Source organism: Agromyces kandeliae (genome assembly GCF_009674665.1).
Classification (GTDB): Bacteria; Actinomycetota; Actinomycetes; order Actinomycetales; family Microbacteriaceae; genus Agromyces; species Agromyces kandeliae.
Genome location: NZ_WKJD01000013.1, coordinates 1 through 56,350, shown reverse-complemented (window position 1 = coordinate 56,350; position 56,350 = coordinate 1). Strand labels below are relative to the sequence as shown.

At 73.2% G+C, this 56,350-nt stretch carries 51 protein-coding genes (1 of these 51 cut by a window edge); 26 read left to right on the top strand and 25 right to left on the bottom strand.

The annotated features are described in order from the left end of the window. From GJR97_RS09800 to paaZ, 5 genes are all read left to right on the top strand, one after another. On the top strand, positions 1-581 hold part of the coding region annotated (locus GJR97_RS09800) for a DEAD/DEAH box helicase (RefSeq protein ID WP_229276202.1) (this coding region is incomplete at its 5' end). Its footprint begins 986 nt before the window's first position; 581 of 1,567 annotated nt are visible. Between the two features lie 219 nt (positions 582-800). Next, complete coding sequence (locus GJR97_RS09795) at positions 801-2,003, top strand: thiolase family protein (protein WP_154346312.1); 1,203 nt, start codon at positions 801-803, stop codon at positions 2,001-2,003. Further along, positions 2,000-2,782: an enoyl-CoA hydratase/isomerase family protein gene (locus GJR97_RS09790; protein WP_154346311.1), complete on the top strand. Its 783-nt coding sequence runs from the start codon at positions 2,000-2,002 to the stop codon at positions 2,780-2,782. Before GJR97_RS09795 ends, GJR97_RS09790 begins: the two co-directional genes overlap by 4 nt. Further along, positions 2,779-3,648: a 3-hydroxyacyl-CoA dehydrogenase family protein gene (locus tag GJR97_RS09785; protein WP_324613366.1), complete on the top strand. Its 870-nt coding sequence runs from the start codon at positions 2,779-2,781 to the stop codon at positions 3,646-3,648. The genes GJR97_RS09790 and GJR97_RS09785 overlap by 4 nt, the downstream gene beginning before the upstream one ends. Positions 3,649-3,689: 41 nt before the next feature. Then, entirely contained in the window at positions 3,690-5,807 is a 2,118-nt protein-coding gene (gene paaZ, locus GJR97_RS09780) for a phenylacetic acid degradation bifunctional protein PaaZ (RefSeq protein ID WP_154346310.1), read from the top strand. A gap of 9 nt (positions 5,808-5,816) precedes the next feature. Here paaZ and GJR97_RS09775 read toward each other — a convergent pair whose 3' ends face one another. Together GJR97_RS09775 and GJR97_RS09770 are read right to left on the bottom strand one after the other, a co-directional pair. Continuing rightward, a complete protein-coding gene (locus GJR97_RS09775) occupies positions 5,817-6,287 on the bottom strand; it encodes a GNAT family N-acetyltransferase (protein WP_154346309.1) in 471 nt (156 codons plus the stop codon). Positions 6,288-6,378: 91 nt separating this feature from the next. Then, entirely contained in the window at positions 6,379-8,481 is a 2,103-nt protein-coding gene (locus GJR97_RS09770; protein WP_229276201.1) for a RecQ family ATP-dependent DNA helicase, read from the bottom strand. Positions 8,482-8,571: 90 nt separating this feature from the next. Here GJR97_RS09770 and GJR97_RS09765 point away from each other — a divergent pair, with 90 nt between their 5' ends. The 4 genes from GJR97_RS09765 (at position 8,572) to GJR97_RS09750 (ending at position 11,353) form a co-directional block, all read left to right on the top strand. Next, positions 8,572-9,135 (top strand): TetR/AcrR family transcriptional regulator, encoded by a 564-nt coding sequence (locus GJR97_RS09765; protein WP_324613365.1) that lies wholly within the window; start codon positions 8,572-8,574, stop codon positions 9,133-9,135. Beyond that, on the top strand, positions 9,132-9,869 hold the full coding sequence (locus tag GJR97_RS09760; RefSeq protein ID WP_154346308.1) for an ABC transporter ATP-binding protein: 738 nt from the start codon (positions 9,132-9,134) through the stop codon (positions 9,867-9,869). The genes GJR97_RS09765 and GJR97_RS09760 overlap by 4 nt, the downstream gene beginning before the upstream one ends. Next, positions 9,866-10,633, top strand: a complete 768-nt coding sequence (locus GJR97_RS09755; RefSeq protein ID WP_154346307.1) for an ABC transporter permease — start codon at positions 9,866-9,868, stop codon at positions 10,631-10,633. The genes GJR97_RS09760 and GJR97_RS09755 overlap by 4 nt, the downstream gene beginning before the upstream one ends. Positions 10,634-10,708: 75 nt before the next feature. Next, positions 10,709-11,353 carry a hypothetical protein gene (locus GJR97_RS09750; protein ID WP_154346306.1) on the top strand — a complete coding sequence of 215 codons (645 nt, stop codon included), beginning with the start codon at positions 10,709-10,711 and terminating at the stop codon, positions 11,351-11,353. A gap of 31 nt (positions 11,354-11,384) precedes the next feature. Here GJR97_RS09750 and GJR97_RS09745 read toward each other — a convergent pair whose 3' ends face one another. From GJR97_RS09745 to paaI, 4 genes are all read right to left on the bottom strand, one after another. Continuing rightward, complete coding sequence (locus tag GJR97_RS09745) at positions 11,385-11,768, bottom strand: SpoIIAA family protein (protein WP_154346305.1); 384 nt, start codon at positions 11,766-11,768, stop codon at positions 11,385-11,387. A gap of 191 nt (positions 11,769-11,959) precedes the next feature. Continuing rightward, positions 11,960-12,577, bottom strand: coding sequence for a TetR/AcrR family transcriptional regulator (locus GJR97_RS09740; RefSeq protein WP_154346304.1), 618 nt, complete (start codon positions 12,575-12,577; stop codon positions 11,960-11,962). Between the two features lie 141 nt (positions 12,578-12,718). Beyond that, entirely contained in the window at positions 12,719-13,981 is a 1,263-nt protein-coding gene (gene paaK, locus GJR97_RS09735; protein ID WP_154346317.1) for a phenylacetate--CoA ligase PaaK, read from the bottom strand. A 114-nt stretch (positions 13,982-14,095) separates the two neighbouring features. Further along, positions 14,096-14,563 carry a hydroxyphenylacetyl-CoA thioesterase PaaI gene (gene paaI, locus GJR97_RS09730; RefSeq protein WP_154346303.1) on the bottom strand — a complete coding sequence of 156 codons (468 nt, stop codon included), beginning with the start codon at positions 14,561-14,563 and terminating at the stop codon, positions 14,096-14,098. Positions 14,564-14,702: 139 nt separating this feature from the next. On the opposite strand from paaI, the gene paaA reads away from it, so the two are divergent. From paaA to GJR97_RS09700, 6 genes are all read left to right on the top strand, one after another. After that, positions 14,703-15,689, top strand: a complete 987-nt coding sequence (gene paaA, locus GJR97_RS09725; RefSeq protein ID WP_154346302.1) for a 1,2-phenylacetyl-CoA epoxidase subunit PaaA — start codon at positions 14,703-14,705, stop codon at positions 15,687-15,689. Between the two features lie 62 nt (positions 15,690-15,751). Continuing rightward, complete coding sequence (gene paaB / locus GJR97_RS09720; protein WP_067948099.1) at positions 15,752-16,057, top strand: 1,2-phenylacetyl-CoA epoxidase subunit PaaB; 306 nt, start codon at positions 15,752-15,754, stop codon at positions 16,055-16,057. Further along, positions 16,054-16,905 carry a 1,2-phenylacetyl-CoA epoxidase subunit PaaC gene (paaC, locus tag GJR97_RS09715; RefSeq protein ID WP_324613363.1) on the top strand — a complete coding sequence of 284 codons (852 nt, stop codon included), beginning with the start codon at positions 16,054-16,056 and terminating at the stop codon, positions 16,903-16,905. The genes paaB and paaC overlap by 4 nt, the downstream gene beginning before the upstream one ends. Further along, positions 16,902-17,435 carry a 1,2-phenylacetyl-CoA epoxidase subunit PaaD gene (paaD, locus tag GJR97_RS09710; protein ID WP_324613367.1) on the top strand — a complete coding sequence of 178 codons (534 nt, stop codon included), beginning with the start codon at positions 16,902-16,904 and terminating at the stop codon, positions 17,433-17,435. Before paaC ends, paaD begins: the two co-directional genes overlap by 4 nt. Continuing rightward, entirely contained in the window at positions 17,435-18,652 is a 1,218-nt protein-coding gene (gene paaE, locus GJR97_RS09705) for a 1,2-phenylacetyl-CoA epoxidase subunit PaaE (protein WP_154346301.1), read from the top strand. Before paaD ends, paaE begins: the two co-directional genes overlap by 1 nt. A gap of 19 nt (positions 18,653-18,671) precedes the next feature. Then, a complete protein-coding gene (locus GJR97_RS09700; RefSeq protein WP_154346300.1) occupies positions 18,672-19,445 on the top strand; it encodes an enoyl-CoA hydratase/isomerase family protein in 774 nt (257 codons plus the stop codon). A gap of 3 nt (positions 19,446-19,448) precedes the next feature. On the opposite strand, the gene GJR97_RS09695 is transcribed toward GJR97_RS09700, so the two are convergent. The 7 genes from GJR97_RS09695 to GJR97_RS09665 form a co-directional block, all read right to left on the bottom strand. Further along, on the bottom strand, positions 19,449-20,063 hold the full coding sequence (locus GJR97_RS09695; RefSeq protein WP_324613362.1) for a histone deacetylase: 615 nt from the start codon (positions 20,061-20,063) through the stop codon (positions 19,449-19,451). Between the two features lie 73 nt (positions 20,064-20,136). Beyond that, positions 20,137-20,505, bottom strand: coding sequence for a monovalent cation/H(+) antiporter subunit G (mnhG, locus tag GJR97_RS09690; RefSeq protein ID WP_324613361.1), 369 nt, complete (start codon positions 20,503-20,505; stop codon positions 20,137-20,139). Further along, a complete protein-coding gene (locus GJR97_RS09685; RefSeq protein ID WP_154346299.1) occupies positions 20,502-20,774 on the bottom strand; it encodes a monovalent cation/H+ antiporter complex subunit F in 273 nt (90 codons plus the stop codon). The genes mnhG and GJR97_RS09685 overlap by 4 nt, the downstream gene beginning before the upstream one ends. Next, positions 20,771-21,457 (bottom strand): Na+/H+ antiporter subunit E, encoded by a 687-nt coding sequence (locus tag GJR97_RS09680; protein WP_154346298.1) that lies wholly within the window; start codon positions 21,455-21,457, stop codon positions 20,771-20,773. Before GJR97_RS09680 ends, GJR97_RS09685 begins: the two co-directional genes overlap by 4 nt. After that, positions 21,454-23,067, bottom strand: a complete 1,614-nt coding sequence (locus GJR97_RS09675; protein ID WP_154346297.1) for a Na+/H+ antiporter subunit D — start codon at positions 23,065-23,067, stop codon at positions 21,454-21,456. Before GJR97_RS09675 ends, GJR97_RS09680 begins: the two co-directional genes overlap by 4 nt. Then, a complete protein-coding gene (locus GJR97_RS18755; protein ID WP_154346296.1) occupies positions 23,064-23,519 on the bottom strand; it encodes an NADH-quinone oxidoreductase subunit K in 456 nt (151 codons plus the stop codon). The genes GJR97_RS09675 and GJR97_RS18755 overlap by 4 nt, the downstream gene beginning before the upstream one ends. After that, complete coding sequence (locus tag GJR97_RS09665; protein WP_154346295.1) at positions 23,516-26,470, bottom strand: Na+/H+ antiporter subunit A; 2,955 nt, start codon at positions 26,468-26,470, stop codon at positions 23,516-23,518. Before GJR97_RS09665 ends, GJR97_RS18755 begins: the two co-directional genes overlap by 4 nt. A 129-nt stretch (positions 26,471-26,599) precedes the next feature. On the opposite strand from GJR97_RS09665, the gene GJR97_RS09660 reads away from it, so the two are divergent. Then, complete coding sequence (locus tag GJR97_RS09660; RefSeq protein WP_154346294.1) at positions 26,600-27,475, top strand: sulfurtransferase; 876 nt, start codon at positions 26,600-26,602, stop codon at positions 27,473-27,475. An 11-nt stretch (positions 27,476-27,486) separates the two neighbouring features. On the opposite strand, the gene GJR97_RS09655 is transcribed toward GJR97_RS09660, so the two are convergent. Then, positions 27,487-28,359: a class I SAM-dependent methyltransferase gene (locus GJR97_RS09655; RefSeq protein ID WP_154346293.1), complete on the bottom strand. Its 873-nt coding sequence runs from the start codon at positions 28,357-28,359 to the stop codon at positions 27,487-27,489. Between the two features lie 112 nt (positions 28,360-28,471). Here GJR97_RS09655 and GJR97_RS09650 point away from each other — a divergent pair, with 112 nt between their 5' ends. After that, the gene (locus tag GJR97_RS09650) at positions 28,472-29,428 is read left to right on the top strand and encodes an FKBP-type peptidyl-prolyl cis-trans isomerase (protein ID WP_154346292.1); all 957 of its coding nucleotides are present in this window, start codon (positions 28,472-28,474) and stop codon (positions 29,426-29,428) included. A 93-nt stretch (positions 29,429-29,521) separates the two neighbouring features. On the opposite strand, the gene GJR97_RS09645 is transcribed toward GJR97_RS09650, so the two are convergent. Next, positions 29,522-30,832 carry a glycosyltransferase gene (locus GJR97_RS09645; RefSeq protein ID WP_154346291.1) on the bottom strand — a complete coding sequence of 437 codons (1,311 nt, stop codon included), beginning with the start codon at positions 30,830-30,832 and terminating at the stop codon, positions 29,522-29,524. Positions 30,833-31,052: 220 nt separating this feature from the next. Here GJR97_RS09645 and GJR97_RS09640 point away from each other — a divergent pair, with 220 nt between their 5' ends. Together GJR97_RS09640 and GJR97_RS09635 are read left to right on the top strand one after the other, a co-directional pair. Beyond that, a complete protein-coding gene (locus GJR97_RS09640; RefSeq protein ID WP_324613359.1) occupies positions 31,053-31,469 on the top strand; it encodes a transferase in 417 nt (138 codons plus the stop codon). A gap of 147 nt (positions 31,470-31,616) precedes the next feature. Beyond that, positions 31,617-33,353: an alpha-glucosidase gene (locus GJR97_RS09635; protein ID WP_154346289.1), complete on the top strand. Its 1,737-nt coding sequence runs from the start codon at positions 31,617-31,619 to the stop codon at positions 33,351-33,353. 22 nt (positions 33,354-33,375) lie between these two features. Here the strand turns inward: GJR97_RS09635 and GJR97_RS09630 are convergent, their stop codons facing one another. From GJR97_RS09630 to GJR97_RS09615, 4 genes are all read right to left on the bottom strand, one after another. Continuing rightward, positions 33,376-35,163 (bottom strand): carbohydrate-binding domain-containing protein, encoded by a 1,788-nt coding sequence (locus GJR97_RS09630; RefSeq protein ID WP_154346288.1) that lies wholly within the window; start codon positions 35,161-35,163, stop codon positions 33,376-33,378. A 97-nt stretch (positions 35,164-35,260) separates the two neighbouring features. Next, a complete protein-coding gene (locus tag GJR97_RS09625; protein WP_154346287.1) occupies positions 35,261-36,106 on the bottom strand; it encodes a polyphosphate polymerase domain-containing protein in 846 nt (281 codons plus the stop codon). Beyond that, the gene (locus tag GJR97_RS09620) at positions 36,103-36,762 is read right to left on the bottom strand and encodes a DUF4956 domain-containing protein (protein ID WP_324613358.1); all 660 of its coding nucleotides are present in this window, start codon (positions 36,760-36,762) and stop codon (positions 36,103-36,105) included. The genes GJR97_RS09625 and GJR97_RS09620 overlap by 4 nt, the downstream gene beginning before the upstream one ends. 141 nt (positions 36,763-36,903) lie before the next feature. Next, positions 36,904-37,953, bottom strand: a complete 1,050-nt coding sequence (locus GJR97_RS09615) for an LLM class flavin-dependent oxidoreductase (RefSeq protein ID WP_154346285.1) — start codon at positions 37,951-37,953, stop codon at positions 36,904-36,906. 241 nt (positions 37,954-38,194) lie between these two features. Between GJR97_RS09615 and GJR97_RS09610 the strand changes: the two genes are divergently transcribed. Together GJR97_RS09610 and GJR97_RS09605 are read left to right on the top strand one after the other, a co-directional pair. Continuing rightward, positions 38,195-39,706: an FAD-binding oxidoreductase gene (locus tag GJR97_RS09610; protein ID WP_324613357.1), complete on the top strand. Its 1,512-nt coding sequence runs from the start codon at positions 38,195-38,197 to the stop codon at positions 39,704-39,706. Between the two features lie 154 nt (positions 39,707-39,860). Further along, on the top strand, positions 39,861-41,045 hold the full coding sequence (locus GJR97_RS09605) for a hypothetical protein (RefSeq protein WP_154346284.1): 1,185 nt from the start codon (positions 39,861-39,863) through the stop codon (positions 41,043-41,045). Positions 41,046-41,096: 51 nt separating this feature from the next. Here GJR97_RS09605 and GJR97_RS09600 read toward each other — a convergent pair whose 3' ends face one another. Continuing rightward, on the bottom strand, positions 41,097-41,603 hold the full coding sequence (locus GJR97_RS09600) for a hypothetical protein (RefSeq protein ID WP_154346283.1): 507 nt from the start codon (positions 41,601-41,603) through the stop codon (positions 41,097-41,099). Between the two features lie 76 nt (positions 41,604-41,679). Between GJR97_RS09600 and GJR97_RS09595 the strand changes: the two genes are divergently transcribed. Continuing rightward, positions 41,680-42,681 (top strand): LLM class F420-dependent oxidoreductase, encoded by a 1,002-nt coding sequence (locus GJR97_RS09595; RefSeq protein ID WP_154346282.1) that lies wholly within the window; start codon positions 41,680-41,682, stop codon positions 42,679-42,681. Positions 42,682-42,699: 18 nt separating this feature from the next. On the opposite strand, the gene GJR97_RS09590 is transcribed toward GJR97_RS09595, so the two are convergent. After that, a complete protein-coding gene (locus GJR97_RS09590; protein ID WP_154346281.1) occupies positions 42,700-42,993 on the bottom strand; it encodes a glutaredoxin family protein in 294 nt (97 codons plus the stop codon). A gap of 101 nt (positions 42,994-43,094) precedes the next feature. Here GJR97_RS09590 and GJR97_RS09585 point away from each other — a divergent pair, with 101 nt between their 5' ends. Beyond that, a complete protein-coding gene (locus GJR97_RS09585; RefSeq protein ID WP_154346280.1) occupies positions 43,095-43,532 on the top strand; it encodes a YdeI/OmpD-associated family protein in 438 nt (145 codons plus the stop codon). An 18-nt stretch (positions 43,533-43,550) separates the two neighbouring features. Here the strand turns inward: GJR97_RS09585 and GJR97_RS09580 are convergent, their stop codons facing one another. The 3 genes from GJR97_RS09580 to GJR97_RS09570 all read right to left on the bottom strand — a co-directional run bounded on the left by GJR97_RS09580 (position 43,551) and on the right by GJR97_RS09570 (position 51,137). Further along, positions 43,551-47,093, bottom strand: coding sequence for a TM0106 family RecB-like putative nuclease (locus tag GJR97_RS09580; protein WP_154346279.1), 3,543 nt, complete (start codon positions 47,091-47,093; stop codon positions 43,551-43,553). A gap of 466 nt (positions 47,094-47,559) precedes the next feature. Then, positions 47,560-50,427, bottom strand: a complete 2,868-nt coding sequence (locus GJR97_RS18750; protein WP_154346278.1) for a helix-turn-helix transcriptional regulator — start codon at positions 50,425-50,427, stop codon at positions 47,560-47,562. An 80-nt stretch (positions 50,428-50,507) separates the two neighbouring features. Further along, positions 50,508-51,137 carry a TetR/AcrR family transcriptional regulator gene (locus GJR97_RS09570; protein WP_154346277.1) on the bottom strand — a complete coding sequence of 210 codons (630 nt, stop codon included), beginning with the start codon at positions 51,135-51,137 and terminating at the stop codon, positions 50,508-50,510. Between the two features lie 101 nt (positions 51,138-51,238). On the opposite strand from GJR97_RS09570, the gene GJR97_RS09565 reads away from it, so the two are divergent. The 3 genes from GJR97_RS09565 to GJR97_RS09555 are packed head-to-tail and all read left to right on the top strand — an operon-like array spanning position 51,239 to position 55,625. Continuing rightward, positions 51,239-52,798 carry a purine-cytosine permease family protein gene (locus tag GJR97_RS09565; RefSeq protein WP_154346276.1) on the top strand — a complete coding sequence of 520 codons (1,560 nt, stop codon included), beginning with the start codon at positions 51,239-51,241 and terminating at the stop codon, positions 52,796-52,798. Further along, entirely contained in the window at positions 52,795-53,844 is a 1,050-nt protein-coding gene (locus tag GJR97_RS09560; RefSeq protein WP_154346275.1) for an agmatine deiminase family protein, read from the top strand. Before GJR97_RS09565 ends, GJR97_RS09560 begins: the two co-directional genes overlap by 4 nt. After that, positions 53,841-55,625, top strand: a complete 1,785-nt coding sequence (locus GJR97_RS09555) for an amidase (protein ID WP_154346274.1) — start codon at positions 53,841-53,843, stop codon at positions 55,623-55,625. Before GJR97_RS09560 ends, GJR97_RS09555 begins: the two co-directional genes overlap by 4 nt. A gap of 37 nt (positions 55,626-55,662) precedes the next feature. On the opposite strand, the gene GJR97_RS09550 is transcribed toward GJR97_RS09555, so the two are convergent. Next, entirely contained in the window at positions 55,663-56,244 is a 582-nt protein-coding gene (locus GJR97_RS09550) for a hypothetical protein (protein WP_154346273.1), read from the bottom strand. Between the last annotated feature and the right edge of the window lie 106 nt (positions 56,245-56,350).

The following is a 56,350-nucleotide window of genomic DNA, read 5'->3' as shown; positions in this document are numbered from 1 at the left end:
TCGCCGGCGAGGACCAGGCCTCGGGCACGATCGAGCACCGCGTGTTCGTCATCGACAACCGCGACAAGCGCGACATCGTCGCCCGCCTCGCCGATCGCAACGGCAAGACGCTGATCTTCTCGCGGACCCGCGCGTTCGCCGAGGACCTGGCGATGCACCTCGAGGACGCGGGGATCTTCGCCGTCGCCCTGCACGGCGACCTGAACCAGGCCAAGCGCACGCGCAACCTGCACCAGCTCACCAGCGGCCGGGTCGACGTGCTCGTCGCGACCGACGTCGCCGCCCGGGGCATCCACGTCGACGACATCGACCTCGTCATCCAGGCCGACGCGCCCGACGAGTACAAGACGTACCTGCACCGCTCCGGCCGCACCGGCCGTGCCGGCCGTGAGGGTCGCGTCGTCACGCTGATCCCGCGCAACCGCCAGCGCCGCCTGTCCGAGCTCCTCGGTCGCGCCGAGATCGACGTCGACTTCGAGGACGTCCGCCTCGGCGACGAGCTGCTCGCAGACCTCGGCCCGATCCGCACGGCGGCCCCCGCCGCCGCTGCGCCGAGCGCCGAGGACGAGCCCGCCGAGTAGAGCACGCCGCCACGCGGCATCCGCCTGCCCCCACGACGAAGGCCCCGACCACCCGGTCGGGGCCTTCGTCGCCTTCCGGACGCGCCTCGACTGGCGATCGGACCGGCCCTCCGGCATACTTACTGACTGAACGGTCGGTTGTGAAAGCAGCCGGAACGGATGACGCGGAGGCCGCCCGGACGCGGCCGACGGTCCCGACAGCGCGGTCAGGAGCAGAACATGGCGGAGGCGTATCTCGTCGGCGGGGTGCGGACCCCGGTGGGTCGGTACGGCGGCGTGCTCGCGAGCGTGCGGCCCGACGACCTCGCGAGCCTCGTCGTCGGCCAGGCGATCCGCCGCGCCGGGCTCGAGCTCGACGCGATCGAGGAGGGCGCGATCGACGAGGTCATCCTCGGCGCCGCCAACCAGGCCGGCGAGGACAACCGCAACGTCGCCCGCATGTCGGTGCTGCTCGCCGGGCTCCCCGACTCGGTGCCGGGCATCACCGTGAACCGTCTCTGCGCGTCGGGCATGTCGGCCATCACCATGGCGGCGCAGGCGATCCGCGCAGGTGACGCCGACCTCATCGTGGCGGGCGGCGTCGAGTCGATGACCCGCGCGCCCTGGGTGCAGGCGAAGCCCGAGAAGCCGTGGGCGAAGCCCGGCGACGCCTACGACACGTCGATCGGCTGGCGCTTCCCGAACGCGAAGCTGCTCGCCCGCGACAAGGCGACCTTCTCGATGCCCGAGACGGCCGAGGAGGTCGCGCGCATCGACGGCATCACGCGCGAGGAGGCCGACGCGTTCGCCCTTCGCAGCCAGCAGCGCGCCGCCGCCGCGATCGACGCCGGCCGGTTCGAGGCCGAGATCGTCGGCGTGCCGACGGCTCGCGGCGAGGTGCTCGTCGACGAGGGCCCGCGCCGCGACACCTCGCTCGACGTCCTCGCCGGGCTCCGTCCCGTCGTGAAGGGCGGCAGCGTGGTCACCGCGGGCAACTCGAGCTCCCTCAACGACGGCGCGAGCGCGATCGTCGTCGCGAGCGCGTCCGCCGTCGAGCGCTACGGGCTCACCCCGCGCGCCCGCGTCGTGGTGGGCGCCTCCGCCGGCCTCGCCCCCGAGATCATGGGCCTCGGGCCCGTACCCGCGACCGAGAAGGCGCTCGAGCGCTCGGGCGTCTCGCTCGACGACATCGGCTCGATCGAGCTCAACGAGGCGTTCGCGACGCAGTCGCTCGCGTCGATGCGCCGGCTCGGACTCGACCCCGAGCGGGTCAACGCCGACGGCGGGGCGATCGCACTGGGGCATCCGCTCGGCTCGTCGGGGGCACGCCTCGTCGTGACCCTCCTCGGCCGCATGGAGCGCGAGGGCTCGCGCTACGGCCTCGCGACGATGTGCGTCGGCGTCGGCCAGGGCAGCGCCTTGATCGTCGAGGGCGTGCGATGAACGCGCCGGATGTCGCGGTGTCGCCCGACGCGCCGCAGCCGCTCCTCGTCGAGCGACGCGACGATCGCGTCATCGCGACCCTGAACCGACCCGACAAGCGCAACGCGATCGACCAGGCGACGATCGACGCGATCCATGCGCTGTGCGCCGAGCTCGAGGCCGAACCGCGCATCCTGGTCCTCACCGGCACCGACGGAGTGTTCGCGTCGGGCGCCGATATCGCGCAGATGCGCGAGCGCACCGCCGCCGACGCGCGCGCGGGCATCAACGCGAACGCATTCATCCGCATCAACGAACTGCCGATGCCGGTCATCGCCGCCGTCGACGGCTGGGCGCTGGGCGGCGGGGCCGAGCTCGCGTTCGCGGCCGACATCCGCATCGCCACGCCCGACGCGAAGTTCGGCAATCCCGAGACCGGCCTCGGCATCATCCCGGCCGCCGGGGCGACCTGGCGGCTGAAGGAGATCGTCGGCGAGGCCCGCGCGGCGGAGATGCTCCTCACCGGGCGGGTCGTCGACGCCGCCGAGGCGCTCTCGATCGGACTGATCACGGCCGTGCACCCGACCGCCGACCTCCTCGACGAGGCGCACGCGATCGCCGACCGCATCGCGAGGAACGACCCCGCGGCGACCATGGCGACCAAGCGCGTGCTGCGTGCGCCGCGCACCGACCACCCGCACGTCGACCTCGAGGAGCAGGCGGTGCTGTTCGAGAGTCCCGAGAAGCACCGCCGGATGACCGAGTTCCTCGAGCGGCGGTCGAAGAGGAGCGCGACGTGAACGAGACGACCACGACGGCACCGGAGCGGGTCGGCGTCCTCGGCGGGGGACGCATGGGCGCGGGCATCGCGCACGCGTTCCTCCTCGCCGGATCTCGCGTCACCGTCGTCGAGCGCGACGCGGATGCCGCGGAGGCGGCTCGCACGCGCGTGCTCGACTCCGTCGCGGCATCCGTCGCCCGCGGCACCACCGACGAGACCGCCGACGCGCTCGGCGCGCGGTTCGGGGTCGCGACCGACGTCGCCGACTTCGCGGGATCCGACCTCGTCGTCGAGGCGGTGCCGGAGGACCTCGACCTGAAGGTCGACGCGCTCACCCGCGTCGAGGCCGCGTTGGGGGCGGATGCCGCGCTCGCGTCGAACACGTCGTCGATCTCGATCGACGAGCTCGCCGGGCGGCTCGACCGGCCCGAGCGATTCCTGGGCCTTCACTTCTTCAACCCGGTTCCCGCGTCGGCACTCGTCGAGATCGTGCGCGGCACCGCCACCGACGGCGCGCTCGTCGAGGAGGCGCGCGGTTGGGTCGAGGCGATCGGCAAGGCCCCGATCGTCGTCCACGACGCCCCGGGCTTCGCCTCGAGCCGGCTCGGCGTCGCACTCGGACTCGAGGCGATCCGCATGCTCGAGGAGGGCGTCGCCTCCGCCGAGGACATCGACACCGCGATGGTGCTCGGCTACAAGCACCCCGTGGGCCCGCTGCGGCTCACCGACCTCGTCGGACTCGACGTGCGGCTCGGCATCGCCGAGTACCTCGCGGGCGAGCTCGGCGAGCGATTCGAACCGCCCGCCCTCCTGCGCCGCATGGTCGCCGAGGGCAAGCTCGGTCGAAAGACCGGCGAGGGCTTCCACCTGTGGGACGCGCAGTGACGCGCGTCGCCGCCACGACCGATTCGACCGAGGAGACCCACATGACCGGCATCCTGCCCAGCTACGTCCGCGACGCATGGTGGACCCCCGACGCCTCGGCCAAGGCATCCGCCACCGAGGTCCGTGACGCGTCGACCGGCGAGGTCGTCGCGCGCGTCTCGACCGAGGGGCTCGACCTCGGCGCCGTGCTCGAGCACGCGCGCACCGTCGGCCAGCGCTCGCTCGGCGAGCTCACCTTCCACCAGCGCGCCGTGCTGCTCAAGCAGATGGCGCTCGCGCTCACCGAGCGCAAGGCCGAGCTGTACGAGGTGTCGGCGCGCACCGGCGCGACCAAGCGCGACTCGTGGGTCGACATCGACGGCGGCATCGGCGTGCTCTTCACCTACTCGTCGAAGGGCCGGCGCGAGCTGCCGAACGCGAAGGTCGTCGTCGACGGTCCGGTCGAGCCGCTCTCGAAGGACGGCTCGTTCATCGGCCGCCACGTCTACACGCGCCTGCCCGGCGTCGCCGTGCAGATCAACGCCTTCAACTTCCCCGTCTGGGGTTCGCTCGAGAAGTTCGCGCCCGCGTTCCTCGCCGGCGTGCCGACCGTCGTGAAGCCCGCGACGCCGACCGGCTACCTCGCCGAGGCGTTCGTGCGCATCCTCGTCGAGTCGGGGCTCCTGCCCGCGGGTTCGCTCCAGCTCGTGTCGGGCAGCGTGCCCGACCTGTTCGACCACCTCCGCGTCGGCGACCTCGTCGCCTTCACCGGCTCGGCGTCGACGGCCGAGCGCCTCCGCGCGCACGACTCGGTGCAGACCGGTGGCGTGCGGTTCACGAGCGAGACCGACTCGATCAACGCCTCCGTGCTCGGTACCGACGCGGTGCCCGGCACGCCCGAGTTCGACGCCTACGTCGCGCAGCTCGTCGTCGAGATGACCTCGAAGGCCGGGCAGAAGTGCACGGCCATCCGCCGTGCGATCGTGCCCGCGGCCTCCGTCGACGCGCTCGTCGACGCCGTGCGTGCGCGCCTCGCCGCGAAGGTCGTCGTCGGCGACCCGCGCAGCGAGGGCGTCACGATGGGTCCGCTGGCCTCGATCGCGCAGCGCGACGAGGTGCTCCGGCAGGTGCGCCGGCTCCAGGAGGCCGGCGGCGAGCTGGTCATCGGCTCGACCGACGCCCCCGAGGGCGTCGACGCCGACGGCGCGTTCGTCGCGCCCATGCTGCTGAGCTTCACGGATGCCACGGCCGACGCGGTGCACGAGGTCGAGGCGTTCGGCCCCGTGGCATCCGTCATCGCCTACGACACCATCGACCAGGCGGTCGACCTCGTGGCCCGCGGAGGCGGCTCGCTCGTCACGAGCGTCGCCACGCACGACCCGGACGTCGCGGTCGCACTCGCGTCCGGGATCGCCGCGATGAACGGCCGCCTCCTCTTCCTCGACCGTGACGACGCGCGCACGTCGACCGGCCACGGCTCGCCCGTGCCGCACCTCGTGCACGGCGGCCCCGGCCGCGCGGGCGGCGGCGAGGAGCTCGGCGGCATCCGCGCCGTGTTCCACCACATGCAGCGCACGGCCGTTCAGGGTTCGCCCGCGATGCTCACCGCGCTCACGGGCGTCTGGCACTCGGGCGCGGCGGCGCGGCCGTACGCCGAGTCGGGCGACGTGCACCCGTTCCGGAAGTCGCTCGCGGAGCTGCGGATCGGCGACCAGGTCGCGTCGCCGTCGCGCACCGTGACGCTCGAGGACATCGAGACGTTCGCGAACTTCACGGGCGACACGTTCTACGCGCACATGGACGAGGCGGCCGCGGCCGCGAACCCGTTCTTCCCGGGGCGCGTCGCGCACGGCTACCTGCTGGTGTCGTGGGCCGCCGGGCTCTTCGTGGATGCCGCGCCGGGGCCGGTGCTCGCGAACTCGGGCCTCGAGAACCTGCGCTTCATCACGCCGGTGTCGCCCGGGGACGAGATCCGCGTCGAGCTCACGGCGAAGCAGATCACGCCGCGCGAGACCGACGAGTACGGCGAGGTGCGGTGGGACGCGGTGCTGAAGAACCAGCGCGACGAGCTCGTCGCGACGTACGACGTGCTGACGCTCGTCGCGAAGGAGCAGGCGGGCGACGCCGCGGGCGGCGCCCCGGCCGTCGTCGACGCCGGCGCACAGCCGCAGCCGGCCTGACCGGGGCGGTCAGCGCGCGTCGGTGCGATCTCCGAGGTCGAACCACATGAGCCCGAGCAGGAAGCCCGGGGCGGCCTCGATCTCGCGCTCGAGGTTCGCGCCCATCGCCGCGTAGAAGCCCTTCGCCGCGGGGTCGGAGAGGATGCGCATGCGGTCCGCGCGCCCGCGCGCCACGCTGGTCGCGCGCTCGAACAGTCGTCGTCCGTCGCCGGCCCCGATGCGGTCGACGGCGAGGAACATGTGGACGAGGTCCACGAACTCCGGCTCGTCGACGAGGCTGTAGAACCCCACGACGCGGCCGTCGCCGACGAGGGCCTCGACGGTGTTCGCCTCGATGAAGGCGGCCGTCGGCATGTCGTGCTCCTTCAGGCTCGCCACGGCCCCGGGGAAGTTCACGTCGTGGCCCCAGTGCGCGACGCCGCCGAGGACGAGGCGGCCGAGTTCGTCCGCCTCGCCGGGTCGCGCCGCCCGGAACTCCATGCACCGACGCTATCGCGGACGTCGATCGCCGGCAGCCCGGCGGGACCGCAGCCCGGCCCCGTAGCCCGGCCGCCCCGCAGCCCGGCGGCGCTCAGCCGCGCAGGGCGAGCGTGAACGGGAGCACCTCGGCGGCGCCCGCTCGGCGGAGCTCGCGCGCGGCGATCGTGAGGGTCCAGCGGCTGTCGGCGAGGTCGTCGACGAGCAGCACGCCGCCCGCCGGAACGTCGAGGCCGTCGGCGGTGAAGCGGTTCCAGACGCCGGAGAGCCGGAACGCGCTGTTGCCGCCCGGGCCACCCGTCGGACCGCCGTCGACCGGGGCGAGCTCGCCGAGGTACGGCAGCCGACCGACCTCGGAGAGCCCGCGTGCGAGCGACTCGACGAGCTGCGGGCGCGAGCGCGAGGGCACGGATGCCACGGCCACCGGCCGCTCGGACCAGCCCCACTCGGCGAGCACGCGCACGCACGCGTCGAGCACGCGCGCCGGCACGGGGGCGTCGGGCGCATTCGGCGCGAAGAGCTCTCGGAGCGTCGAGCCCCAACCGAGGTCGGTGAGCCGCGCGAGCGCGCGACCCTCGGCGGCCTGCTCGCCCGGCGCGATGCGCCCCTTCACGGGCACGCCCAACCGGTCGGCCCCCGTGGGCCAGGCGCGGCGCGGCTCGATCGGCGTGCCGACCCGGTCGAGCGCGGTCGCGGCGGCGGCCGAGGCATCCGCATCGACCTCGCCCGGATACCAGGCACCCGCGCATCGGTCGCATCGCCCGCACGGCGCCGCCGTGTCGTCGTCGAGCGATCGCTGGAGGAAGGCCATGCGGCATCCGTCGGTCTGCTCGTACTCGAGCATGTGGCGCTGCTCGGCCTCGCGTTCCTCCGCGATGCGGCGGTAGCGCTCGGCGTCGTAGCTCCACGGCGCGCCGGTCGCAACCCAGCCGCCCTGCACGCGGCGCACCGCGCCGTCGACGTCGAGCACCTTCAGCAGGAGCTCGAGCGGGGTGCGGCGGATGTCGACGCGCGCCTCGAGCGCGGGCGTCGAGAGCGGCACGTCGGAGAGCTCGTCGATGACGCGTCGCGCGCGCTCCTCGTCGGGCATCGACGCGGTCGCGAAGTAGTGCCAGATCGCCGGGTCCTCGCGCCCGGGCAGCAGCAGCACGTCGGCGTTCTCGCTGGCGCGCCCCGCGCGGCCGACCTGCTGGTAGTACGCGACGGGCGACGACGGCGCGCCGAGGTGCACGACGAAGCCGAGGTCGGGCTTGTCGAAGCCCATGCCGAGCGCGCTCGTCGCGATGAGCGCCTTGACCTCGTTGCGCTTCAGCATGCCCTCGGACTCCTCGCGCTCGTCGGGGTCGGTCTGCCCGGTGTAGGCGCGCACGTCGTGGCCGCGCTCGCGCAGCACGCGCGCGGTGTCGACTGCTGCCGAGACGGTGAGCGCGTAGACGATGCCCGAGCCGGGCAGGTCGTCGAGGTGGTCGATGAGCCACGCGAGCCGGCCGGTCGAGTCGGGCAGCCGGAGCACGCCGAGCCGGAGCGAGGACCGGGCGAGCGGCCCGCGGATCGTGAGCACGTCGGTGCCGAGCTGCTCCGCGACATCCGCCACGACCCGGCTGTTCGCGGTCGCCGTCGTCGCGAGCACGGGCACGTCGGCCGGGATCTCGGCGATGAGATCGCGCAGGCGGCGGTAGTCGGGCCGGAAGTCGTGGCCCCAGTCGCTGATGCAGTGCGCCTCGTCGACGACGAGCATGCCGAGCCGGCGCACGAGCGAGGGCAGCTGCTGCTCGCGGAACGACGGGTTGTTCAGCCGCTCGGGCGAGACGAGCAGCACGTCGACCTCGTCGGCGTCGAGGCGTGCCAGCACCTCCTGCCACTCGTGCGCGTTGGCCGAGTTGATCGAGACCGCCCGCACGCCCGCTCGTTCGGCGGCCGCGACCTGGTCGCGCATGAGCGCGAGCAGGGGCGACACGAGGATGGTCGGCCCCCCGCCGCGGCGGCGGAGCAGCAGCGTCGCGACGAAGTACACGGCGGACTTGCCCCAGCCCGTCCGCTGCACGACGAGCGCCCGCCGGCGGCCGGCGACGAGGGCCTCGATCGCCTCGAACTGGCCGTCGTGGAACTCGGCGTCGTCGCGGCCGACGAGCTCGCGGAGCGCGGCGAGCGCCTCGGCGCGGAGGTCGGCCGTGGTGGTCGGTTCGGGGGAGGGCATTCGTCCACCCTTCCGCATGCGGCTGACAGGCGCGAGCGGGGTCGGCATCCGCACCTTGCCCGGTTGAATGTTAGTGGCTAACATTATCTCGTGACCACCACCCCGACGCCGAGGCGCCTCCGTACCCGGCAACGCCTGATCGACCACGGGCTCGACCTCATCGAGCGTCAGGGGTACGACCAGACCTCCGCCGCGGAGATCGCGCGGGCCGCGGGCGTCAGCGAGATGACCTTCTTCCGTCACTTCGCCACCAAGGAGCTGCTCGTGCTCGAGGACCCGTACGACCCGTTCCTCGCCGAGGGCATCGGCGACCAGCCGCGCGAGCTGCCGCCCCTGCAGCGCGCGGCACGCGGCATCCGCTCGGCCTGGCGGACGCTGCCCGAACCCGAGCAGCCGGAGATCCGGCGGCGGGTGCGGATCGCGGCCCGCACGCCGGCGCTGCGCGGGGCCATGTGGCGGAGCACCGGGAACACCGAGCAGGCGATCGTCGCCCGGCTCGTCGCCGACGGGGCGCCCGCGTTCGACGCGCGCGCCGCCGCATCCGCCGTGATCGCCGCACTCGTCACGGGCCTCTACGCGTGGGCCGACGGCGAGATCGACACCCTCGGCGCGGCCATCGAGCGCGCCCTCGACGTCGTGGCGGGCGAGGCATGAGCGCCGCACCCCGGTTCGAGGGCCGCGGCGTCGCGCGTGCGTTCCGCGGCGGCGCGGGCGTGCACGGCATCGACCTCGACGTGGCGGCGGGCGAGATCCACGCGCTGGTCGGCCTGAACGGCGCGGGCAAGACGACGCTCATGCGACTGTTCCTCGGCATGCTGCGGCCCGACTCGGGCGAGGTGCGCGTGTGCGGCGTCGACGTGAGCCGAGCGGATGCCGCGACCTGGGCGCGCGTCGGCCAGCTCGTCGAGCACCCGCTCGCCTACGCCGAGCTCACGGGCCGCGCGAACCTCGAGGTCGCCGCGCGCCTCCACGGCCTCGACCGCGCGGGCGTGCGCGCGGCCGTCGACCGGGCGATCGACGAGTTCGACCTCGGCCGGTACGCGGGCGTGCGCGCCGGTCGGCTCTCGCTCGGCAACCGCCAGCGCGTCGGCATCGCGGGGGCGCTGCTGCACGAGCCCGAGGCGATCGTGCTCGACGAGCCGACGAACGGGCTCGACCCGGCCGGGGTCATCGTGCTGCGCGAGTCGCTGCTGCGGCGGGCCGCCGCCGGTGCCGGCATCCTCGTCTCGAGCCACCACCTCGACGAGGTCGCCCGCGTCGCCGACCGCATCACGGTCCTCAACGACGGGCGGATCATCGGGTCGCTCGACCCCGGCGGGTTCGACCTCGAGCGCGCGTTCTTCGCGCTCGTCCACGACGACGACGCGACCCGGAGGGCCGCCGCATGAGCGGCGCGGGGCTCGGCGTGGCGGTCGCGGTCGAGGCGCGCAAGGCGATCGCCTCCCGGGTGATGGCGTCGACCACGGCGCTCCTCGTGGTGGGCGTGGGCGTGCTGGCGCTCGGGATGCTGCTCGCCGCGGCATCCGGCGACGAGCAGGTGCTCGCCAAGCTCGGCCCGCTCGCGGGCGTGCCGGGGTGGGCGGGCCTCGTCGGGGTCGTCCTCCAGATCACGGCTGCGGCCGGCGTGCTCGCGTTCGGCGTCGCCCTCAGCTGGATGTTCGGCCGCGAGTTCGCCGACGGCACCGTCGCGGCGCTCTTCGGCCTGCCGGTGTCGCGACCGGCGATCGCGCTCGGCAAGCTCGTGGTCTACCTCGCCTGGTCGGTCGCGGTCGCGGTCGCCCTCACGGGCGTCGTCGCGATCGTGGGCGTCGCGATGGGCTACGGCACGACGGATGCCGCCGGCGCCGGCGCGATCGCCCGGATCCCCGTGCTCGTCGTGCTCTCCGCGCTCATCGCGGTGCCCGCCGCGTGGGTCGCGACGATCGGGCGCGGCCTCCTGCCCGGCATCGCCGCGACCGTCGGGATCATCGTGGTCGCGCAGGTCTCGGCGCTCGCCGACATCGGGGCATGGGTGCCGTTCGTCGCGCCCGCGCTGTGGGCGATCGCGCCCGACGCGGTCCCGGCCGCGGCGCTGCTCGTCGTGCCGAGCGTGCCGCTCGCGTTCGGCGCGCTGTGCGCGCTCGCGTGGTCGCGGCTGCAGCTCGATCGCTGAGGCGGCCGTGCGGCATCCGCCCGGGGCATCCGCTCGGACTTGACCGCGCCCGCCCCGCCGGTCACGCTGGACCGCATGCCCCACCAGCACCCGCTCCACGCCGACGTCGACGTGCCGTGCCTCTGCTGCGGGAGCGTGCAGCGGTTCCGGTTCGCCTCGGCGTCCGACCAGGTGGTGTGCGGCCACTGCCGATCCCATCTCGGCGCCGACCGGGCCGAGCAGCGCGACCGGGAGCACATCGCGATCTGGCGGGGCATCCTCGAGGTCCACGACCGCGCGGCGCGCGACGCGGCCGAGGCAGCTGCGGCCGCGGCCTCGGAAGCGGCCGAGCTCACGGCCCGCCTCACCGCGGAGCGCGACCAGCTGCGCTCGGGGGCGCTCGACGGCGCGACCGAGGTGGGCGCCGCGCTGCAGGACCAGCTCCGCGACGACCGGGTGCGCCGCGCCGAGCGGGCGACCCAGTTGACGTCGCGGCGGGTCGACACCGCCATGGTCGCGCTCTGGCGGCTGCAGGCGTTCCACCATCCGGACGCCCGGAAGACGGGCTCGTGCACGTGCGGACGCTCCCTGCCGGCGTGCGGTGAGAGCCGGATCCTCGAGGGCGTGCGCCAGGAGATGCTCGACTGGGAGCGCCGCAACCTCGAACTGCTCCGTGCCGGCAAGCGCCACGGTCTGCCGCCGGAGCACCCCGAGGTCGGGAGCGCCGCGGGCGCTCGCTGAGACCGCCGGCCGGTGCCGGTCCGCCCGGCGGTCAGGTCGTCGTCGCTGCGGCGCCTTCGCCGACCCACGCGATCGCGTCGTCGAGGTGCGCGATCGGGAACGCCCGGAACTGGCCCGGCACGAGCCCGCCGAAGGCGACCGCGATCCCGATGAGCACGTCGCGGTCGGTCACGAGGGCGGCCCGGTCCCAGAGCGAGAGCGGCCTGCCGATGAGCTTCGCGTCCTCGACCATCGCGCCGAGCGAGTAGTGGTCGAACTCCTCGCCGAGCACGATGACGAAATCGAGCTTCCCGGTCGTCTCGATCGCGGCGTCCATGGCAGGATCGAGCACCTCGCGGTAGTCGGCCGCGGTCACGGTGCCGACGGCGCGGAAGCCGATCACGCCCTCCGGCAGGTCCTCGAGCAGCTCGATCATCGGGGTCCCCTTCTCCCGGCGTCAGTCTTGCAGCCGGTCGGGGCGGATGTCACGGCTCCGAGCCGCTGACACCTCGGCGATCGGCCGCGGCGGGCGGGCGGGCGGTGCGGACGGTCCGTGCGGGTGCCGCCCCGGCGCAACCCGCACGGACTGTCGTCACCGAAGTGCGCGATGCGTGGGTGTGGCGGGGGTCAGGTGCGCGGGGCGCCGGCGGGCACGCGGAGGCCGTCGAGCGCGACCGCGACGACGTCGTCGGCCAGCCGTGCGGCATCCTCGCGTCCACCCGGCCGGTACCACTCGACGATCGAGTTGATCATGCCGAACAGCAGCCGCTCGACGATGCGCACGTCGATGTCGGACCGCAGCGAGCCCTCGGCCTGCGCGTCGGCCACGAGTGCGGTCACGCGCTTGTCGAACGCGCGCCGGCGGGCGAGTGCGCGCCGCTCGACGTCGGTGTTCCCGCGGACGCGCAGCAGCAGGGTCACGTAGGGCAACCGGTCGACGAGCACGCGCACCGCGCCGCGGAGCACGCCGTCGAGCCGGTCGGCGGCGCTGCCACCGGCGGCCTCGGTCGCGTCGAGCACGCCCTCGAGCGCGGACAGCGCCTGGTCGAGCGCGCGTTCGAGGATCTCGTCCTTCGACGTGAAGTGGTGGTAGATCGCCGACTTCGAGAGGCCGAGCCGGTCGGCGAGCACGCCCATCGAGGTCGCGTCGTAGCCGTACTCGTTGAAGGCCGCGACGGCGACCTCGAGGATGCCCTGCTGGTCGTACCCGGGGCGGCCTCGTCGGAGCGTCGTGTTCGGTGACATCCGCTTCAGTCTGTCACCCCGGCTCGGATGCGCCGCGAAAGGACGCGATTCGGCGTCGCTGACCGAGCCGAGGCGCCCGATTCCGTCCGATCGGCGACCGTGCGCGGCGTGGCGCCGCGGGCGACCCGGCCGTGGCCCGCATCAGCGCGGCTCGCGGAGGTCGTAGACGCGCTTGTACTTGCCCTCGCTGCGCGGCAGCGTGCCGGGCTCCTCGAGCCGGACGCTCACCGACGAGCCGATGAACTCCTTGATCCGCCCCGCGAGCACGACGGTCGCCGCCCGGCAGGCCTCGACCTCGAGGTCGGGGTGGCGCTCGATGCGGACCGTGAGGTCGTCCATGTGCCCGGTGCGCGTGAGCTCGAGGATGAAGTGCGGCGTCAGGTGCTCGATGCCGAGCACGAGCTCCTCGATCTGCGTCGGGAAGAGGTTCACGCCGCGGAGGATGATCATGTCGTCGTTGCGGCCGGTGATCTTCTCCATCCGGCGCATGCCGGGGCGGGCGGTACCCGGCAGGAGGCGGGTCAGGTCGCGCGTGCGGTAGCGGATGACCGGGAAGGCCTCCTTGGTCAGCGACGTGAAGACGAGCTCGCCCTTCTCGCCGTCCGGCAGCTGCTCTCCCGTCTCGCCGTCGATGACCTCGGGCAGGAAGTGGTCCTCCCAGAGGTGCGGGCCGTCCTTGGTCTCGATGCACTCGTTGCCGACGCCCGGGCCCATGACCTCGGAGAGGCCGTAGATGTCGACGGCGTCGATGCCGAGGCGGTCCTGGAGCCGCTGGCGCATCTCGTTGGTCCAGGGCTCGGCGCCGAGGATCGCGGTCTTCAGCGACGTCGAGCGCGGGTCGATGCCCGCCTCCTCCATCGCGTCGGCGATCGTGAGCAGGTAGCTCGGCGTGCACATGATCGCGTCGGGCTCGAAGTCGCGGATGAGCTGGACCTGGCGCGCGGTCTGGCCGCCCGACATCGGGATGACGGTGGCACCGAGCTTCTCGATGCCGGCGTGCGCGCCGAGCCCGCCCGTGAAGAGGCCGTAGCCGTAGGCGTTGTGCACCTTCATGCCGGGGCGGACGCCGCTGGCGCGGAGGCAGCGGGCGACGAGCGTCGCCCAGCGGTCGAGGTCGCCGTGCGTGTAGCCGACGACGGTCGGCCGGCCGGTCGTGCCGGACGAGGCGTGGATGCGGGCGACCTGGTCCATCGGGACCGCGAACATGCCGAACGGGTAGGTCTGGCGGAGGTCGTCCTTCGTCGTGAAGGGGAGCTTCGCGACATCCGCCAGTGCCTGGATGTCATCGGGATGCACGCCGTGCTCGTCGAACTTGCGGCGGTAGAGCGGCACGTTCTCGTAGGCGTGGCGCACGGTCCACTGCAGCCGTTCGAGCTGGAGCGCCTCGATCTCGGCGCGGCTCATGCGCTCCTCGGGGTCGAGCTCGTCGGGCGCGGCGGGTGCGAGGCCCGAGACGGTGGGGCGCGATTCGATGGGGGACTGCGGAAGGGTCGTCGTCGACACGGTGGCTCCCGGGGGTCAGATGGTTCGGTTGGTGGAGATCGAGCGGCCGCGGAACTCGGCGACGGCGTCGCCCTGCTCGTCGACGACGGTCACGTCGTAGAGGCCGGTGCGGCCGTTGCGGGCGCGTCGGACCGCGGTGGCGGTGAGGGTCTGCCCGGCGACCGTTGACTTGAGGAAGGTGATGTCGGCGCCCGCGGCGACGGTGACCCGGTGGTCCTCGTTGCAGGCGATCGCGAAGGCCGTGTCGGCCAGCGTGAAGACGAGCCCGCCGTGGGTGATGGCGAATCCGTTGGTCATGTCCTCCCGCACGCGCATCGACACGACCGCGTGCCCGGGATCGTCGCGTTCGACGACCATGCCGAGCATGGCGGAGGCGAGGTCGCGCTGCATCATCTCGCGGTTGAGGCGAGCGGATGCCTCGGCATCGGCCTGCTCGTCGGCCGGTCGGCCGCCGCCCTGGCGTTCGGTCGCGACATCCGTCATGCGCTGCTCCTCATCGAGTGCGGGGGAGTCGCCGGCGGCCCTGATTGCCCCGGCGCAGAACCTCAGCATATACTAACTGAACGATCGGTTGGTAAAGTGTCCTCACCCGCCGCCGGTCCCGAGAGCATTGGAGTCGACGATGACCGCACCCGCCGAGCTGAGCGTGGCCAGCATCGATGAGCACCGCGACGACGAGGCGCAGGCGCGCTTCGACGACCTCATCGCGAAGGACTCGCGCATCGAGCCGCGCGACTGGATGCCCGACGCGTACCGCAAGACGCTGATCCGGCAGATCAGCCAGCACGCGCACTCCGAGATCATCGGCATGCAGCCCGAGTCCAACTGGATCTCGCGCGCGCCGAGCCTCAAGCGCAAGGCCATCCTCATGGCCAAGGTGCAGGACGAGGCCGGCCACGGCCTCTACCTGTACTCGGCCGCCCAGACGCTCGGCATCGGGCGCGAGGAGATGATGCAGCAGCTCATCGAGGGCCGCGCGCGCTACTCGTCGATCTTCAACTACACGACCCCGACGTGGGCCGACATGGGCGCCATCGGCTGGCTCGTCGACGGCGCCGCGATCTGCAACCAGGTGCCGCTCTGCCGCGCGTCGTACGGTCCGTACGGCCGTGCAATGGTGCGCATCTGCAAGGAGGAGTCCTTCCACCAGCGGCAGGGCTTCGAGATCCTGCTCGAGCTCATGCAGGGCACCGACGAGCAGAAGCGGATGGCGCAGGACGCCGTCGACCGCTGGTACTGGCCGAGCCTCATGATGTTCGGCCCGCCCGACGACGAGTCGCCGAACTCGGCCCAGTCGATGGCGTGGAACATCAAGCGGTTCTCCAACGACGAGCTGCGTCAGCGCTTCGTCGGCATGCTCGTGCCGCAGGCCGAGGTCCTCGGCGTGACGCTGCCCGACCCGAACCTGACGTGGAACGAGGAGCGCCAGGCGTACGACATGAGCGAGATCGACTGGGACGAGTTCCACGAGGTGCTCGCCGGTCGCGGCCCGGCGAACGCCGAGCGCCTGCGCCGCCGCCGCGAGGCCCACGAGGACGGCGCGTGGGTCCGCGAGGCCGCCGCCGAGTACGCCCGCAAGCAGGCCGCGAAAGCTGCGACCGCCGCCTGACGGGGCGGCACCACCACTGGACCCGCGATCCGCGATGGAGCGGACCGAGACGAGGAGACGAGATGAGCACCCCCGGCGAGACCGGCACCGAGGCCTGGCCCCTGTGGGAGGTCTTCGTGCGCGCCAACCGCGGCCTGAGCCACGTGCACGTCGGGTCGCTGCACGCGCCCGACGCCGACATGGCCGTGCGCAACGCCCGCGACCTGTACACCCGACGCAACGAGGGCGTGTCGATCTGGGTCGTGCCCGCCGACGCGGTCACGACCAGCGACCCCGACGCAAAGGGCGCCTTCTTCGAGAGCCCCGCGGGCAAGAACTACCGGCACGCGGTGTACTACACGAAGTCCGAAGGGGTGAAGCACCTGTGAGCGGCGACCTCGATCCGCACGGCGACGTCACGGTCGACCGGGTCGCGCTCGCCGAGGAGCTCGCCGGCGAGGCGGCCGGCGCCGGCCACGCGGCATCCGCCGACGTCGCCGCGTACGCGCTCGGCCTCGGCGACGACTCGCTCGTGCTCGCGCAGCGCCTCGGCGACTGGATCACGCGCGCCCCGGAGCTCGAGGAGGACGTGGCGCTCGGCAACATCGCGCTCGACCTGCTCGGCCACGCGCGCTCGCTGCTGCACTACGCGGGCACGCACGACGGCCGCAGCGAGGACGACCTCGCCTACTTCCGCGACGAGCCCGACTTCCGCAACGCCTGGCTGTTCGAGCAGCCCAACGGCGACTTCGCGCACACCATCGCCCGGCAGCTCGTCGCCTCGACCTACCTCGTCGAGCTCTACCGGCACCTCGAGGCCTCGACGGATGCCACGCTCGCGGCGATCGCCGCGAAGGCGTCGAAGGAGGTCGACTACCACCGCGACCACGCGATCCAGTGGACGCTCCGCCTCGCGGGCGGCACCGACGAGTCGCGTCGCCGCATGGTCCGCGCCGTGGAGCAGACCTGGCCCTACGTCGAGGAGCTGTTCCGCGATGACGCCGTGGTCGTGCGGCTCGCCGACGAGGGCGTCGTGCCGCTGCCGTCGTCGCTGCGCGACGCGTTCGACTCGGTGATCGACCAGGTCTTCGCCGAAGCCGACCTCGCCCGGCCCGAGGGTCGAACCGCGTTCGTCGTCGACGGCCGCGGTCGCGAGGGCAGGCACACCGAGCACCTCGGTCCGCTGCTCGCCGAGATGCAGGTGCTCGCCCGCGCTCACCCGGGGGCATCGTGGTGACCGCGGCCGGGGCATCCGTCGCCCGACCCGTGCCGAGCGACCCCGCCGCTCGCGCGGCGTGGGACGTCGCCGCGACGGTGACCGACCCCGAGGTGCCCGTGCTCACGATCGAGGACCTGGGCGTGCTCCGCTCGGTCGTCGTCGACGAGGACGGCGCCGTGCACGTCGAGCTCACGCCCACCTACAGCGGATGCCCCGCCATGGACGCGATGCGCGACGACGTCGTCCTCGCGCTCACGCACGCGGGCTACGACGAGGTCGACGTGCGGATGGTGCTCGCGCCCGCGTGGACCACCGACTGGATGAGCGAGGCCGGCAAGGACAAGCTCCGGAAGTACGGCATCCAGGCGCCGAGCGGGAACGCGCCCGTCCGCGACGCCGGGCCGATCCGCCTCCAACTGGCGGTCAAGTGCCCGCGCTGCGACTCCCTCAACACCCGCGAACTCGCCCGCTTCGGCTCGACGTCGTGCAAGGCGCTCTACGAGTGCCGTGACTGCCTCGAGCCCTTCGACTACTTCAAGGTGCTCTGATGGCCGCGATCAACCTGGGCTCCACGGGAGCCCCGCCCGCCTCCGCCGTCTCGGGGTCGCTCGAGACGGATGCCGCGATCGCCGACGCGTTCCTCGCGAGCGCGGTCGGCGGCGACACGGCACCCAAGCGCCGGCGCGCGCGCTTCCACTCGCTCGAGGTCGCCGAGGTGCGGTCGCTGACCGACGACTCGGTCGAGGTGACCTTCGCGGTGCCCGACGCGCTCGCCGACGACTACACGTACCTGCCCGGGCAGTACGTCGCGCTCCGACGCGACTTCGACGGGCACGAGCTCCGGCGGTCGTACTCGATCTGCCGACCGCCGGTGCGGGGCAGCGTCTCGGTCGCGATCAAGCGCGACCTCGGCGGGCGCTTCTCCACGTGGGCGAACACCGAGCTCGCCGCGGGCGATCGCATCGACGTGATGAGCCCGCAGGGCACGTTCACCTCGGGGCTCGACTCGCTCGACGGCAAGCACGTCGTCGGCATCGCGGCGGGTTCGGGCATCACGCCGCTCATGGCGCTCGCGCACACCGTGCTCGCCCGTTCCGACGACGCGCGCTTCACGCTCGTGTACACGAACCGGTCGACGCGCGACGTGATGTTCCTCGAGGAGCTCGCCGAGCTGAAGGACCGCTACCCGGCCCGACTCGCGCTGCACCACGTGCTCTCGCGCGAGCAGCGCACCGCGCCGCTGTTGTCGGGGCGCATCGACGCCGAGAAGCTCGAGCGCATGCTCGACGCGCTCATCCCGCCGGCGACCGTCGACGAGTGGTTCCTGTGCGGGCCGTTCGAACTCGTGCAACTCGCACGCGACACGCTCGAGGCCCGCGACGTGCCCGTCGGCCGGGTCCGGTACGAGCTGTTCACGACCGACGCCGACCGGGCGACCGAGCCGCGGCACGGCCGCCCCGTCACGGTCGAGCGCGGCGAGCCGACGGTGGCGATCGAGTTCACGCTCGACGGGCTCTCGTCGAGCGTCGACAGCCCGGTCAGCGCCAACGAGTCGATCCTCAACGCGGCGCTCCGCGTGCGCTCCGACGTGCCGTTCGCCTGTGCGGGCGGCGTGTGCGGCACCTGCCGCGCGCGGGTCGTCGACGGCAGCGTGAACATGACCGAGAACTACGCCCTGGAGCCCGAGGAACTCGAGCGCGGCTACGTGCTCACCTGCCAGTCGCACGCCACGTCCGACCGCGTCGTGGTCGACTACGACGTGTGAGGACGACGAGAGGAACGCGATGATCGAGCTCGAGATCCACGACGGCGTGGCCGAGATCACCCTGAACGCGCCCGCGAAGCTCAACGCGCTCGGCGAGACCGCGCTGGCCGAGCTCGGGGAGGCGTACGACCAGGCCGAGTTCACGGGCGTCCGCGCGCTGGTGCTGCGCGGCGAGGGCCGCGCGTTCTGCGCCGGGCGCGACATCGCGGGCGTCGATCCGCGCGACGACGACGTGCAGGGCTACCTCGGCGGCCGGGTCGAGCCGCTGCTGAAGCGGATGTCCCGGTTCCCGGCCCCCACGTTCGCCGTCGCGCACGGCGCGTGCCTCGGCGTCGGCCTCGGGCTGCTCATCGCGAGCGACATCGTCTACGTCGCCGACACCGCGAAGGTCGGCTCGCCGTTCAAGAACCTCGGCGCGACGCTCGACTCGGGCGGCCACGCGCTCTTCGTCGAACGCCTCGGCGCCCACCGCACGATGGACCTGATCGTCACCGGGCGGCTCATGTCGGGCGCCGAGGCGGTCGCCGCGGGCCTCTTCTCGCGGGTGTTCCCCGCCGACGAGGTGCTCGAGGCCACGCGCGCCGCGGCCCGGGAGGCGGCATCCGGCCCCACGCAGGCGTTCATCGCCTCGAAGCGCCTCGTCGCCGACCTGCGCGATCACCGCCACGGGCTCTGGGCGTCGATGTCCGACGAGAACCGCGCGCAGGCCGCGCTCTGCGACACCGACGACTACCGCGAGGGCTTCGCGGCGTTCCAGGAGAAGCGCACGCCGCAGTTCACGGGCCGCGGTTGAGCGTCAGGCCGCGACGCGGGCCAGGTCGGCGATCGCCGACGGCGTCCACCTCGGGCGCGCACCCGTGAGCGCGGCGAGGTACCGTCCCACGATCGACGGCGGCCAGCCCCTCGACTCGCGCAGGCCCGCCGCCATGGTCCGCAGGTAGGCGGCGGACGGCGCGGCGATGTCGTGCGCGGCGTCGCCCGCGAGCGTGACCAGGGGCAGCCCGCGCCGGGCACCGACGCGGACGAGCGTGCGGTAGCGGCCCGGCCCCAAGTGGAGCCGTCCCGTCGACGGATGCATCCGGCCGAGGTCGAGCGCGCCCTCGATCGGGGTCCGCGTCTCCTGCGCCACCACGTCCGCGAGCTGGCCCACCGTGAGCAGGTACGCCCGCCCGGCCACGCTGCCCCGCGCGTGCGGGTCGTACGTCGCCATCCCGCCGCCCCACACCCGGGAACGGCCGCCGAAGTAGACCGCCCCCGGAAGGTCGACGGGTGCGTCCGCCACGGGCTCGGTGCGATCCCGGCAGCCGACGTAGGTCCGCGCCCCGCCCTCCGGACGCCCGCCCGCGACGTAACAGCGGAACCGTTCCGAACTCAGGTTCGAGCCGTAGGCGACGTACCAGACGCGATCCACGGTCCCTCCCCGGCGCACGCGGCGCCTCGGATCCTCATTGTGCGCGGCCCTGCCACGGCCCGCAAGGCCGGCGCTAGCGCGCCGGGTCGTCGTCGCGCTCGCGTTCGTGCTCGGCGATGTCGCGGCCGAGGTCGTCGCGGATGAGCAGGTCGTGGCGCAGCGCGTCGGAGCGGTACGAGGCGCGGCCCAGCATGTGCGCGGTCATCGGCTGGGTCAGCAGCTGGAACGTCATGATGAGCACGATCGTCGACACGACGCCCCAGCTCGGCACGCGCAGCACGATCGTGAGGAGCACGACGGCGAGCCCGAGCACCTGCGGCTTCGTCGCGGCGTGCAGGCGACTGAGCACGTCGGGGAAGCGCAGCGCGCCGATGCCCGCCGCCATCGACAGGAAGCCGCTGAGGAGGATCAGGGCGCCCACACCCAGTTCGACGGCGGTCACGAGCGATCCTCCTTGCCGATGAACCGAGCGATCGCGATCGACCCCACGATGGCGAAGAGCGCGAGCACGAGCAGCACGACCAGGGTGTCGGTGTGCCGGTTGATCGCCATCTCGGCCGCGAGGCCGCACATCGCGATCGCGAGCAGCACGTCGGTCGCGAGCGCACGGTCGAGCATCGTCGGCCCTCGGATGATCCGCACGAGCGCGGCGATCGCGCCGACGCCGAACATGACGCCGGCGGCGATGCCCATCACGGCGAGCGGGCTCATGCGTCCCCCTCCCGGTCCGGTACCTCGACGGGCTCGGTCTCGGACGGCGGCCGCCCCTGCGACTTCCGCTGCCGGCGGGCGGCGCGGACGGCCCCAGCCTGCTCCCGCGTGCCGATCGCGAGCACGATGCGCTCCTCGGTGGCGAGCACGTGCGCCCGGGCCTTCTCGAGGTCGGCCTCGGTGCGGGTGCCGAACGCGTGCAGGTACAGCAGGCCGCGCTCGCGGTCGATGTCGACAACGACCGTGCCGGGGACCACCGTGATCGCCTCGGCCGTGAGGGTCGTCACCAGGTCGGAGCGGGTGAGCAGCTGCACCGCGATGATCGCGTTCGTCGGCTGCCAGCGGGGCTGTACCGCACGAGCGGCGACCTGGATCGACGCGACCGTGACGTCGTACATCATGACGAGGCCCAGGAGCAGTCCGCGCCACGGGTTGAACCGCCCGCTGAGGAGCACCGGGGGCAGGTAGAGCGCGCGCGTCACGACGATCGCGAGGATCACGCCGGTGGTGACGGTGAGCACGTCGACGTGGTCCCACAGGAACAGCCAGAGCGCGACGAGCACCGCGAGCAGCGGCAGCTGGCGCCACACCACCTGCCATCGGGTGAGGTCGTCGCGGCGCGCCGGAGGCGGGGCGGCGGGGTCCAGGTCGGCCGAGGCCGGCTCGCGGGCGGCATCCGTCATCGCACACCCCCCGGGAAGACGATCGAGACGTACACGCTCGCGTCGCGCAGGTTCTCGGCCGCGCGGCCCGACAGCTCGAAGAGCGGACCGGCGAACACCGTGAGCGCGAGGGTCAGCGCGACGAGCGCGGCCGTCGCGGCGAGCATGAGGACGGGCGTCGTGCGCGTGGCCACGACCGTGGCGCCCGCGGGCGCCTCCTGCACCGAGTCGATGATCCGGGAGCGGTACCCCTCGAGCTCGGCCTTCGGGCGCCAGAACGCGAGGTTCCAGAAGCGCGCCAGGGCGTACAGCGTCACGAGCGAGGTCGCGGCGCCGATCCCGACGACCGTCCAGATGAGCCACTCGGGGCCGGGGGAGGACGTGCCGAGCGTCTCGGACGCGGGCGGACCGCCCGCGGCATCCGCACCGGCGACGAAGAGGCCCACCTTGCCGAGGAAGCCCGAGAACGGCGGGATGCCGCCGAGGTTCATGGCCGGCACGAAGAACAGGACGGCGAGCATCGGCGACGCGCGGCGCAGCCCGCCGAGGCGAGTGATCGACGTCGACCCGCCGAAGCGCTCGATGAGCCCGGTCGTGAGGAAGAGCGTCGTCTGCACCGTGATGTGGTGGATGACGTAGTAGATCGTCGCTGCGAGGCCGACGATGCTCGCGAGTCCGATGCCGAAGATCATGTAGCCGATGTGGCTCACGAGCGTGAACGAGAGCAGGCGCTTGATGTCGGCCTGCGTGAGCGCACCCAGGATGCCGACGGCGAGCGTCAGCCCGCCGATCACGAGGAACAGCGTCGACAGGTCGGACTCCGGGAAGAGCACCGTCTCGGTGCGGATGATGGCGTACACGCCGACCTTGGTGAGCAGGCCGGCGAACACCGCCGTGACCGGTGCGGGTGCGGTCGGGTACGAGTCGGGCAGCCAGAACGACAGGGGGAACACGGCGGCCTTGATGCCGAAGGCGATGAGCAGCAGCAGGTGCAGGATGAGCTGGATGTCCTGCGGAAGCTGGGCGAGGCGCACCGACAGTTGCGCGATGTTCGCGGTGCCGGTCGCGCCGTACACGAGCGCGATCGCGCTGAGGAAGAACAGCGACGACACGAGGCTCACGATGATGTACGTCACGCCCGCGCGGATGCGCTCGCCCGTGCCGCCGAGCGTCAGCAGCACGTAGCTCGCCGACAGCAGGATCTCGAAGCCCACGTACAGGTTGAACAGGTCGCCCGCGATGAACGCGTTGAAGACGCCCGCCGACAGGATCAGGTAGGTCGGGTGGAAGATCGACACCGGCGTCTCGCGGTGCTGGTCGGCGATGCCCTGACCCACGGCGTAGACGAGGACGCCGAGCAGCATCAGCGCCGAGATGATGATCATGATCGCCGACAGTCGGTCCACGACGAGCACGATGCCGAACGGCGGCGGCCACGCCCCGACCGCGACCGCGATGCCGGAGCCCGATGCGTCGACCTGCGCGAGCAGGACCGCCGCGATCGCCGCGACGGCGGCGAGGACCGCGGTGCTCACCGCCATCTGGGCGCGCTGCCGGCGTCCGAGCATGAGCGCGACCGCCGCGCCGAGGAGCGGCAGCAGCACCATGAGGGGCACGAGTGCGTCGGTCATCCGCGGCCCCCGTCCTCGTCGCTCGCCTCGAGCACCGCCTGCACCGCGCGGTCGTCCTCCTCGGAGCTGCGGTAGAGGTCCGCCGTCTCCTCGGCGTCCTCGGCCATCTCGTCCTCGTCGACGATGAGGTCGCCGCGCTCGCCGAGCTGCGCGAGCCACCAGCTGCGGTAGATGAGCGCGAGCATGAACGCGGTGATGCCGAGGTTGATCACGATCGCGGTGAGGACGAACGCCTGCGGAAGCGGGTCGGAGATCGCGTCCGGGTCGACGCCCTCGCCGTGGATCGGTGCCAGCCCCGGTGCGCCCGCCATGATGAACATGAACAGGTTGACGCCGTTGCCGACGAGCAGGAACCCGATCAGCACCCGCGTGAGGCTCCGCTCGAGCATGACGGTGATGCCCGTGCCGAAGAGCACGGCGGCGACGATGACGAGCGTCAGCGATGCGGTCATGCGCGCACCTCCGCCGGGTCGGCAGGGACGGCGTCGGGGCCGGCCTCGTCGAGCTGCCGGTCGATCTCGGCGCCGAGCGTCCGGAGGATGTCGAGGACCAGCCCGACGACCACCAGGTAGACGCCGATGTCGAAGAGCGTCGACGTCCCGATCGAGAGCGTGCCGAGCACCGGCACCTCGGTCTCGAACCAGGTCGAATCGAACACCGTCAGGCCGAAGAGGATCGAGGATGCCGCGGTGCCGGCCGCCACGAGGAGCCCCGTGCCGAGCAGCAGGCCCGCATCCACCGGGGCGGCCTCGCCGAGCTCGTAGCGTCCGCCGGCGAGGTACCGCGCGACGAGCGCGAGCCCGGCGACGAGGCCGCCCGCGAACCCGCCGCCGGGTGCGTTGTGGCCGACGAACAGGAGGAAGACCGAGACGACGATCGCCGGGTGGAAGAGCAGGCGGACGAGCACCTCGATGAGGATCGAGCGGTTGCGCGGCGAGATGGTCCGGCCGGCGAGGAGCCAGGTCTGGCGCGTCGCGGCGGCCGCGGACGCGGCATCCGTCTCGTTCTCGACGTCTGCGAGGCGTCGACGGGCCGAGCGCATGCTGTCGGCCTGCTCCGGCACCGGCCGGAAGCGACTCCGCCGGTCGACGCGGTCGAGCCGTGGCGCGCCGCCCTGGCGCCCGGAGACGAAGATCAGGCTGGCGACGCCCGTCGCCACTGCGACGAGCACCGAGATCTCGCCGAGCGTGTCCCAGGCGCGGATGTCGACGAGCAGCGCGTTCACGAGGTTCTTCGCGTGCGCCTCCTCCGCGAGCGGGGGCAGCCCTCCGGCGATCGTCGGCTCCATCCGCGCCCCGAGCGCGACGACGCCGACGACGGCCATGACCATCCCGGCGAGCGCCCCGAGCGCGATGCGCAGCGGTGCCCGCACGACGGCGCGGCGCCCGGTCACCCGGCGCGGGAGGCGGCGGAGCACGAGCACCACGACGACGATGGTGATCGTCTCGACGAGCGCCTGCGTGAGCGCGAGGTCGGGGGCGCCGGCCATGCCGAAGACCAGCACCATGCCGTAGCCGGTCGCGCCGACGAGGAGCACGGCCGTGAGCCGCTGCTGCACGACGACCGCGGCCGAGGCCGCGAGGATCATGGTGAAGCCGATGAGGGGCTGCGCCCAGCCGTCGGCGAGGCGGATGCCGTCGGGCCAGACGCCGTTCGCTGCGGCCGCGCCGCCGAGGCCGAGGACGAGCACGGCGACGATGACCGCGAGGTATCCGGGCAGGCCGCCCGACTGGATCACGGTCGTCACGCGTGCCGCCCCGCGGTCGACGGCGCCGATGATCCGGAGGTAGCCCCGCTCGGCGTCGACGGCGTCGGGCACGCCGGCCTGCGCGCGGGCGACGGCCTCGCGCTTCCAGACGAGCAGTGCGCCGACGCCGAACACGAGCACCGAGATCGCGAGTGCCGGCTCGAGGCCGTGCCAGAGGCCGAGGTGGTACTCGGTCGGCCCCGGCAGGGTCCCCGCGTAGGCGTCGAGCAGCGGCTCGACGAGGGGGAGGGCGAACGCGGTCGCGAGGGAGGTCGCCGCGAGGACGCCGGGCGCGAACGACATCATCGCGGGCTCGTGGTGCAGCGGCGTCGGCTCGGCACCGCGCCTCGATCCGAACGCGCCCCACACGAAGCGCGCGCTGTACGCGAAGGTGAGCATCGAGCCGAGCACGGCCGCCGCGAGCGCGACCCACGCCCAGGTCGCCTCGGCCCCGCCGGCGGCGCCGGCCTCGAGCTGCGCGGTGAACACGGCCTCCTTCGCCACGAAGCCCAGCAGCGGCGGCAGGCCCGCCATCGATGCGGCTGCGATCGTCGCGAAGGCGGCGAGCCACGGCATCCGTCGCGCCAGACCCGACAGCCTTCGCTTGTCGCGCGTGCCGGCGGCGTGGTCGACGATGCCGACGGTGAGGAACAGCGCGGCCTTGAACAGGGCGTGCGCGAGCAGCAGCGCGGTGCCCGCGAGCGCCGCGTCGCGCGTGCCCTGGCCGACGACGAGGATCAGGAAGCCGAGCTGGCTCACGGTGCCGTAGGCAAGCACCAGCTTGAGGTCGGTCTGCCGCAGCGCGCGCCATCCGCCGACGAGCATGGTGAATCCGCCGATGCCGATCACGATCGGATGCCACACCGCGAGCTCGGCGTACCCCGGCGCGAGCACGGCGACGAGGTACACGCCCGCCTTCACCATCGCGGCGGCGTGGAGGTACGCGGACACCGGGGTCGGCGCCGCCATCGCTGCGGGCAGCCAGAAGTGGAACGGCACGAGCGCGCTCTTCGAGATCGCGCCGACGAGGACGAGCGCGATGCCGACCTCGGCCGCCGCTCCGGTGACGGGATCGGCGACGAGCTCGGCGAGCGAGGTGGTGCCGCCCGCGACCGTGAGCACGACCAGGCCGACGAGCATCGCGAGTCCGCCGAAGGTCGTCACCGTGAGCGCCTGCAGCGCGGCGCCGCGGGACTCGCGCTTGGTCGCGTCGTGCCCGATCAGCAGGTAGGAGAGCACGCTCGTGGCCTCCCAGAACGTGAACAGCACGAACACGTCGTCGGAGGTGACGAGCCCGAGCATGACCCCCGCGAAGCCGAGCAGGAGGGCCGCGAAGCGGTCGAGCGACGGTTCGTCGTCGCGGAAGTACCAGGTGCAGTAGAGCAGCACGAGGGCGCCGATGCCCGTGACGATGAGCGCCAGCAGGAGCGAGAGCGGGTCGAGCCGGAACGAGAGCGCGATGTCGAGCGCGGGGATCCACTCGATGCGCTCGGTCACGATCTCGCCGCCCGCGACGGCCGGCACGAGCGTCAGCAGCCAGCCGAAGACGATGGCCGGCACGAGCGCGATGATCGGGAAGACGCGGCGACCCAGCGGCCCTGCGGCGAACGGCGTGACGAGGGCCACGGCGGCGAACGCCACCAGGGAGAGGATCATCCGTACTCCCCCCGAATGCGCCGACCGTCCGACCAGTCTAGGCGAGGCGGGGCGTCGGACCGGGGTGCGGCATGAGCGCGACGGCGCCGGGCGGATGCCCCTCCGCGGCCGGGCTGCGAGGATGGCCCCATGCCGATCCTCATCGATCCGATCGACCTCGCCGCCCGGCTCGAGGCGGAGCGCGACGCGCCCGCCGGGACGCCCCGCACGCGGGTGCTCGACGTGCGGTGGACGCTCGCCGAGCCCGACGGGAGCGGCGCATACCGCGCGGGGCATGTTCCCGGAGCCGTCTACGTCGACCTGGACGCGGAGCTCGCCGACCACTCCGCGACGGGGGAGGGGCGGCACCCGCTGCCCTCGGAGGCGGCGTTCGAGCGCGCCATGCGTCGTTGGGGCCTCCGCGACGGCGACACCGCCGTGGTCGTCGACGATGCGGCCGGCATGTCGGCGGCGCGCGCGTGGTGGCTCCTGCGACACGCGGGCTTCGGCGACGCGCGCATCGTCGACGGCGGCCTCGCGGCGTGGCGCGCGGCCGGACTGCCGCTCGAGCAGGGCGACGTCGTGCCGGAACCGGGCGACGCGACCGCGCGGTTCGGCGCGATGCCCGTGATCGACCTCGACGAGGCCGACGCGCTCGGAGCCTCCGAGGGCGGGGTGCTGCTCGACGCGCGCGCCGGCGAGCGGTACCGCGGCGAGGTCGAGCCGATCGACCCGAGGGCCGGGCACATCCCGGGCGCCGTGTCGGCACCGGCGGCCGGGAACGTCGCGGGCGACGGGCGGTTCCTCCCGGCGGAGGCGCTGCGCGCCCGCTTCGCCTCGCTCGGGGTCGACGAGGACCACCCGGTCGCGGCCTACTGCGGCTCGGGCGTCAACGCCGCGCACGAGGTGGCCGCGCTCGCCATCGCCGGCGTCGAGGCGGCGCTGTACCCGGGTTCGTTCAGCCAGTGGTCGAACCACCCGGAGCGTCCGGTCGCGACGGGGGCGTCGCCCGGGGGCGACGCGTAGCCCTCGCCCGGCTACCCCTCTTCGACCGCTCCCTCGACCGCCCGCTCGACCACGGGCTCGACCGTGGCCTCACGGCGTCGGCCGATCCCGATGAGGGTCGTGATGTCGACCGACGCGACGCCGCGCTCCTCGATCGCCGCGAGGTACCGTTCGCGCACGCCCTCGATCGCCGCGTCGTCGAGGTCGCCGAGCATCGCGCGCATCCCGGTCCCGACGACGAGGGCCCAGGACACGTCCGGCGTGAGGTCGAGATGCCGCGGCACGGCCTCGGCGCGCACGTCGACGAGCCCTCGCTCGGCGAGCCAGTGCGCGAGCCCGCCCGCGGTGCCGGCTCCGGGCATGGCCGGCCGGTCGTCCTCGTCGAAGGCGGGCACGCGCGCGTCGCCCTCGGGCAGGGCCGACGCGAGGACTCCCGGGAGCGGCTCGAACGCGCCATCCGCCCACACCGTCACGGCGACCCGGCCGCCGGGGCGGGCGCACTGCACGAGGTGCTCGACGCCCGTCGCGACCTCGTCGAAGAAGAACACCCCGAGCACGCACTGCACGAGGTCGTAGCCCGTGTAGGGCCAGGTCGACGCGTCGGCCGCGTGCACCCGCAGCCACGGCATGTGCGCCCCCGCGCGCTCGCGCAGGACCGCGAGCATCGCCTCGGACCGGTCGACCGCGTCGACGATCCCGCCCGGCCCGACGAGTTCCGCGGTCGGCAGGGCCGACGCGCCCGCGCCCGCACACGCGTCGAGCACGCGCTCGTCGAATCGCGGCGCCGCGCGCAGCACCGTCGCCCGTGAGATCGGATCCCACAGCACTTCGTCGAGCTCGGTGAACGTCGCGGCCGCCTCGGTGAACACGGCTGCGACGTCGGGCTCGGTTCCGACTTCCCCCATGTGCACATTGTGACTGCCGCGTCACGCATTCGTGAAGACTCAGGCAATCGAGACATCCGCCGTGCAGACTTGACGTTCACGTCTGCTTTCGAATCTGAAACGAGTACCCTCCATGAATCGTGCCCTGCGTCGTGGCGCGCCCATCGCACTCGCATCCGTGGCCGCCCTGCTCCTCGCCGGTTGCGCCGGCGGCGGCGAGACCCCCGAGCCCACGTCGACGGATGCTGCCGCGGCCTGCCTCGAGGTCGAGGCCGGCGAGCAGAGCGACGCCATCGAGGTCTCGGGCGACTTCGGTGCCACCCCGACCGCGACGTTCGACGCCCCGCTCGAGGCGGACGAGCTGCAGCGCACCATCGTGATCGAGGGCGACGGCGACGCGACCGCCCCGGGCGACCAGGTGAGCGCCCAGGTCACCGCGTTCTCCGGCAGCACCGGCGAGCAGCTCTTCTCGCAGCCGGCGACCCTCGAGCTCGAGGAGGGCACGCTCTACGACGGCTTCCGCGCGGGCGCCGACTGCGTGCCCGTCGGCTCTCGCGTCGTCACGGTCGCTCCGGCTTCGTCCATCTACGGCGACGAGGGCAACGAGGGCATCGGCGTCGCGCCCGGCGAGACGCTCGTCATCGTCACGGACGTGCAGGAACTCGTCGAGCTGCCCGTGCCCGGCGAGTGGACCGAGGACGTGCCGACCGTCGAGTACGACGCCGACGGCGTCCCGACCGTGGCGATCCCCGACGCCGAGCCGTCCGACGAACTGCTCGTGGCGGTCCTCGAGGAGGGCGACGGCGACGTCGTCACCGAGGACGACGTCGTGACCGTCGACTACCAGGGCGTCGTGTGGGAGACCGGCGAGGTCTTCGACCAGAGCTTCGGCAACGCGCCCGTGCCGTTCTCGATCTCAGGCGTGATCCCGGGCTTCGGCGCGTCCCTCGTCGGCCAGGCGGTCGGCACGAAGCTGCTCGTCACCATCCCGCCGGCGCTCGGCTACGGCGAGGAGGAGTCCTCCAACGGCCTCGGCGGCCAGACCCTCGTCTTCTACGTCGAGATCACGGAGACCCGCGCCGACGGCTGACCCGCCTCCGGCTCGCGCCGCGCCCGCGGCATCCCCCGACGAGGGCGGATGCCGCGGGCGCGGTCGTTCCGGGGCCGGGCGGCGAGCCCGGGCTCAGCGCGCCGACGCCGACGCGGCTCGGCGTGCCGACGCCGCCTGCTCGAGCTCGGCGGCGATGACGCTCACGCCGTCGACCTCGGCGATGCGGCGCGCCATCGCCCGGGCGCGCTCGCGGAAGGACGGCTCGGAGAGCAGGCGGTCGACCGCCGTGCCGACGGCGCGCGAAGTCGGGGTCCCGGTCCGCAGGGACAGCCCCGTTCCCGTCCACTGCACGCGCATCGCGACGTCGGGCTTGTCCTCCGTGTCGCCCGCGGCGACGATCGGGACGCCGTGGCTCAGGGCGTACTGGGTGCCGCCGAATCCCGCGTTCGTCACGAAGACGTCGGTCTTGGGCAGCAGCAGGTCGTAGGGCAGGAACTCGGCCGCACGGGCGTTCGCGGGCAGTTCGCCGAGTTCGGCGACCGGCCGGCCGCCGGTGGCGGCGACGACGAGCACGTCACGATCGGCGAGCGCGTCGAGCGTCGGGCGGATCAGCCGGGTGAAGTCCTTGTTGTCGATCGTGCCCTGGCTGACGTGCACGACGGGCCGCTCGCCGTCGAGGTCGTGCCACCAGTCCGGCAGTCCGGCCGGCGCGGGCGACGGCGGCAGGACGGTGCCCGCGAACCGCACGTTCGGGCTGAGGTCGCTGCGCGGGTACTCGAACTCCGCGGGCGAGAGCTGCAGGAAGCGATCGCACCGCGTCGTGAAGTCGAACAGGAACTCCTCGAGGCCCGGCCGGCCGAGCTCGCGAACGGTGCGATCGGCGAGCGCCTGGGTCCTGCGGAAGACCACCTTCGCGACGAACGCGTTGAGGGCCCGGTTCCGCAGTCGCCCGATGACGTCGGAGCGGGGCGGGAGGCCGAGCCCGCCCGGCGCGGTGTCGACGCTGCGATGCGAGAGCGGGATGACGCCGACGCCGATGATCGGCGGGCGCGAGGCGGGGTCGTCGAGCAGCAGCGGGATGACGCCGGTGAAGGCGGCCTCGTGGAGGATCGCGTCGGGTTCGAGTTCCGCGACGAGCGCTCCGAGCGCGCGGAACTGCTCGGGCATGGGGCGCACGAAGATCCGCTGCACGTCGTACTCGAGCTTCGCGATGCCGCGGTGCCGGTCGCGTTCCGGCAGGTGGTCCTGGATGACCCGGTCGTCGAAGTCGGCGATGCCCGTGAGTGCACGATGGCGCGCGCCCGCCGCCTCGACCGCGTCGCGGAACCGCGAGCCGGTGAGCACGGTGACGTCGTGGCCGCGCGCGACGAGGCCGTGGGCGATGGCGATGACGGGGGCGGCGTGGCCCTGGATGGGGCTTGCGCAGAGCAGGTACGTGGACATGGGCGGAGACTTCCTGGAACGACGGGATCGCCCCGCAGGGCGGTCGTGCCGGCATCGATTCGACGGCACCCGGCCGACGCTACGACGGCGCGTCCAGCCGGGGATCAGGGATATCCATGGAGATCCGGAGGGTTGCCACGGAGGCTGGGGGAATGCCCCGGTCAGCCCGGATGTTGTACCTGTATCCGGCACCCCTATGGCCGGACGGAATGGAGGACGAGTGGGCATCAGCTACGTCGAGTTCGAAGACGATGCCGGCATCCTGCGCCGCTACCGCAAGCACGTCAACGGTCGCGGCCTCGTGGCGACGACCGCGAAGGTGGATGCGACGGCGTTCGTCGACCCGACCGCATACGTCGATCCCGGCGCTGAGGTGCAGCGGGGCGCGACCCTGTCGCACGGCGCCTGGGTGGAGCAGGACGCGATCGTCGCGGAGAACGCGACGGTCGGCGTGAACGCGCGCGTCGGCCGTGGCGCCGTGATCGGACGCTTCGCCGTCGTCGGGCCGTACGCGGCCGTCGGCGCCGGAGCGCGAGTGCAGAACGGCGCGCGCGTCCCGCGCGAGGCGACCGTCGCCGAGGGTTCGGAGCACCGGGCGTCTGGCGACGACCTGCGCCGCCTCGGCCTCGCTGCCTGAGCCGCGAAACGAGCAGCGGATGCCCCGGGCGCATGCCCGGGGCATCGTCGTGCCCGGCCGGCCGGGCCGGCCCGTCGTTCGCCGCCCGTCCGCCGACTCGGTCGAAGGACGGATGACGTGACGCGCTCGCGGTGCGAGGATCGGGTCATGGCGAACGAACGCGAGCCCAGGCATCCGTCGACCGCCCCGGACTGGTGGAAGTCCGCCGTGGTCTACCAGGTGTACCCCCGCAGCTTCCAGGACTCCGACGGAGACGGCGTCGGCGACCTCCGCGGGATACTGCAGCGACTCGACCACCTGGAACGCCTCGGCGTCGACGTGGTGTGGCTCTCGCCGATCCACCGCTCACCGCAGGCGGACAACGGGTACGACATCAGCGACTACCGCGACATCGACCCGACCTTCGGCACGTTGGCGGACTTCGACGCGCTGGTCGCTGCGATGCACGATCGCGGCATCCGCCTCGTCATGGACCTCGTCGTGAACCACACGTCGGACGAGCATCCGTGGTTCGTCGAGTCGCGTTCGAGCCGCGAGAACCCGAAGCGCGACTGGTACTGGTGGCGCCCGCCGAGGGAGGGCACGCACGGCGGCGATCCGGGCGCCGAGCCGACCAACTGGGAGTCATTCTTCTCGGGCTCGACCTGGGAGTGGGACGGGTCGACCGGCGAGTACTACCTGCACCTGTTCGACGTGAAGCAGCCCGACCTCAACTGGGAGAACCCCGAGGTGCGGCACGCGGTCTACGAGATGATGCGCTGGTGGCTGAATCGCGGGGTCGACGGCTTCCGCATGGACGTGATCAACCTCATCTCGAAGCACCCGCACCTGCCCGACGGTCCGGTCCGCTCGGGCCGGCGCTTCGGCGACGGCGGCGCGGCGTACACGAACGGGCCGCGCCTGCACGAGTTCCTGCAGGAGATGCACCGCGAGGTGTTCGATGGACGCGAAGGCCTCATCACGGTGGGCGAGACGCCCGGTGCGACGATCGAGGAGGCGATCCGCTTCACCGATCCCGAGCGGCGCGAGGTCGACATGGTCTTCCACTTCGAGCACGTCGGCCTGGACCACGGAGCGACGAAGTTCCACCCCCGACCGCTCGCGCCCGGTGAGCTCGCGGCCTCCCTCGCGAAGTGGCAGGAGGGCCTCGCCGACCGCGGATGGAACAGCCTCTACCTCGAGAACCACGACCAGCCGCGCTCCGTCAGCCGCTTCGGCGATGCCGAGCAGCACTGGTACTCGTCGGCGACGGCGCTCGCGACCGTGCTGCACCTGCAGCGCGGCACGCCGTACGTCTACCAGGGCCAGGAGCTCGGCATGACGAACGCCCCGTTCGCGAGCCTCGACGAGTACCGCGACGTCGAGTCGCTGAACGCGTACGCCGAGGCCGTCGCGAGCGGCACGGCCGTCGCCGACGCGCTCGACGGGCTGAGCCTGATGAGCCGCGACCACGCGCGCACGCCGGTGCAGTGGGATGCCACGCCGAACGCGGGCTTCACGAGCGGCATCCCGTGGCTCGCGGTGAACCCGAACCACGCGACGATCAACGCGGCCGCCCAGGTCGGCGACCCGGGCTCGGTCTTCGAGTACCACCGGCAGCTCATCGCGCTCCGACACGAACGACCCGTGGTCGCCCACGGGTCGTTCGTGCGGGTGGATGCCGGGCACCCGGCGATCTTCGCGTTCGAGCGGGTGCTCGACGAGGACGGTCTGCTCGTCGTGGTGAACCTCTCGTCGGCCGAGCACGCCCCGGCCTTCCCGGAGGGCTTCGCGGACCGCTGGCGGGATTCGCTGCCGCTGCTCACGAACACGCTGCCCGACGCGCCGGGAGCGTTCGACGCGCCGCTCGGGCCGTGGGAGGCGAGGGTGAGCTCGCTCGGCTGACCCGCCGTCCCCAGCCCGCGCCTCAGCCGCGGGGTGCCGGTGCGCCGCCGCCCATGCCGCCGCCGGGGCCGCCCATGCCCGACACCTGCTCGCCCGCGACTGCCGAGCCGACCGTGGAGCCGTTCGCGCTGACCGTGTAGGTCTCGCCGTTCACGAGGTCGGCGTTCGAGACCGCGAGCGAGCCGACGGCCTTCGTCGCGGTGTACGTCGCGACCACCGTGCCATCGGAGGACGTGACGTGGAGCTCGGTGCCCGCGGCCACCTGCTGCGTGAAGGTGACGAGCACCGACGCCTGCGCGGCATCCGCGTCGGGTGCCACGGCCATGCCCGACGAGCCGCCGGCGACCAGCGAGCCGCCCGTGATGTCGAAGCCGCCGTCTACGTCGAGCGCGCCGTCGCCCTGGCCGGTCGGGCCGTTCACGACGACGTCGCCGCCCGACATCGCGATGGAGCCGTTCGAGTCGAGCCCGTCGCCCTCGGCGTCGACCAGGAGGGCGCCGCCGGAGATCCCCAGCGAGCTGCCGGCGTTCAGGCCGTCGTCGGACGCGCTGACCGAGATGTCGCCGCCGGCGATCGAGATCGCGTCGGCCTCGAGGGCCTCGTACGACGTCGTGACGTCCACGGTGCCGCCCGAGATCGTCAGGGCGACGTCCGCGTGCACGCCGTCGTCGCCGGTCGCGAGCGTGACCGTGCCGCTCGCGACGTGGGCGGTGTCGTCGGTGTGCACCGCATCGTCGGCCGAGTCGACCGAGACCGCGCCGCCGTCGACGATCACCGAGACCGCGCCCGTGACGCCCTTCGTCGAGGTGTCGTCCGAGACGGTCGCGCCCGCGCCGCCGCCAGCGGTCACGTCGAGCGTGCCGCCCCAGATCACGACGTCGGTCGCGGCATCGAGGCCGTCGCCCGCCGCGTCGACCGTGACGGTGCCGCCCGCGATCGCGATGTAGCCGCGGTCGGTCTCCTCGGCGTTGTCGGCCTTGAGCCCGTCGCCGCCGGCCGTCACCGTGAGCGTGCCGCCCTCGATCATGACCTCGTCCTTGCCGCGGATGCCGTCGTCGACCGCGTCGATCGTGATCTCGCCGCCGGAGATGAGCAGGCCGTCCTTCGAGGCGATGCCGTCGTTCCCGTTGCCCTGCACGGCGAGCGCGCCCGTGCCGGCGATCTCGAGGTCGGCGGAGCTGAACAGGGCGGCGTTGACGTCGGCGTCGTCGGCGTAGTCCGACGTGTCTGCGAGGGCGTTCTCGCTGCCGTCGGCGAGCACGACCTGCGCGCGGTCGGCGCTCGTGATCGCCAGGGCCGCGGTCGACCCGCTCGTGATGTCGACGCCGTCGAGGATGATGCGGACGAGCCCCTCGTCGGCGGTGTCGACGACGACCTGGCCGGCGAGGTCGCCGCTCAGGCGGTAGGTGCCGGCGGCCGTGATGGTCACGGTGTCCCCGTCGACGCTCACGCCGGCGGCTCCGTCGTCGACGGTCGCAGTGTCGCCGTCGAGCGTGATCGCGACCTCCTCCGAGGCGTCCCACGTGTCGTCGCCGTCCTCACCGGGCGGGTCCTCGTTCGCGGCCATGGCCTCGACTGCGGTGACACCGGGGTCGACGGATGCCGTGGCCGCGAGCGACACGGTCGAGTCCGCGTTCGCGGAGTCGTCGGACGTGCTCGCGGCGGTCGTCGCGGTGCACCCGGCGAACGCGAGCGTGCCGGCCAGCACGATCGGCGCGACGCGCGCGGCCGCGAGCCAGGGGCGGCGGGCGCCGGTGCGAGGCGCGTCCGCGTGGTCGGCGGCCGGGCGGGGGAAGCGGAAGGGGGTCATGGTGCGGTCCTCTCGTGGGGCACGTTCGCGACGTGCGGGGTCGTGGGGGTGGGTCGTGGGTCGTGGGTCGGAGCGGCGCGGCCGGGACGTGCCCGGTTCAGCCGTGGGGTTCCGCCGTGGCGGCCGCCGCGCGGAAGTGCCGATCGAGCACGCGCGACCATCGGTTGGCGGGCAGTCCGGGCCTCATGGCCGCGAGCCCCGTGGCGTACTTCGAGACGCGCATCGGGCGGTGCCCCGCGGACCACAGCAGTCGATCGACGGCGCCGGCCTGCGAGCCGGACTTCGTCTCGACGATCGCCGACCCCGGCGTGCGGAGCACGCGCCCGAACCGGCCGTCGACGCCGCGATCGATCCAGGCGAGGTCGACGTCGATGGTGGCGCGGCTCGCAGGGCGCCCCGGCTCGGCGGGGAGCAGGAGCGTCGCGCGCCGGTACGACGTGGTGAGCACGGGGTCGAGGCTGGTCCTGCCGAGGTCGACGATCCCCGCCTCGGCGAGGACCTGGTCGGCGTACGCGCGCGCCTCCCCGGACAGGGCGTCGGTCGCCGCGGGGTCGACCGCGATGCGGTCCTTGACCGTGAGTGCGCGTCCGCCGCGGGTCTTCACCTCGAGGAAGCTGGCGTCGGACTCGACGTACGAGCGGGTGCGGATCTTGAACCGCCGTCGGCGTGCATGCGCCGCCAGGCGGAAGCTCGTCAGCTCCGGGGTGTCGAAGTAGACCGACTCGTACTCGCTCGCCCGCGTGCCGTCGAGGTCGAGCACCCGGACTCCGTCGGGCAGCCGCCCGAGGATCCCCGGCAGGGTCCCGATCGGCAGCATGTACTTGCGGTCGATGCGGGTCTGCAGCTCGGCCTCGGCGTTCAGCCCCTCGAGGTCGATGCCCTCGACCGAGTCGAGCACCGCGAGCGCCGCGGGCGTGACGGATGCCGCGTGCCGCGCGGTCATCGCCGTGCCCCCTCGAACGCGACCGCGCCGGCATCCGCCGCGCCATGAGCAGCCGGCGCGCCGACCACGAGCGGCCGTGCGGCGCGGCGCGGCGCGTCATCAGCTCGGTCGCCCCGCGGCGCGTCGAAGCGCACCGTCACGGTCGTCGAGTCGTCGACGAGGTCGAGTTCGTCGATGCGCGCCGAACGGATCCGCGCGCCGAGCAGCACACCGAGGTGGTCGTGCAGTTCGCGCTCGTCGGCGAAGGCCCGGTCGAGAACGAGGACCTGCTGGCGGGAGCGGCGGAAGAGCGCCGGGTGGTCGCCGACGGCGAGCACCGCCAGGACGAGCGCCATGAGCCCGACCGTGAGCCAGCCGAGGCTCGCGCCGAGCCCGCCGAGGAGGCCGATCGCGAGTGCCGCGAAGTAGTACGCCACCTCGTGCTGCTCGATCTCGCTCGAGCGCAGCCGGATGATCGACAGCACGCCGAAGAGGCCCAGTCCGAGCCCGGCACCGATCGAGCTCGAGCCGAGCACGAGCGAGACCGCGAGCACCCCGACGTTCACGGTGAGGTAGGCGACGACGAGGTCGCGCCGTCGATGGCGGGGGAAGTAGAGGGCGAAGACGAGGAGGGCGACGGCGACGAGGTCGGCGACGAGGAGGAAGGTCTGATCCACGATGGGGGCTCCGAACTGTGTGTTGGGAGTTCCCATGGAGCCCGATGCCCCGAGGCGGAACCTGTGGCGATCCGATGACGTTGCTATGAGGGTCGTGCGGGTCGCCTGAGCACGCCGGGCCCGCGCCCGGGACCGCTGCGACTAGGCGGACAGGCGCTCGGCGAGCAGCTCGAGCGTGCGCACCCGGCCGGGCGAGGCGTCCGCGGGCTCGTCGGCGTGCGCGCCCGCGACCGGCGCGAGCATGACCTCGTCGATGTCGTGGCGCTCCGCGAGGGTGCGCACGGCGGATGCCGCGGCATCCGCCCCGCCGATCACCCACCGGGCGCGCATCCGCGCGATCACGTCGTCGGAATCGGAGTCGCGCGGTGCGGCCTGCGCCTCCTCGACGGTCTCGAGCGGTCGCATCGGGCGGTTGAGGCGCAGTCGCGCCATCGCGCGCAATTGCGGCAGCGCGCGGGCCTCGGCCTCGCCGGCCGTGTCGGCCACGACCGCGTTCAACGTCAGGATGGTCCGGGGCGACGGATGCCGTTCGCTCGGCCGGTAGCCGGAGCGGTAGAGCTCGAGCGCCTGTTCGAGGCCCTCGCCCGAGAAGTGGTTGGCGAACACGTACGGCAGGCCGAGCTCGGCCGCGAGCCGCGCCGAGTAGTCCGAGCTGCCGAGGAGCCACAGCTCGGGCACCGCGGTCGCGGCGGGCGTCGCCTGGATCGGGTACTCGCGACCGCTCGTGAGGCGCAGCATCGCGCCGTCCGGCGAGAGCAGGCCGAGGATGTCGGCGACGTGGTCGGGGAACCGGTCGACGTCGGACGTCGGGCCGCTCATGCGCAGGAGCTGCGTGATCACGGGGTCGCTCCCGGGCGCGCGCCCGATCCCGAGGTCGATGCGCCCGGGCGCGAGCGCCTCGAGCGCCGCGAACTGCTCGGCGACGACGAGCGGCGCGTGGTTCGGCAGCATCACGCCGCCCGATCCGACGCGGATGCGCTCGGTGCGCGCCGCGGTCGCCGCGATGAGCACCGGTGGCGTCGTCGACGCGACCGAGGGCATGTTGTGGTGCTCGGCGAACCAGTAGCGGGTGAAGCCGAGCCGGTCGGCCGCCTGCGCGAGGGCGACGGAGGACGCGACGGCCTCCGCAGAGGACTGCCCGCTCCGCACGGGGACGAGATCGAGGACCGAGAGCCGGGGCGTGAGAGACATCCCCACCTGCAACCGGCCTCGCGGGCGCGCTATTCCGGGCGGCCGAGGGCCCGACGGATCGGGCCGGGAAGCTCGGGATAACCCTGAGCCGATCGGCGGGACCGTCCTGATCCTCGCCGTTCGTCGGCGCCGTTGTATGGAAGTCGCGTCGTGAGCGCCCCCGGTCATCCGGGCGGCCGTCGGACCAGGCCGTGACGGCCGCCGCCCGGCCCGCGACCCGCACCCCGTGAAAGGACCACCAGTGAACCCGCTTGCCTCCGAGACCGTCGCGGCCGAGACCGCTGCGGCCACCGAGCCCACCGCCCCGGCCGCCGCGGCCGCGTCGGCCGATTCCGGCGCCCCGTCGATGTCGCTCCGCGAGTCGTTCGCGATCCTCGCCGAGCGCCTCGACGGCCGTCTCTCCCTGCCGGGCGAGCCCGGCTACGACGCCGACCGACTCGCGTGGAACCTCGCCGTCGACCAGCGTCCCGCCGCGGTCGTCGTCGCGGCATCCATCGCCGACGTCGCGCGCACCGTGCGCGCCGCCCGCGAGCTCGGCCTCGCGGTGGCGCCGCAGGCCACCGGCCACAACGCCGCACCGCTCGTCGAGGGCCACGGCCTCGCCGACGCGATCCTCCTCCGCACGCACGAACTGCGCGGCGTGGAGGTCCGCCCCACGCAGCGCATCGCACGCGTCGAGCCCGGCGTGGTCTGGGGCGACGTCGTCGCCGCGACCGCCCCGCACGGGCTCGCCGCGCTCGCCGGGTCGAGCCACGACGTCGGCGTGGTCGGCTACACGCTCGGCGGCGGCGTCTCCTTCCTCGGTCGGGCGCACGGCCTCGCGGCGAACCACGTCGTCGCGGTCGAGCTCGTGACCGCCGACGGCGAGTTCCGTCGGGTCGACGCACAGCACGACCCCGAGCTGTTCTGGGCCGTACGCGGCGGCGGCGGCGACTTCGGCGTCGTGACGGCGCTCGAGTTCGGGCTCTTCGAGATCGAGCAGGTCGTCGCCGGCGCGATGTTCTTCCCGATCGAGCGCACCGAGGAGGTGCTGCAGGCGTGGGCCGAGTGGACGCGTTCGGTGCCCGACACCGTCACGTCGGTCGGCCGCGTGCTGCGCTTCCCGCCGATGCCGGAGCTGCCGCCGTTCCTCTCCGGGCAGTCGTTCGTGCTCGTCGAGGCCGTGATCCAGGACTCGGCCGAGCGCGCCGACGCCCTGCTCGCGCCGCTGCGCGCACTCGGGCCCGCGATGGACACCGTGCACGCACAGGCGCCGGCCGAGCTGCTCCAGCTGCACATGGACCCGCCCGGGCCGACTCCTGGCCACGGCGACGGCATGATGCTCGCCGACCTCCCTGCCGACGCGATCCGCGCGTTCGTGGCCGCGGTCGGCCCCGACGCCGACACCGCACTGCTGTCGGCCGAGATCCGCCACCTCGGCGGGGCGTTCGCGCCGTCGGCCGCCCTGGAGGTCGCCGCCGATCGTGGGCTCCCGATCCCGGGCGCCGTCGGCGGACTCGAGGCCGAGTACCTCGTCTACGGTGTCGGCATCGCCGTGCCCGAGACGCTCGAGTCCGTCGTCGCCTCGCTCGGACGGCTGCTCTCGCGCATCGAGCCGTGGCGTGCCCCCGTCGAGTACCTGAACTTCGTCGAGCGTCGGACGACGGGTTCGCGGTTCTTCGGCGACGAGGGCCGACTGGCGCGGCTTCGCGCGATCAAGCACGCGGTCGACCCCACGGGGGTCATCCGCTCGAATCACCCCGTCGGCCGCTGACGCGGCGACGCACCGCACGGGCCCGGCGACCGCGCCGGGCCCGTTCGCGTGCCCGGCCTCGGGTGATGGACGAATGGGTCTGTCGGTTCCGCGCCGAGGTTCCTAGGCTGGGGGACACGCGACGACGACGTCGCCGGACCTGGGGGAGGGACGCATGACCGTTCACCATGAACTGCCCACCACGACCGACTTCTCGACACTGGCGGGCGAGCACCATCCCGCGATCACGATCTACGCGGCCACGTCGCCCGTGGTCAGCGAGCGCGAGCGCGCCGAGGTCGCCGTGAAGAGCGCGTTCGACGAGGCCATCGACCGGATCCGAACCGACGGTGCCGACGCCGCCGAGGTCGACGCGCTCAAGGCCGAGCGCGACGCCGTGCTCGCCGATCGCTCGCTCTGGGCCGGGCTCTCCCGGTCGCTCGCGATCTTCGTCGCTCCGGGATTCACCGACGTCTACGTGCTGCCGAACCGCCTCGACGACGCGGTGCACGTGGGCTCGCACTTCGTGCTCGGGCAGTTGCTCCGGGCGCCCAGCCAGGACCAGGAGGCCTTCGCCGTCACCCTGTCCTCGAACGAGTGGGCGCTGTGGCACGCGCTCCCCACCGCGCGTGCCGAGCAGATGCCGCTCGACCCCAGCCTCCCCCGGAATCTCGACGACGCCGCCAACCGCGTCCCGGGCGACGTCGGCCAGCGGCGTCGGGGCGGGCACGGCGACCGGGGTACGAACGAGGACGACCGTCGCCCCGAGATCCACGACATCTACGCCAAGCGCGTCGCCGACGCCGTATGGCACGAGCTGCACGAGCACGACCCCGACGCGAAGGTGCCGCTGTTCGTGTTCGCCGCCGAGCCGCTGCTCAGCTCGTTCCTCGACCGCGCCCACAACGGGCGACGCGTGGTCGGCGTGCAGGGCGGGCCCGACCGGCTCGGCGCCGCCGAGATCGACGCACAGCTGCGCCAGCAACTCGCACAGCTCAACGTGAACGAGGCGAGGAGCGCGCTCACCGGCCTCGCCGACGGCAGCGCCGGGCGCGTGGAGCGCGACCTCGCGGCCATCGGGCGGCTCGCCGCCGACGGCGCCGTCGAGCGGCTGTGGTTCGACTTCACGACCTCGGTCAACGGCACCCTGGACCACGAGTCGGGTGCGATCGAGTTCGCGACCGATCACGGCAACGGCGACGCGCTCTCCGACGGCCGGCATGCCGGCGATCTCCTGCCGCAGATCGCGATGCTCGTCATCGCGCGCGGCGGCAAGGTCGTCACGGTGCGCGGCGACGACCTCGAGCACGCCGTGTGGACCGGCCCCGCGATGGCGGAGCTGCGCTTCGCGCTCGCCTGATCCGGCCTCCGGCGTCGGTCGTGGCGACCCGCGCCACGGCCGCTCCGGGCGTCAGACGGCGGCCGCGAGACCGGGCGCGAACCCCCCGAACCGGTCGCGCAGGACGCTGAGTGCGCCGCGCGCGGCATCCGTCATCGCACTTGCGCCGACGGGCATCGCGCGACCCGCGATTCCGGCGCGGCGGCGGGCGGTGGCCCGGGCTCCCGCCCCGAACGAGTCGTCGGCCTCGAGCACCGGAAGCACCACGGCGGGCTGGCACTCGAGGTGCACCTCGACCTCGTGCGTGCCCTGGTCCTCGATGATCGCCTCGAAGGGGACGCGGACCGCCCGGAAGCGGCCGCGGCGATGCGGCGGGGCGGACCGCAGGCCGATGGTCAGCCGGCCGGCCTGCGCACCGCCGAGGAGTGCGCGTCCGACCGCGACGACGTCGACCCGCCAGAGTTCGCTGGGGCAGGTCGCGACTCCAGAGAGATGGATGACGCGGATGCCACCGCTCGTCACCGCGACGGCGGCGAGATCGTCGACGAGGACGTGCGCGTGATCGATCGTGTGGGCCATGTTCGCTGACGCTACGGATGTCAAGGCCCCCCGACATCAGTGCTGGCGCTGAGAACGGCGATCGTAGGCTGGCCGGATGCGATTCGGATTCTTCGTCCCCCAGGGGTGGCGTCACGACCTCGTCGGCATCGATCCCGCCGACCACTGGTCGACGATGCACGGCCTCGCCGCCTACGCGGACCGCGAGGGCTCGCCGTGGGAGTCCATCTGGGTGTACGACCACTTCCACACCGTGCCGGTGCCGAGCGAGACGGAGGCGACGCACGAGGCGTGGTCGCTCATGGCCGCGTACGCCGCATCGACGTCGCGGGTTCGCCTCGGCCAGATGTGCACGTGCATGGCCTACCGGAACCCGGCGTACCTCGCGAAGGTCGCGGCGACGGTCGACGTCATCTCCGGAGGCCGCGTCGAGATGGGCATCGGCGCCGGGTGGTACGAGCACGAGTGGCGCGCATACGGATACGGGTTCCCCGACGCGCCGGCCCGGCTCCGGATGCTCCGTGAGGGCGTCGAGGTCATGCACCAGGCGTGGACGACCGGGCGAGCGAGCCTCGACGGCGAGTTCTACGAGGTCGACGACGCGATCGTGCAGCCGCAGCCGCTGCAGCCCGGCGGGATCCCGATGTGGGTCGCCGGCGGCGGTGAGAAGGTGACGCTGCGCATCGCGGCGAAGCACGCCGCGTACACGAACTTCTACGGCAGCCCCGAGGAGTTCAGCCACAAGAGCGAGGTGCTGCGCGGGCACGCCGATCGCCTGGGTCGCGACTTCGGGTCGATCGTGCGCAGCGCGAACTTCAACACCGTGATCGGCGAGACCGAGGCCGACGTCGAGCGCCGGCTCCAGGCCGTCGAGGCCCGACTGGCGGGATCGGCGGGCCCGAAGGCGGCGGCGAAGTTCATCCACGACTTCCGCTCGGATGCCGCGATCGCCGTGGGAACGCCGGACCAGGTCGTCGAGAAGCTGCTCGACATGCGCGAACGCGGGCTCGGGTACGCCATCCACTACTTCCCCGAGGCGGCGTACGACCGCTCGGGCCTGGAGCTCTACGAGCGCGAGGTCATGCCCGCGCTCGCCTGAGCGCGGCGGCGCTCAGCCTCAGGCCGCGGCGCCGTCCTGCTCGAGTTCGACGGCGTCGAGCTTGGCGCCGAGCTGCGCGTCGGTCGGCTCGGTGAAGTGCGTGCCGTCGGGGAAGACGACGACGGGGATGTTCGTGCGGCCCGAGATCGCCTTCGCGCGGTCGGCGCCGTCGGCGACGACCATGAGGTCGACGTACTCGTAGTCGACGCCGCGGCGGTCGAGCAGCGCCTTCGAGCGGCGGCAGTCGCCGCACCACTCGGCGCCGTACATCGTGATGCCGGCAGGGTTCAGGTCGGTTGCAGGGGAGGTCATGCCGATAACCTACGTGGGTATCCTGTGCGGTATTCCCAGCGTGCGCGGATGCCCCGGCCAGGGGGTTCCGCGCCGGCCCGCCGAGTGCGAGGCTCGGGAGCATGCAGTTCGAGACCACGCTCTCGCAGACGGGCGCCAACACGGGCATCGAGGTGCCGGCCGAGGTGGTCGAGGCGCTCGGCGGCGGGCGGCGCGCCCCCGTCGTGGTCACGGTCAACGGCTACGAGTACCGCAGCACGCTCGCCGTGATGGGCGGTCGCCACCTGATCCCCTTCAGCTCCGACAAGCGGGCGGCGACCGGGCTCTCGGGGGGCGACCCGATCTCGGTCGAGGTCGAGCTCGACACCGCGCCCCGCACGGTCGAGCCGCCGGAGGACTTCGCGGCGGCGCTCGACGCGACCCCGGGCGCGCGCGAGGCGTTCGACCGGCTGGCGCCGAGCCACCGCAAGGCGCACGTGACCGCGATCATGGAGGCGAAGGCGCCCGAGACGCGGGCGCGCCGCATCGCGAAGGCGGTCGAGAAGCTCGTCGGCGGGTGAGGGCGTCGCAGGTGGGCGCTACCCGACCGGCTCCCGATCCCACGCCGGCAGTTCGACGCCGACGAGCCGTGCGAACGCGCTGAGCTGCGCGACGCCTCGGGGCGTGCGCGGCAGCGCGTCGAGCAGGCCCGGCGAGTGGATGAGGTAGGCGGCGACCTGGGCGCGCGAGATCGCGACGTTCAACCGGTTCTTGAGCAGCAGGAACTCGACCCCGCGCGGAGCGGCAGCGGCGGATGACGCGGCCAGCGACACGATCGCGACCGCGGCCTCCTGCCCCTGGAACTTGTCGACCGTGCCGACCGGGACCGCCGTGTACCCGGCGCGATCGAGCGCGTCGCGGACGACCGCCAGCTGTGCGTTGTACGGCGTCACGACGATGACGTCGGACTGCTCCAGCGGCCGGGGCCGGGCGCGGTCGGGCTCGCCGTCGCCGTGTGCGATGCCCGTGAACGCGCGCCCGAGCAGCGACCCGACGATGCGGACGACCTCGGCGGCCTCCTCCGGCGACTCGGTCGTGTTGCCCGAGTGCTCGATCGGCACGGGCGTGAGGCCCGGCTCGACGCCCTCGATGCCCCGAAGCGCAGCGGACGGGTGCGACGCGAGTTCGCCCTCGTACGACAGGGCCGAGACGGAGGCCGCGAGAGCGGGGTGCATGCGCCGGCTCTCGGCGAGGAAGTACCCGAACTCCGGCGGCAGCACGTCGTGGCCGTCGGCGACCCAACCGAGTGCGGACATGTCGACGGGCTCGGGGTGCGTGCCCTGGCTCACCTGCGGCAACTGCTGCGGGTCGCCGAGGAGGAGGAGCCTGCGCGCCGCGACCGAGGCGGCGATCGTCGAGGCGAGGGAGAACTGCCCGGCCTCGTCGACGACGAGCACGTCGAGCGCGCGTCGACCGACGCGGTCGGCGTTGGCGAAGTCCCACGCGGTGCCGCCGACCACGAACCCCTGCTCGCGGTTCGCCGCGATGAAGGCCGACATGCCGTCCTTCTCGATCGCGGTCCACGCGCGGGCGACGTCGTCGCCACGATCCTTCGGTGCCTTGGCGATGCGTCTCGGGTCGAGCCCGGCGCCCACGACGGCGTCGAGCAGGTGCTCGACGACCGCGTGCGACTGCGCGACGACGCCGACCTTCCAGCCGTGGTGGCCGACGAGGCGTGCGATGACGTGGGCCGCGACGTAGGTCTTGCCGGTGCCGGGGGGACCCTGCACCGCGAGGTAGGAGTCGTCGAGGTCGCCGAGCGAGCGGACGACGGCGCCGACGTACTCGTGGTCGGGCAGCGGGGCGAGCGCGCCGGAGCGCGTGCGCGGCGGGAGGCGGCGCAGCAGGTCGACGGCGGCGTCCCTCGGCCACGCCGGGTGGCGGTCGACGATCGGGCGCGCCCACTCCGCGATCGCCGCCTTCTGCCGGCCTGCGGGCGGCGGGTTGCCCGGCACGAGCGCGAACGGCAGGTCGCGCCAGGTGTCGTCGACGGTCGAGCGCTCCTCGAGGCGGACGCCGTCGGGCGTCGACTCGAGGACGGTCGCCTTGGCCCAGGCCCGCGAGCCGGGACGACGCGAGAACGACGGGAACGGGGCGGGCCAGTCGTAGAGCAGGTACAGCTCGGCGCCCGCGCTGAACCGCGAGCCGGGGGCGATGCGGCCGCGGAGGAGCAGTTCGCGGCGGTCGAACTGCTGCCGGCCCTCGCGGTACCAGTCGTGCAGCACGATGGTGCGGGACGGATCGACCACGAGGACGTCGCGGTGGTCCTCCCACGCCTCGAGGGGCTGCTCGACCCTGAAGAAGTGACCCCACCAGAACGTCTTGAGCTCGCGCTCGTGGTAGTCGATCGCGGCGGAGGCGAGGGCGAGTGCCGTGCGGTCGGGGTCGTCGCGACGCTCGTCGGCACCACCCGCGAGCGCGGACAGCGCCGTCGCGAGCGGACTCGCCGCGTACTGCTTGACGGTCGGCTCGGCCAGGAGGAGCGCCGGCACGGGTGCGACGCCGTGCGCCCGGGCGAGGCCGAGCAGCCAGTCCCGCAGCCGCAGCGTCGAGACGCAGTCGTACTCGTTGTACTCGGCGAGGTCGTCGAGCACGAGCTGCGCCGCCTCCGCATCTCCGGTCGCGGCGAGCTCGCGCGCGCGGACGTACTCGAGGATCGAGTCGCCGCCCGACTTGACGTCGGCCTCGCGGAGCCGCTCGCCCATGTAGAGCGGTTCGAGCTTCTTGATCGAGTACGAGCGGCTGCCGACGCGCACCGCGCGCTTCACGATCGGGTAGAGGTCGACGAGCACGCCGTCGGCGAGCAGCTGGTCGACCTCGGCCTCGCCGACGCCGTGGCGCGCCGCGATCGACGTCAGGTGCGTGCGTTCGTAGCTGGCGTAGTGGTAGATGTGCAGGTTCGGGTGCCGCTCCCGTCGCTCCTTCACCAAGGCGAGGAACTGCACGAGCGCCTCGCGCTCCTCGGCGAAGCCGTGCGCCCAGATGGGCGTGAACCGCTCGTCGACGTCGATCATGCCGAACAGGTAGTCGAGACCCCACTCCGTCGCGGCGCCCTCGGTGTAGAGCGGGTCGCCCTCGAAGTCGAAGAACAGGTCGCCGGCATCGGGTTCGGGGATCGCCGCGAGCGCCCCCGGTTCGCGCACCTCGACGGGCGGCGGCAGCGGCGGATCGTCGGGCGACCGGTCGCCCGACGCCTCGGCGGCGAGCGCCTGGGCCTCGGCGGCGAGTTGCAGCCGCGCCTGCACCCGCAGGCCCTCGAGCGTCGCATCGAGCACGCCGTCGACGGGACCGGCGGATGCCGCGAGCCCGTCGATCGTGGTGATGCCGGCCCCGTGGAAGTGCGCGCGCTGCGTGATGCGGAGCCCTGCGACGAGCAGGAGGTCGCGATTCGCCTGCACCTCGAGGTCGCACGTCGGGCACCGCCCGTCGAGCGCGTAGCGCCGGTCGCCCCACGCGACCGGCCCGTCGTCGGCGAGCCGCTCCTGGACGATCTGCCGGAGCCGGTCGCGGCGGAGGAGGAACACCGGCTCGATGTCCTCCAGCCGGTGCGAACTGGTCGTGCCGTCGCCGAGCAGCAGTTCGACGGTGTCGGCTCGGGGGATGCCGATGCGGTCGAGCTGCGCGGCGTAGGCGGCGAGCTGCAGGAGCGCCGTCACCCGCGCACGCCGCGCGAGCTTGGAGTCCTGGACGAGGTACCGGCCGTCGGGCTGCCGGACGATGAAGTCGGCGAAGCCGACGAACCCCTCGTCGACGAAGGTGGCCTGGAACACGACCGGCGCGCCCGATTCGAACGCCGCACGGGTCGCCGCGACGGCGGCTCCGAGCTGATCGGGGTCGCGGAGGTCGGGTCGCTCGATCTCGACGACGCCGTCGCCGAACTCGTCGCGGTAGCGCTCGAGGACGCGCAGTTCGTGCGCGTCGCCCATGCGCCCCGCGCGCTCGAGCATGGCATCCGCCACCGGCTCGAACAGCGTCTCGCGGCCGAGCTTCACGTCGAGCTCGCGCAGGAACGCGAACTCGCAGTCGGACGCCTTCTTGAGGTCGCTCGCGCTCGTGACCACCGTGCCGTCGGCCAGGTACATCGGGCTCCCTCCGCCGTCGTCGTGGTGCCCACGCTAGCCGCGGCATCCGACATCGCGTTCCGGCGTCAGCGCGCGAGCACGACCTTCCCGATGCTGCGGCCGGATGCCACGAGCGCATACGCCTCGCGGAGGCTCGCGGCATCGAGTCCCGCGATCTCGCGCGTCAGCGTCGAGCGGAGCCGTCCGTCTGTCCTCGAACATCGCGGACGCGGCGTCGAGCAGGTCGTGCTGGCCGATCATGTCGGGTGTCTCGACGACGCCGCGCGTGAACATCGACTCCCGCTTCGACGGCGGACCGTGCCCGCCGCGTCGGAGCCGACGATGACGGGCGGTGCGTCAACGGCCCGGCGCATGCGGGCTCTTCACGTCGTGAGGGGCGACGGGGCCGTGGTCGGCGTTGTTCCCGCGGGCGTCCGGGGCCGGGCGCGGAAGGCCGCGACAAGAGCGGGCGAGCGGATGCCGCGGCTCACGCCGAGCGTTCGCGGACCTCCGCCATCCGCGCGAGGTCGACGCGGTTCGCCGCACCCGTCTTGCGGAGCAGGTTCGAGATGTGCGAGCTCACGGTCTTCTCGCTGATCGTGAGGAGCGCCGCGATCTCGGCGTACGTGCGGCCGTCGACGACGTAGGGGAGCAGTTCTCGTTCGCGACGCGTGAGCGTGGCGTCGCCGAGCCGGTCGGCGGCCGAACCGGCGAGCTCGGAGCGATCGTCGTAGAGGCGCACGCGCGACCACTGCGCGAGCGACTCCAGATCGGCGGTGAGGGGGTCCGCCTCGAGCCGCCGGGCGAGCGCGGCGCCTCGTCGCAGCAGTTCGACGCCTCGCTCGCGCCGGCCGGCGTCGCTCGTGAGGTCGTGCTCGGCGCCGCGGCGGCAGGCGTACGCCTCCTCCCAGGCCAGCTGCGCCGCGGCGCACGCGCCGACGGCCGCCATCCAGAGATCCCCTGCCTCTGGCAGGTCGCGGGCGCGGGCGCGCTCGGCCGCGTAGAGCGACTCGAGCGCGGCGAGGTCGGCCGGGAACGAGATGCCGAGCGTGCGTGCGAGGACGTGCGGGTACGCCGCCTCGAACTCGTCGAGCCGCTCGACCACGTCGGCGTCCGGCTCGTGACGATCGCGTGCGCCCTGGGCGAGATCGGCGAGTGCGCGCGCGGCCAACGGCACGAGCCATTCGCAGGAGTTGTCACCCGGTGCGGTGGCCAGCAGCGGCTCCAGCACGGCCAGGGCACCCTCCGGATCGCCCTCCGCGAGCCTCGCCAGGGCGCCGGTGTGCGCCTGCGTCGACATCGCGTACGACGGCACCTCGGGGACCTGCTCGCGCGCCCGGTGCAGGTACGCCTCCGCGTCATCGGCTCGTCCCTGAAGGGCGGCGAGGATCGCCGAGACGTTGGCGAGTCCCATCGCGATGTACGTGGTCGGATCCTCCGACCGGACGTACCGCAGGGCGGCGCGCGCCGCGGTCACGTCGCCCACCGTGATGGCCGTCCGCGCCTCGGTGAGCGCGAGCGTGGCGGTCACGAGGTACGGCGCCCCGGCCTCCCCGAGCCGATCCATCGCATGCCGGAGCGACCGCTGCGCCGACCGGTAGTCGGGCATGGAGTACGCCTCCCAGAAGGCTGCGAGCATCGCGGACCAGAAGTGGCCGTTCGGCAGTGCGACCTCGAGTGCGCGGGCGGCGAGGGCCCGAGCGCGGTCGAGATCGCGCGTGAGCGCCGCGAGCTGGCCGCACACCGCGAGCGAGGCCGCGAGCACGGCGGTGTCTCCCAGCGCGGTCGCGCGTTCGAGTGACTCGGCGGCGTGGGCCGCGCAGCGGGGGTCCGCCACGAGGATCTCGGCGTGCGCGAGTTCGACGAGCGCGGTGGCGTACTCGGGGCTCTCGGGTGCCGTCGCCGCGAGCCGCAGTGCCTCGCGGGCCGGCGCCGCGTCGGCGAGGTCCCCGCCGATCCGGAACTGGAGGCGCTGGCGCCGCAGCATGAGCCGGGCCGCGACCATGGGCTCGGCCTCTGCGTCGACGCCGTCGAGGAGCTCGCCGACGGCCTCGTACTCGTCCTCGTACGCACCGACGGATGCGGCGGCATCCGCCCACGCCTCGATCAGCGTTCGGCGCCCATCGCGCCATGCGGCCTCGTCCCGGCCCGCGGGGCGGTCGGCCGGGTCCTCCGAGATCCGCACGGACCGGCGCAGCAGGCGAAGGCGCGTCATCCGGTCGCCCGATCGCTCGAGCGCCTCGATCGCGCGACGGCTGGCATCGAGGCATCCGAGCGTGTCGCCCGCCGCGGCGAGGTGGTCGGCGAGGTCGACCAGCAGCTCGGGCGAGGCGGACCCATATGCGATGGCACGCTCGGTGCTCCGCGCGAGCTCGGCGTGCCGTTCCCGACGTTCGAGCTGGGGCACTGAGGCCACGAGGATCTCCGCGGTGAGCGGGTGGTGGAACCAGGCGCGCCCCTCGTCGTCGATGTCGAGGACCTGCACGGCGAGCGCCGGGCGCAGGTCGCGTTCCGCGTCGGACCACGACGGATCGACGTCGACGAGCGTGCGCACGCGGACCGGCTTGCCGTGCATCGCGAGCATGGTGCAGAGCTCCTGCGTCGCCTGCGGGAGCTGCGACCAGGCGCGCAGCAGGGCCGAACCCAGGTCGGCCGCGACGGTCGACGGCGCCGCAGTCGCCGACGGAGCGACGCCTTCGAGCAGGAGCGTGGCGTGGTAGGGGTTGCCGCGCGTGCGTGCGAGCACGTCGCTCACCAGCGATTCGTGCGGCGGCGCGCCGATCGCGTCCTCCACGAGTTCGCGCATGCCCGGTCGGTCGAGCGGGCCGACGTCGACCGCGCGTGCGGACGGCAGTCGCAGCAGGTCGGCACGCCATCGGTCGATAGGTCGCCCGGCGCCGGCCCGCATGGTGCCGATGATCCCGAGCCGGCGATCCTCGGGGCCGCCGGCGAGGAACATCAGCGCGTCGAGGGTGCTCGAGTCGGCCCAGTGCAGGTCGTCCATGGCGATGATGACCGGACCGCGCTCGAGGAGCCGGTCGACCGCCGTGTCGAGCGCGATCGGCGTCGGTCGATGGTCGGCGTCGGCCCGCTGGAGGTCGCCGGACTGCTTGAGGAGGGAACGGACGGCGAGGTTCGGCACGCGCGTGGTGAGCGGCAGGTTCCTCGCAGCGAGCACGGTCGCCCCGCCGCCGTGCCGGCGCCACGCGGCATCCATCAGCGCGGTCTTCCCGATCCCGGGTTCGCCGCGGAGGAGGATCGTCCGGGCCTCGCCGCCGAGGACGGCCGAGAATTCGTGCGACAGCACGGCGAGTTCCCGCTCGCGGCCCGCGAGGCGCGGCGATACGGCCCCCATGCGGCACAGTCTGCCACGGTTCCGAGGAGTCCTCAGAGAAAATCGAGGGTTCGGTCCGGATCTCGCACGCGTGTGCCGGGTCAGTCCCGGACGGCGAGCGCCCCGCGCTCGAGCCCCAGCATGCCCTCGACGGCGCCGTGGATCAGCGAGCCGCGCTCGCTCGCGTCGCCCCAGCGCACGAGCGCCTGCGCGTTGAGCCCGTCGACCATGCCGAGGATCTGCCAGGCTGCGGCATCGGCATCCGGCGCGCGGAACCCGGCGTGATCGACACCCTCCTCGATGATCCGTCGGAGGAGGTCCTGCCAGGCATCCATCTGCGCGCGGACGGATGCCGCGAGTGCATCGTTGCGACGGCCGAGCGCCCACGCCTCGACCCAGACGATCGTGACGTCGTCGCGAGTGCCGTCGAGCAGCGTGTCGAGCAGGGTGCCCAGGCGTTCGGCGGGTCCGGGCCGCCCCGCGAGGAGACCGGAGAGCTCGTCGAGCTCCTCGGCGACGATGTGCGCGAAGGTGTCCGCGACGAGTGCGTCCATGCTCGGCTGGTAGTGGGCCACGAGCGCAGGCGTGACCCCGGCGCGTGCGGCGATGGCGCGCAGGGTGACCGCCATGAGCCCCTGCTCGAGCGCGACGAGGCGCGCGGCCTCGACGATCTCGGCGGATCGCTCTCCGGGGCTCTTGCGTGCTGCTCGGGTGCGGACGGGTGTTGACATCGTGCTGCCAGTCTAGGTAATCTCCCACCTTATTGATCGCATGATCAATATATCGATCCGCTCGATCGAACATCCCGCCGTCGAACGATGAGGTTCCGCACATGAGCATCCAGACCCCGGAGGAGACCCGCGCCGGCGCCGACGCGACGTCCTCCGCAGCACCCGCCGCGACCGCGGCATCCGCTCCCGCCCCCGCGGCCGACCGCGTCGGCCACGTCGAGCAGCACGGCACCGAGCACATCCCGGCCACCGAGCGCCACGGCCGCCCCTCCAGCCTGTTCTGGGTCTGGATGTCGGCGAACGTCGGCTACCTCTACTTCGTCGTCGGCGGCGTGCTCATGCTCCTCGGCCTGCCGCTCTGGGAGGCGCTCGCGATCACCGTCGTCGGCAACCTGTGGTGGGCGCTCGTCGGCTGGCTCGCCGTCAGCGGCCCCGCCTCCGGCTCGCCGAGCGTCGCGATCATGCGGGCGTTCTTCGGCATCCGCGGCAACAAGGTCTTCGGCGCCGGGCTCGGCGTGCTGATCGGGCTGTTCTACGAGGTCATCAACGTCGCGTTCGCCACGCTCGGCGCGATCGCGCTGCTCGGCCACTTCGGCATCGCATTGCCCGCCGGCGGCGAGTGGGTCGTCCTCGCCGTCATCGGCGTGCTCAGCTTCGTGATCGGCGTCTACGGCCATGCGACGATCCTCGCGCTGGCCCCCTGGTTCTCGGCCGCGCTCGCCGTGGTCTTCGTCGTGCTCGCCGTCTTCGTGTTCGGGGCGGCCGACTGGGCGTACGCCGCCGAGCCGCTGCCCGTCGCCGACCACTGGGCGCTCGTGATGCTCGGCTTCGCGATCGTCGCGTCGAGCCCGCTGTCGTGGGGGATCGGCGCCGACTACGCCAGGTACCTTCCGGCGGACGTCTCGAAGAAGGCCGTCGCCTGGTACACCGCGCTCGGCGGCTTCGTGCCGGCCCTGCTCATCGGGGCGCTCGGCGTCGTCGCCGGCACCGCCATCGACATGACCGACCCCGAGCTCACGATCGGCGAGATCGTGCCCGTCTGGTTCACCCCGCTCTTCCTCGGCATGATCGTCCTCTCGAGCATCACCAACAACGTGCTCGTGGCGTACTCGACCGGCTTCTACGCGCAGGCCCTCGCCGAGCGCATCTCGCGCCCGGCGACCACGATCGTCACCGGGGTCGCGGCGACCGCCGCAGCCGGTTGGGTGCTGTTCCTCAGCCCGAGCTTCCTCGACGCGCTGAGCGCGTCGCTCGAGCTGTCGGTCACGGTGTTCGGACCGCTCGTCTCGATCTACGCGATCGACATCGTGCTCCGTCGCAACCGCTACCGCGGCGCCGACCTCGACGACACGCGCAAGGGCAGCCCGTTCTGGTACCGCGGCGGCTGGTTCCTCCCCGGCGTCGTCGCCATGGTCGGCGCGATGACGATCGCGGTGCTCTCGGCCAACACGACGCTGTACGTCGGGCCCATCTCGTCCGCGCTCGGCGGCGCCGACCTCTCGGCGCTCATGGGCCCCGTGCTCGGCGCCGGCATCTACGCGATCCTGTGGCTGACCACCGACCCGTACCGCGACCCGGCGAAGCGGCCGGGCGCGGCATCCGCTGCCATGATCGAAGCGGATGCCGCGGCATCCGCCCGCACCGAGGGAGCCGACGCATGACCTGGCGCATGCCCGCAGAGACCGCACCGCACGAGCGCACCTGGATGGCGTTCCCGCGCGAGGGGATCACCCTCGGCGAGGGGGCCGGCGAGCGCGAGGAGGGCTACGCGGCCTGGACCGAGGTCGCCCACGCGGTGGCCGAGTTCGAGCCGGTCACGATGGTCGTCGACCCGACCGAGCTGGACCGCGCGCGCCGCATGCTCGGCTCGCACGTCGACATCGTCGAGGCACCGCTCGACGAGTTCTGGATGCGCGACTTCGGCCCGACGTTCGTGTTCGACGACGAGCGGCCCGGCGTGCTGGGCGCGGTCGACTGGACGTTCAACGGCTGGGGCGCCCCAGCGTGGGCGGAGTGGAGGGTGTCCGCCGAGATCGCCCGCTTCGCGGCCGCGCACGTGGGCGCCGAGCTCGTGAGCTCCGTGCTCGTCAACGAGGGCGGCGGCATCCACGTCGACGGCGAGGGCACGGTGCTGCTGACCGAGACCGTGCAGCTCGACCCCCGCCGCAATCCGTACGCCGACAAGGCCCGCGTCGAGGCCGAGATGGCCCGCACGATCGGCGCGACGAAGGCGATCTGGCTGCCGCGCGGCCTCACCCGCGACTACGACGACTTCGGCACCAACGGCCACGTCGACATCGTCGCGACGATCACCTCGCCGGGCCGCGTGCTGCTGCACCACCAGGCCGACCCCGAGCACCCCGACTTCGAGGTCACGCGCGCGCTGCGCGCTCAGCTCGAGGGCGAGACGGATGCCGCGGGCCGCGCGCTCGAGATCGTCGACCTGCCCGCACCCGCGACCCTCCGCGACGACGAGGGCTTCGTCGACTGGAGCTACGTCAACCACCTCGTCGTGAACGACGGCGTCGTGGCGTGCGGCTTCGGCGAGCCCGAGGCCGACGAGCGTGCGGCGGCGATCCTCGCCGACGCCTACCCCGGCCGGAAGGTCACCACCGTCGACGCGCGCCCGATCTTCGCGCGCGGCGGCGGCATCCACTGCATCACCCAGCAGCAGCCCGCGCTGCCGAACGAGGAGACGGAGCGATGACGAGCGACACCAGCACCAAGGCCCGCACCGGCACCGGCACCGGTCCCGACACCGGCCTCGACGTCGTCGAGGCGTCGATCACCGACCTGCGCGCCGCGCTCGAGGCCGGCCGCACGACCGCGGTCGCACTCGTCGAGGCCTACCTCGCGCGCATCGACGCCTACGACGGGCCCGACACCGAGACGGCGTTGAACGCCGTCGTCGTCCGCAACCCGGACGCGCTCGCCGAGGCCCGCGCCTCCGACGCGCGCCGCGCGCGCGGCGAGACACTCGGTCCGCTCGACGGGATCCCGTACACCGCGAAGGACTCGTACCTCGTGCAGGGACTCACCGCGGCATCCGGTTCGCCGGCGTTCGCCGACCTCGTCGCGCAGCGCGACGCGTTCACCGTCGAGCGCCTGCGCGGCGCCGGCGCCATCTGCCTGGGCAAGACCAACATGCCGCCCATGGCCAACGGCGGCATGCAGCGCGGCGTCTACGGCCGGGCCGAGAGCCCCTACAACGCGGACTTCCTGACGGCCGCGTTCGGCTCGGGCTCCTCGAACGGCTCCGGCACCGCGACCGCGGCCTCGTTCGCGGCGTTCGGGCTCGGCGAGGAGACCTGGTCGTCGGGCCGCGCGCCGGCGTCGAACAACGCGCTGTGCGCCTACACGCCCTCGCGCGGGGTCATCTCGACGCGCGGCAACTGGCCGCTCGTTCCGACCATGGACGTCGTCGTGCCGCAGACCCGCACGATGGGCGACCTGCTCGAGGTCCTCGACGTGATCGTCGCCGACGACCCGGAGACGCGCGGAGACTTCTGGCGCGCCCAGCCGTGGGTCGAGCTGCCCGCGGCATCCGCGGTGCGGCCCTCGTCCTACCCCGCGTTGGCGACGGATGCCGCCGGAGCCCCCGCCGCGCTCGCGGGCAAGCGCATCGGCGTCCCGCGCATGTACGTGAACGCCGACCCCGAGGCGGGCACCGCCGCGCCGGGCGGGACCGTGGGCATCGGCGGCGCGACGGGCCGGCGCATCGAGACCCGCGCGTCGGTGATCGAGCTGTGGGAGGCCGCGCGCCGCGACCTCGAGGCGGCGGGCGCCGAGGTCGTGCTCGTCGACTTCCCGGCCGTGACGAACTACGAGGGCGATCGCCCCGGCGCGCCGACCATCGCGACCCGCGGGCTCGTCTCGCCGGAGTTCCTGAAGCGCGAGATCGTGGACCTCTCTGCATGGGGCTGGGAGGACTTCCTGCAGGCCAACGGCGACCCGGCGCTCTCGACGCTCGCCGACGTGGACGGCGCGCGCATCTTCCCGCACCCCGAGGGCGCGCTGCCCGATCGCTACACGGGCTTCGACGACGACATCGCCCACTACCCCGACTGGGTGCGCTCGCACCCCGGCGCGACGTGGGACGACATGCCGGAACTCGAGGGCGGCCTGCGCGGCCTCGAGGAGACCCGACGCGTCGACCTCGAGCAGTGGATGGACGAGCACGGCCTCGACGCGGTCGCCTTCCCGGCGGTCGCCGACGCGGGCCCGGCCGACATGGACGTGAACCCGGCGTCGGCCGACCTGGGCTGGCGCAACGGCGTCTGGGTCGCCAATGGCAACCTCGTGCCGCGCCACCTCGGCATCCCGACCGTGACGGTGCCGATGGGCGTCATGTCCGATATCCGGATGCCGGTCGGCCTCACGTTCGCCGGCCGCGGCTACGACGACACCGCCCTGCTGCGCCTCGCCGCCGCGTTCGAGGCGCTCGCGCCCCGTCGCACCGCACCGCCCCGCACGCCGCGCCTCGGCTGAGCCGTCGCGCCCCCTCACCGCCCGGTCCCGGGGCGGGTCAGAGGGGGCGCGACCGCTCGAGGGCCCTGCGGAGACCGGGCTTGGCGAAGAGCTGGAGCATGGTCGTCGAGATCACCTCCGCGCGGACGCCGAGGAGCCGCGATGCGACGCGCGAGAGGTCCCACGCGGCCTGCCCGCCTTCGGCGATGTCGGTCTCCGCGAGGAGCACGAGTTCCGCTTCGCCGGGCGCCGCGGGCTCGGCGTCGAGGAGCCGGATGCCGCCCGCCCCGTGCTCCGCGAACGCACGCACGAGCTCGTTGCGCCGAAGTGCGAGTCGCTGCAGCGGTGCCAGGTCGAGGACGGTCGGCCGAGCGGCGGCTCGAGCGGTGCCGGTGCCGGTGCCCGTGCCGGTGTCGTGGTCGTCGGGGGTCTCGCGCCCGCCGCCATCGTCCTGCCGACCGAGTTCGCTGTCGCCACCTCCGCCGCTCGTGGTCGCAGCTGCGAGGTAGCGATCACGCTGCTCGGAGTACTCGGCGACCGCGATCGCCACGACGGCCTTCTTCGTTGTGCGCAGGAAGTACGCGAGTTCCGAGACCGTCCGATCCGTCGCCGCATCGACCTTGATCGGCTTCTCGTTCATGGCGTGCCGGCCCGAGCACGGATCATGGTCATGGTCATGGTCATGGTCTTGGTCTTGGTCTTGGTCTTGGTCTTGGTCTTGGTCTTGGTCTTGGTCTTGGTCTTGG

Bases quoted from the DNA above. Each gene is read 5' to 3' on its own strand.
- GJR97_RS09795 (WP_154346312.1), top strand. From the start codon at position 801: ATGGCGGAGGCGTATCTCGTCGGCGGGGTGCGGACCCCGGTGGGTCGG.
- GJR97_RS09790 (WP_154346311.1), top strand. From the start codon at position 2,000: ATGAACGCGCCGGATGTCGCGGTGTCGCCCGACGCGCCGCAGCCGCTC.
- paaZ (WP_154346310.1), top strand. From the start codon at position 3,690: ATGACCGGCATCCTGCCCAGCTACGTCCGCGACGCATGGTGGACCCCC.
- GJR97_RS09775 (WP_154346309.1), bottom strand. From the start codon at position 6,287: ATGGAGTTCCGGGCGGCGCGACCCGGCGAGGCGGACGAACTCGGCCGC.
- GJR97_RS09770 (WP_229276201.1), bottom strand. From the start codon at position 8,481: ATGCCCTCCCCCGAACCGACCACCACGGCCGACCTCCGCGCCGAGGCG.
- GJR97_RS09760 (WP_154346308.1), top strand. From the start codon at position 9,132: ATGAGCGCCGCACCCCGGTTCGAGGGCCGCGGCGTCGCGCGTGCGTTC.
- GJR97_RS09755 (WP_154346307.1), top strand. From the start codon at position 9,866: ATGAGCGGCGCGGGGCTCGGCGTGGCGGTCGCGGTCGAGGCGCGCAAG.
- GJR97_RS09750 (WP_154346306.1), top strand. From the start codon at position 10,709: ATGCCCCACCAGCACCCGCTCCACGCCGACGTCGACGTGCCGTGCCTC.
- GJR97_RS09745 (WP_154346305.1), bottom strand. From the start codon at position 11,768: ATGATCGAGCTGCTCGAGGACCTGCCGGAGGGCGTGATCGGCTTCCGC.
- GJR97_RS09740 (WP_154346304.1), bottom strand. From the start codon at position 12,577: ATGTCACCGAACACGACGCTCCGACGAGGCCGCCCCGGGTACGACCAG.
- paaK (WP_154346317.1), bottom strand. From the start codon at position 13,981: ATGAGCCGCGCCGAGATCGAGGCGCTCCAGCTCGAACGGCTGCAGTGG.
- paaI (WP_154346303.1), bottom strand. From the start codon at position 14,563: ATGACGGATGTCGCGACCGAACGCCAGGGCGGCGGCCGACCGGCCGAC.
- paaA (WP_154346302.1), top strand. From the start codon at position 14,703: ATGACCGCACCCGCCGAGCTGAGCGTGGCCAGCATCGATGAGCACCGC.
- paaB (WP_067948099.1), top strand. From the start codon at position 15,752: ATGAGCACCCCCGGCGAGACCGGCACCGAGGCCTGGCCCCTGTGGGAG.
- paaE (WP_154346301.1), top strand. From the start codon at position 17,435: ATGGCCGCGATCAACCTGGGCTCCACGGGAGCCCCGCCCGCCTCCGCC.
- GJR97_RS09700 (WP_154346300.1), top strand. From the start codon at position 18,672: ATGATCGAGCTCGAGATCCACGACGGCGTGGCCGAGATCACCCTGAAC.
- GJR97_RS09685 (WP_154346299.1), bottom strand. From the start codon at position 20,774: ATGAGCCCGCTCGCCGTGATGGGCATCGCCGCCGGCGTCATGTTCGGC.
- GJR97_RS09680 (WP_154346298.1), bottom strand. From the start codon at position 21,457: ATGACGGATGCCGCCCGCGAGCCGGCCTCGGCCGACCTGGACCCCGCC.
- GJR97_RS09675 (WP_154346297.1), bottom strand. From the start codon at position 23,067: ATGACCGACGCACTCGTGCCCCTCATGGTGCTGCTGCCGCTCCTCGGC.
- GJR97_RS18755 (WP_154346296.1), bottom strand. From the start codon at position 23,519: ATGACCGCATCGCTGACGCTCGTCATCGTCGCCGCCGTGCTCTTCGGC.
- GJR97_RS09665 (WP_154346295.1), bottom strand. From the start codon at position 26,470: ATGATCCTCTCCCTGGTGGCGTTCGCCGCCGTGGCCCTCGTCACGCCG.
- GJR97_RS09660 (WP_154346294.1), top strand. From the start codon at position 26,600: ATGCCGATCCTCATCGATCCGATCGACCTCGCCGCCCGGCTCGAGGCG.
- GJR97_RS09655 (WP_154346293.1), bottom strand. From the start codon at position 28,359: ATGGGGGAAGTCGGAACCGAGCCCGACGTCGCAGCCGTGTTCACCGAG.
- GJR97_RS09650 (WP_154346292.1), top strand. From the start codon at position 28,472: ATGAATCGTGCCCTGCGTCGTGGCGCGCCCATCGCACTCGCATCCGTG.
- GJR97_RS09645 (WP_154346291.1), bottom strand. From the start codon at position 30,832: ATGTCCACGTACCTGCTCTGCGCAAGCCCCATCCAGGGCCACGCCGCC.
- GJR97_RS09635 (WP_154346289.1), top strand. From the start codon at position 31,617: ATGGCGAACGAACGCGAGCCCAGGCATCCGTCGACCGCCCCGGACTGG.
- GJR97_RS09630 (WP_154346288.1), bottom strand. From the start codon at position 35,163: ATGACCCCCTTCCGCTTCCCCCGCCCGGCCGCCGACCACGCGGACGCG.
- GJR97_RS09625 (WP_154346287.1), bottom strand. From the start codon at position 36,106: ATGACCGCGCGGCACGCGGCATCCGTCACGCCCGCGGCGCTCGCGGTG.
- GJR97_RS09615 (WP_154346285.1), bottom strand. From the start codon at position 37,953: ATGTCTCTCACGCCCCGGCTCTCGGTCCTCGATCTCGTCCCCGTGCGG.
- GJR97_RS09605 (WP_154346284.1), top strand. From the start codon at position 39,861: ATGACCGTTCACCATGAACTGCCCACCACGACCGACTTCTCGACACTG.
- GJR97_RS09600 (WP_154346283.1), bottom strand. From the start codon at position 41,603: ATGGCCCACACGATCGATCACGCGCACGTCCTCGTCGACGATCTCGCC.
- GJR97_RS09595 (WP_154346282.1), top strand. From the start codon at position 41,680: ATGCGATTCGGATTCTTCGTCCCCCAGGGGTGGCGTCACGACCTCGTC.
- GJR97_RS09590 (WP_154346281.1), bottom strand. From the start codon at position 42,993: ATGACCTCCCCTGCAACCGACCTGAACCCTGCCGGCATCACGATGTAC.
- GJR97_RS09585 (WP_154346280.1), top strand. From the start codon at position 43,095: ATGCAGTTCGAGACCACGCTCTCGCAGACGGGCGCCAACACGGGCATC.
- GJR97_RS09580 (WP_154346279.1), bottom strand. From the start codon at position 47,093: ATGTACCTGGCCGACGGCACGGTGGTCACGAGCGCGAGCGACCTCAAG.
- GJR97_RS18750 (WP_154346278.1), bottom strand. From the start codon at position 50,427: ATGGGGGCCGTATCGCCGCGCCTCGCGGGCCGCGAGCGGGAACTCGCC.
- GJR97_RS09570 (WP_154346277.1), bottom strand. From the start codon at position 51,137: ATGTCAACACCCGTCCGCACCCGAGCAGCACGCAAGAGCCCCGGAGAG.
- GJR97_RS09565 (WP_154346276.1), top strand. From the start codon at position 51,239: ATGAGCATCCAGACCCCGGAGGAGACCCGCGCCGGCGCCGACGCGACG.
- GJR97_RS09560 (WP_154346275.1), top strand. From the start codon at position 52,795: ATGACCTGGCGCATGCCCGCAGAGACCGCACCGCACGAGCGCACCTGG.
- GJR97_RS09555 (WP_154346274.1), top strand. From the start codon at position 53,841: ATGACGAGCGACACCAGCACCAAGGCCCGCACCGGCACCGGCACCGGT.
- GJR97_RS09550 (WP_154346273.1), bottom strand. From the start codon at position 56,244: ATGAACGAGAAGCCGATCAAGGTCGATGCGGCGACGGATCGGACGGTC.